This is a genomic window from Pantoea sp. FN0302, assembly GCF_050113775.1.
GTDB lineage: Bacteria > Pseudomonadota > Gammaproteobacteria > Enterobacterales > Enterobacteriaceae > Mixta > Mixta alhagi.
Map to the genome: position 1 here is coordinate 1 of NZ_JBNJSM010000009.1, position 56,609 is coordinate 56,609.

Here is a 56,609-nt window from a genome sequence, read left to right on the forward strand (position 1 = left end):
TAGTGACGGGCCGGGTGTACAACGCGGCGAGCATGCCGCCGTGGCCGCTGCCGGGGGCGGCGACGCAGATGGGGTTCATGAGCCGGTCAAAGGACGGGACGCCGGACAACGCCAACGTGCTGCGCTTCGAGGACCGGACGGGCGAGGAGCAGGTGTGGATCCAGGCCGAGCGCAATATGGACGTGAACGTCAAGAACGATGCCAGCATGGTGGTTGAAAAGAATAATACCCGGTTTGTTGGTGAAAATGAGAAACAGCGCATTGTTCAGGATCAGGTAACAGGCGTTAAAGGTCACAGCGTTTCCTTAACGGGTAAAACGCGCACGGTTAATGCCGTCGAGCTTTTTACCATAGGTTCGGGAGAGGCGATTCGCCTGGAGTGTGGTAAAAGCGTTATTGAACTGACTTCAGACGGTAACGTAAATATTAAGGGCGTTAATTTTAATTTCACCGTGGAAAAAGGCGGCCAGATTAATACTACGGGCGGTGAATTACATCTTAATCCTGCAGGGGGCGCAGCCGCAACGATTGCACCAGAGAATGGTCATCAGGAAAAAATCAAATCAGATCTGGACAGTTTGTTTGTTATTAATGCCAGCCAGGAAAAATAGTATGACGATTTTCACGTTGCAGGAAGCCACTCTGGAAATCCCTGATATTTATAAAGACAGAACAATCAATCTTTTTGTTCTGAGTGAAAACAGTGCCAGCGATTTCAGCTTCGTGGTATCACGCGGAACAGCAAAATTTGATGATAAAGTTCAGTCTGTCGCTGCCCGCCTGATAAAAGAACTGGAGGTTACCGTTCAGAAGTTCAGTCTGGTTTCTTCTTCCATGACTGTGATTGATGGCATGCCTGCCGCTGAAATATTCTGTCATTTTGAAAGCAATAATGCGCGGGTGTGGCAGAAGCAGACCATCGTTCTGCTGGATGACAGGCCAGCAGGGAAAAAGATGGTCAGCTATATTGGCTCTTGCCCTGACAGTTTTAATGAATATTATCAAAAGCAATATGCTGAGATTTTGAAAAGCATTAAATTTCATCGTTATGGCAACAGCAACTTTATTAGTGAAGTTGTTCCGGCCAATGCGCAGGATGTTTTTTTCGTTATTGATACCGATCTTCGCCAGCTTAGCGTTTTTGAAGGCCTTCATGCACTTTATCAGCATGTCAATTTACAACGTGCATTAAACGGGCAGTATCTGTTTTATTCTTCTGCCGGACACCCGCTTCATATTGCGGCGATAGTGGGCAGCGATCCGGTTCGTTATGGGCTCTGGACGTCCTCGCCAGAAGATTTCCAGCCTCTCTCATCCCTGTTACCCGTTTGCCGTTCTGTCAGCGGGCCAGAGGCCCTGAATAGCGTTGATAAAATAAACAAATTTATTTCAGATAAATAAGAAGAGGATTCTGTGTCTGAATTTAATGCTGCGCGGGAACAGGATGAAATAGCCCATACAGCGTCTGAAGGATGGCTGATTGCCGGTGCGATTGGCGGTGCGTTAGTGGCTGCCGCGGCGATTGCGGTAACCGGTGGTGCGGCTCTGGTTGCCGTGTCGGCCGTTGCAGCCGGTGCCTGCACCGGAGGAGGCCTGGGCGAACTGCTGGGAAGCATGTCCTGGGCACCCCGCCATGTCACCGGTCAGCTGGCTTCCGGCTCATCTGATGTTTACATTAACAACCGCCCTGCTATCCGTGCCCATCTGTCTACAGGCGCATGCGATGAGCATAGCGGCAGTCCGCAGCGGGTTGCCGAAGGGTCAATAAAAGTCTTTATCAACAGTTATCCCGCAGCCCGTATCGGCGATCGCTTAACCTGCAGCGCTGAGATCTTTTCCGGATCGCCTGATGTTTTTATCGGTGGCGCTAAAGTACAGACGGATGAAATCAGTCCGGAAATACCGGACTGGATCAACTGGGCGATGTTGGGCATTGGCGGCGCTGCGCTGGCGGTGCTGGCTTCGCCTGCCATAGCAGTGCTGGGCACCCTTGGCGGCATGGGGGGCGGCTATGCCGGCAGTTATCTTGGCGGAGAACTGTTTGGCGAAGGCAGCGACGGACAAAAATGGATGATGCTGGCAGGCAGCCTGGTCGGTGGAGCAGCGGGCGGCAAAGGCGGGATGAAGTTCGATGCGTGGCGAAGCAATAAAATCGCTGCAATCCCACCTAAACCCACGATGAGTTTAGCTGACGCAGTAGGAAAAGATCGGGCAAGTCGATGGATTAATAGAGGAAGGGAGCTCGCAGATCAACACGATCCAGATTTATCAGCGTTATTAAGCGATGATCAAGTTGGTGCTTTGCATGGCTATACTACCGAAATTGGTTATAAGATGATTAACCCGGCCTTAAGAGGAACAAAGCCTCTTACTCCAGAGTTAGAGGCTTTTGCTAACCATGCTATTGAGGGGTTAAATAAAATACCTGCGTTTGAAGGTGAAACCTTTCGTGGAATTGATAGCCTGCCTTCCAAAATACTAAATGAGTATCAGACAGGCAATGTGGTTATTGATAAAGCATTTATGAGTACAGATGTTAAAGAACCTTTTAAAGGAAATGTAAAACTTAATATTGATGGGAAATCAGGGCGAAGTATTGATTTCTTGTCTGCATTTAAAACAACAGAAACTGAAGTGTTGTACCCTCCGGGAACGAAATTTGAAGTAATTAGCCGAATAGAAGATAATGGAGTAACTATAATTGATCTTAAGGAAATAGAATGATTGACTTACATGAAGAAGACAAAATAGTTAACCGATATGCAGATAGATATCATCATTATCTGCCAGTCAGTACGCGTGCGCAGCATAATGATAATGAAGGAATTATAAATATAAACCTTAATGCCTGGGATGAGAAAATTGCCAGTATTATTCCAGAAGACGAAGCGTGTGATAAAGCCGTAGGCGCGTTGGTAGGACTTGCTGTCGGTGATGCTGTAGGCACAACACTGGAGTTTCTTCCACGTGATAAGCAGAATATTACAGACATGGTAGGCGGTGGTCCCTTTCATCTTAACGCAGGTGAATGGACTGATGATACGTCTATGGCTTTATGTCTCGCTGAGACGTATCTTCAAAAAGGCACTATGGATACGTCCTTTTTCAGAGATAAATTAGTTCGCTGGTACCATTATGGCGAAAACAGCTCAAATGGCAGATGTTTTGACATAGGAAATACAACAAGGTATGCGCTTGAGCAATATCTTTTGCAAGGCCCTTCATGGTTTGGTAATACGGCTAAAAATACAGCGGGGAACGCCGCATTAATCAGGATGGCGCCCGTTCCTTTATTCAGACGTCATTCATTAAAAAAAATATACTTTGAATCTAAAACACAAAGCCGCGCTACACATGGTGCCGTTGAGTCCATCTTTTCCTGCCAGTTTTTAGGTTTAATATTAAATTATCTGATCAATGGTTGCTCAAAGGAAAAAGCTTTTTCGCCCCATGCCATTCCTCTTAGCGCAAGAGTTCTCATCATCAACGCAGGCGAGTACAAACAGAAAACACGCGATCAAATTCGTTCGAGCGGCTACGTTATCGACACGCTTGAAGCGGCGATGTGGGCGGTATGGAACACGGATAACTTCCGCGACGCGATTCTTCTGGCCGCTAACCTGGGCGATGACGCCGACAGCGTGGCCGCCACGGCAGGTCAGATTGCCGGCGCGCTGTATGGTTATTCAGGCATACCGCAGGAATGGCGCGACAGGCTGGTTCAGGAAAAAAGAATTGCTTCCATGGCGGAAGCACTGTTCAGGCAGGCACCTGAAGAAACGGCATAAAATCATGCCGTTTTTTTATCACCTTATGGCCTGTTCCCCTAATCTGCAGTGAATCTGGTCAATATCGCGATGCTAAATGTGCCCTTATTGCCTGATACAAAGGCACGTTGGCTTCTGCTTTTTAACTTAAGCTGAAGCCTCCGCCGTCTCGGCCAGTCGCGTCAGCAGCGTAGGCATAAACTCGCGCACCTGACGTCCCTGATCGATAAAATTATTGACCAGTTGGGTAAAGCGCGGCGCGTCCAGATGTTCCAGCGGCTGCTGGCTACAGAGCCGCAACGCAACTTCTGGATCCAGCGCCAGCCAGCAGCCGCGCATCGCATCCATCTCAAAATTCATTGCCAGCAGTGCGCGCCATAGCGCCGGGTCGTCAGTCATTTGCTGCGGCGGCATAATTTCACAGTGCAGCAGCAGATTCTCGCCCGGCGGTGCCTCAATAGTGACCAGTTCCTGCTGTTGCGCATCCAGCAAAACGCAAACGCCGTTATCCAGCGTCAGTTCGGTATTCAATGTGCGGCCATACTGTTCCAGCAGGCGCTGCAAATAGTGACTATCCATTATCCACTCCGTTAACTTTTAAGAACCCGACCGTTCTGCTGTGCGGCCTGCAACGGCTGCGCAAGCTGTTCAGTGCTGCGTTTAGCCAGCTCGCCTTCCAGCGTATAAGCAAGCGGGCTTTGCTGATCGCGACCGTAGCTGAAGCTGATTTTGCCAAGGTTGCGGCTTTTGGCGATAGAAACGTTGCTGCCGCCGCCCAGTAAAAACTGCGGCGTAGTGACGCCGTCGCTTTTGCTCTTGCTTTCGGTAAAGGCGATTGATTTGATGCGCATATTGCTGCGCGTTTTCAGACGCGTTTCCAGCTCGTCGCGGCTGATGCGTCCGGCCAGCCAGTCTGTATTAAGCTGCTCCTTGATGTCATCTTTCGGCTCCAGCGTCACTACCGCCTGGGTATCAGGAGAAAGCTGCATCTGTTTAATCAGCCCGCTTAAATGCGCATCCTGCTGCATCATGCCGTGGATGCGGTTGGCGTTGCTCAACTCATGATTCGACTCCGTCTCATGGTTCAGCATCTCGCCAAGCCAGTGCAGCAGCCCGTTGCTCTCTATTTTGGCGAGGTTGTTATAAGTGGACTGGGTCTCCGCCCCGCCCGGCAGCGGAACCTGTAGATTCAGCGCTTCCCGCTGCTGGCGCAGTTTTACCAGTTCGCGGATGGCGGCGTACTGAGCGTTACTGATGACCTTGCCCTGCGCTTCATGCTGACCAAAATGAGCCAGCAGCGCATCGAGTTTTTCATTCGGGGTTTTCGCCGTTTTACCACTGTTCGCGGCGGGATCCTTAAGCGATTCCATTAACTGCGCGGTGGCGCGATCGGTAAAGGCTTTGCTCAGACTTTCCGTTACCTTGTCAAGGTGCGTCCCGGCAAGGCGATGCGGCTGGGTCAGCTCCAGGCTTAATGCCTGTTTGGTACGATTATCAAAGCTGAAGCGCACGCCAGCGCCGGTGGTCGCCATAATCGGTTGCCGCCCCTGGGAGGTTTGGTTCACTACTCCGCTCGGCGACATAAAACGCGCTTCCGCCGCGCCCTGGTTAAAGAAACGTACACGGTTATCGCTGCTGGTATGTTTATTGGTGCTGGCGTTACCGTTATTGTTGCGATCGCGCGAGGCAGCCGCAATGTTAAGGTTAGCCGCTAAGCCGCCGCCAAAGCGTGCCGCGGTAACGTGCGCCTTCTCGTTTTTATTGGTTACCGGCAGCCCAACGCTGGCCTGCGCAACGGCGCTGGTATCCAGGCTGGCAGTCCAGGTAGAGCCGTTTTTCACTTTATGCTCGTTGCCTCTGTCCAGCAGCTCCAGCGGATCGAGCTGGTCGCTGGCCAGGCGGTTCAGGAAATCGCTCAGCTCGTTGTCGGCCAGGCTAAAGGTAATGCTGTTTTGCGCCTGACGCTGCAAATTCAGCGAGGCCGCCGCGCCCAGTCTCACGACCGGCAGGGCGGAATGCTCGCCGTTTTTGCCAAATTTCACATCATCGGGATTGACGTGACCAGTAAGCATATTACGGCCGATGGCGGTAAAGGGCGTAATGCCGCCTGCGCCGTTGCGGCCGACGGTAACCGTTAGCCCGTCTTCGCCGCGGGTAAAGGCAAGGTTGTAGCCGCGATCGGCATTGGCGCGCCCGCCGACAACGTTCAGAACCTGACCGCCCGGCAGCACGGCGCTGGAGGCGAAGGCGCCATAGTTGTTGTTAAAGGTCAGGCTTTCGCCGTTGTTTAACGACTTCAGCTCATTCGCCAGGTTCTCTACCAGCTGTGGCTGGCTGCCAGCGTTAAACACGGTGCGCGAGGTTAAATTCAGGCCGTGATGCTCTTTGGCAAACGCATTGGTCATCTTCTTGATGGCGTCATAGTTCGCTTCCACCTGATGCGTATTGGCGAAGCCCTGATCGGTCAGCTTCTTCACCGGATTGCCCCCCCAGCTTTGATCGCGCAGCTCGTGGATGCGCTTCTGAAGATCCGCGCGCGCGGTGCCCGGGTCGTCTCCCAGATGCAGGCTGCGCTGATAGATACTCAACGCGTTGTGCAGCCGCTGCTGGGTCATGGCATCCAGAAACAGACGTGACTTCACCAGCCCCAGCTCGTCATGGCTGTCACGCGCCGGCTTATCGGTATTGTGCTTTAAATGATCGAGCGTCAGGTTGTTGGCGCGCATGCCGTTAATCACCTGCAGGGCAGGGGCCGTATGGGCGGAGGGATTGTTATTGATCAGCTGATGCAGCGTGCGAACCATTTTAGGATCGCGGTTGCTCGCCGAATTAAAGTGGCCGTGATGGGTGTTTTTTAACTTTTTCGGATTGGTATTCAGCTGGTTTTTATCATCCAGCACGCCGTAGTGCTGCCCAACCATCCGGCTTTGCAGCATCAGGCTGTGGCCCAGCTCTTCGGCAAAGTCATTGATCTCCTGATGCAGCCTGGGATCGCTGTTTTTAATATTCAACCGGCTCAGGCGTTGCTCCAGCGACGGATTACGCTGCGTAATTGAGCTATGCTGAGCGGTGATCTCCATGGCGATATGATTTTGCGCCGCATAAAGCGGGCTCAGCCCTTCACGTCCCTGCAGGCGGTGTTTGAATTCATTCCCCAGGTTTTTCAACGGACGCGGCCAGCCGCCGCCGGAGGTGCGCAGCACAAACGCCTCCATGCGTTTTTTAAACGGGCTGTTTACCTTAGCGGTGTCGTAGCCGCTGTGGCCGAAGATATCGATCTCACGTTTATAGGTAACGTTGGTGCCGGGAATGCGTCCTGATTTTCCCGCGCTGTCCAGCCGGTCAAAGGTTGCGGCTGAGGTGTTGTTTTCATATGCGTTTAGCGCCTGCCGGGGCTCAATCCTCTCCCAGTTACCCGCCTCCAGCCGCGCGGATTTTCCCTCGCTGTCCGCGACCATCAGGCGACCCTGCCCGTCGGTATGCAGGCTGGCAAGCGTGCCGAGGCCCGGGGGCAGGTGGGTAACCGGCTGCCATCCGTCGCCATTGTTGCCCTGCCAGGCTTTGTCATCCAGCATAAACAGCGCGCCGCCGCTGGTCAGGCCAAAGAGTTTGTTATGTTCATTCACCGCCATATCTTTAAGCTGCGCCTGCTTTGCTGATTCGCCCGTTAATCCCTCAGTGGAGGGCAAGCCTGCTTTAGTGATGGTATGCGGTGGCTGCCGATCGCGGCGCAAACCAGAGGAGATCTGATGCAGGCGTATCTCGCCGCTCTCATCCAGCGCCAGCAGTCGACCATTACCCAGCGAGGAGATGGTCTGCGTTTTACTCTCTTTGCCGAGGCCGTGCAGCGCGAGATCCGCTTTAACGCTGTTTTTCACCTGGGTGAGCTGAAACAGATTGTTGTGGTGTGAGGTTTTGTTGCCCGCCTGGTTGACCTTCAGCGGTTTGACTTCGCCGCCCTCAACTTTTAACGGCAGTCCGTCATTGCCACGAATAAGGCGATCGGCTTTTTCGGAGGTCGCTTCCCAGCGTTGCGAAACCGTATCGTAAAAATGGACTTTGCCATTCATCAGCGCCAGTTTGCCGAGACGCCCGGCATCAACAACGGCATGCGGCAACGGCTCTTTGCGGCGCAGCCCTTTTTGGTAGTCCATTATCATGCTTTCGCTAAGGTTCCAGCCTGGCGTGATGCCCTGATCATCCAGCTCACAGCTGTGTTCATTATCCAGCCGGTCTTTTACCACCGCATGTAATTGCCCCTGACCGTTGCTGTGCAGCGCAGTGATCTGCGCACCTTCGCCGAACGCAGCGAGAATCGCCTGGTTGCGGCTATCGTCGGCAAAGTTAATTTCACGGGCCCCTTTGTCGGGACGGGCTGCGCTAAAGAGCCTGCCGTTGGGATCCACGGCGAGGATTTGGTTGTTATGCAGCGCGATGCTGTTGAGCTGGAAGTCGCCCGGCTGACCGTTAACGCTCTGCTTCATCTTTAGCGTCGGGCTTTGCCAGTCAGGCGCGTTGATGCCGTTCATCAGCTGCAGCTGTTGCTCATGCGTCTCTTTATCTTTCAGCACTACCGCCAGTTCGCCTTGTGCACCGGCGCTAAAAGCGGCGATCTTATCGCTAAACATCAGGCTTTTTTGCTGCTGGCTCAGGTTGTGCAGACGTTTGTCGCCCTGAATGGCATACAGCTGATTGTTGCCCTGGCGGCTGAGCTTATCGAAGGTTTTCTCATGATCTTTGTGGGTTGGTTCCCAGCGTTGATGGCCTGTATCAAAGCGGTACAGACGGTTTTCATGCAGCCGCAGATGCTCGCTCTGTGTGCCCTCTTCGCGCTGGTGGCTATAGATGCCGGTAAGCATGGAGTGTACCGCCGCGTCAGGCAGCGGGCGCTGTTGCTGTGTGTTGTTATGGTGCAGGGCGACACGCTGATTAGCGCTATCCAGCCGTGGCTGTTGCTCTGGCCTGACAGGCTTGCTGTGCGCTACGGCGGTAAAGGCCAGCGGCGAATCCTGTACGTTAAGCAGGCGTCCGCTATGATCGAGCAGAACATGATGATGTTCGCCGCTGCTCTGATGCCAGCGATAGCGCTGATCGGCTTTTCCCAGCGTCTGCTCCAGCAGCGGCTGCAGGGAGGTTGAGGCGTTAATGTTAAGGCGGCCTGCGTTAACCGTCAGGCGGGTTAATTGCGCGCCCGGCGCGGCTGGCGGAGAGGGCGGGTCTGCTGCTTCATCAGGCGGTTCAAGTTCAGCGGCGTTTTGCTCCAGACGCTTGCTCTGCGCCTGCTTCGTCGCCAGGCTGGTTGTTTCGGCAGCGCTTAGCGCGCTGGCATGGCGCTCCGACACCCTGTCGATAAGCTGCAACATATTGCTGCTCCAGTCGGCCAGCGAGGCGGACGTAATGCTGTTTTGTGGCGGTCTGTCAGCCGACGGCGGCGTAGCCGCAAGCGAATGGCGGCGGGCGGGCGCAGCGGGCCTGGGAGGCTCCGCTGACGTACCGTCAACCGAGTGACGTCGTGCAGGCGGCTTGTTCACCGGCCAGCTGTCTGTTGGCCGCGCCTCTTTTTCGCCGGTGGAGTGACGCCGCTGCAACGCCGGGCCGTTTTCCCCATTCTCACCAGCGCGGCGCGCTTCCGGCTGCGAATGCCGACGACGCAGAGAGCTGGCACCCGATTGCTGCTGTGCGGAAACGGGCGCATGGGCGCGGCCCTGTAGCAGGTTGCCGCTGCTGCGCTGGGTGGCGCGTGCCGCGCCCTGCGTCACAGCAGATTGCGCACGCGCGCCGACAGGACTGGCGGTGCGTACAACGGCTGCGGCACCGGCGATAACGGGAGGCAAAGCCATGCGTTTTTCCTCTTAATGTTTTCAGGGGTGAACCTGCACCTGGGTGTAATCGTAAGGGCCGTTGCGCAGTTCCGGCTGCCACCAGATGGTCAGGTGCTGCAGATCAGATTGCGGGCGACAGCGCATATCCTGACAGCCGGGCGGCGCTTTCGGCGCGCAGGCGCTAAGCAGCAGGCCGAGCAGGCCGGTAAAAAGCAGTTTGCGCAGAGTCATGATCATCATTCTCACTTTAGATCCTCAGGGTGTCAGACGGCTGCCGGTAGTAGCGGCGGAGAGCAACGAAACGCGCCCTGGCCGGGCAACGGCACCTGGTTCAAACGCCACGTAAACTTCAGCGGATTCGCCGGGACGCAGCTGTGAGCGCGGCCAGACCGCCACCGCCAGCGTGCGATCGCTGCGGCAGGTTGCTTCGTCAAAGCGCTGGGTGACGTTGCTGTTATTGGTGATCACGCCAACGGTGATCTGCACCGAACTGCTGCGATACCATTGGTGTCGGCGGTAATCATTGAACAGGCCGCCCGGCAGGCTGCACAGCGCGCTCAGCGTCTGGCCGCTGCCGCCGGTAGAAAAGCCGGTGGGCAGGCGGTTTTCAGCCAGATCGCGCAGCGCCGTTTCCACCAGGCTCTTCATATCGGTATATTTATGGCGGCGGTTAACGTCGCCCATGGCATCATTCAGCTGGCTGCGGTTTTCATCGGCGATATAGCGGGAAGGATCCACCTGATCGCCCACCAGATGTGGCGTGATAATAAACAGTCGTTCGCGCTGTGACGTTTCATGTTGGGTAGAGGTAAACAGCTTGCCGATCAACGGAATGCTGCCGAGGATCGGAATGCGGCGCTCGCGATCGCCGCTCTGTTTGGTATGGAAACCGCCCATCACCAGCGAACGCCGCTCCTGAACCAGCGCCTGAGTGCTGATCACGCCGTTGCTGGTGCCTTCTGCTTCGCCATTATCATCTTTATCCAGCCTGCCATCCTCTATATCCACAATCAGCTGTACCGATGATTTGGCGCTGCCGATGGCACGCGGCGTCACGCGCAGGCTGGTACCGGCGGTGACTGCCTGAATATCCGCCACCCGTTCGCCAATGGCGCGGATAAAGGCGGTATCGCTGAAATCGATCACTGCCGGCTGGTTTTCCAGCGTCATGATAGAAGGATTGGCGATAATCGAGGCGGTGCCTTCGCCTTCCAGCGCCTGAATATCGGCAAAGAAGCGACGGAAGTCGGTGACAAACAGCGTGCTGGGGCCGGAAAGCAGCGCTGAGCCGCCGCTGACGTTGCCGAACTGACCGGCCCAGCTGGTGGAAAGGCGCGCCAGTTCGTTGCGGTCGATATCCACAATCAGCGCATCGATCTCGATCAGCTTTTGCGGCACGTCGATGGTGGCGATCAGCGACTGATAGGCGCTGCGGTATTTCGGATCGTCACGCACCAGCAGAGCGTTGTTGCGCACGTCGGCGGAAACGCGTCCGGCCATGACGCTTGCCGGGCCGCCGCCGGAATCATGATCCTGATGCGTGTTGCGTCCCACCAGCTGGTTAAGGATGCTCTGAGACTCCATGCGCATCTGCTCCATGCCGTCATCGCCGCCCTGACCGCCGCTCATGCCTTTGGCGCTGTCACCGCTGCTTTGACCCAGCAGCTCGTTAAGCATGGTCGCTACGCCGGGCACCAGAAGCGTCTGGTCGCGATAACGGATATTACGATCGGCAACTGAGGCATATTTCAGCGGAAACGCCATCATCTCTTTGGGTTCTTTATCTTCTTTCGGCGTATCTGACTTTTTCGCGAAGTCGGCGATCAGATTGACATACTCTGGCGGGCCGGTGACCAGCACCACCCCTTCGTCGGGCAGTTCACCCCAGCCAAAGCGCGGCTCCAGCAGGCCGACGCCTTTCAGCGCCTGTTTGATATCGGGCGCGGCATCGGGCGAAATTTCCAGACGACGCGAGGTTTGTGCCGTCAGCGGACTGACGTAGAGCGTGTTGTTATAAACAAACCACTGAAAGCGATATTCCAGCGCCAGCCGGTTAAGAAACGCTTCCGGGCTGACGGCGCGCAGGCGGCCAGTGACGTTGCTGTCGGGTAAAGTGCCGAGATTAATATCCACGCCGAAGCTGTTGGTAAAATCTTCGAGGATAATGCTGAGCGGCGTGTTATCGGCCGAATAGGCGTAAGCGCCATTTTTCCAGGCTTCCGGGGTGCTGGCGTGCAGGGTGCCAGCGCACAGCAATAGCAGGGCGGCTGTCCAGCGCAGCAGCCTTTTCACAGCGGGCAGGGTGATCACACCTTACTCCTTTCTTCTGACAATCATCCAAACGGGAAAGCCTGTTAACGGCAGCCGCAGCTGCCGTCAGTTAACGCGCATCAGTTAATGGCATCGATAATCGCTTTGCGGATGCCGAACTTAAACTGGGTATATTGCGAGCTGGCCCAGCTGGCGTTAGACATATCCAGCAGCTGGTTTTGAAAGGCGTACATATCGCTAAGACTGAACGGCTGGCCAGAGAGCTCTTTGGCGAACTGATAGGTCTCGTTATGTGTACGGCTGGACTGGGTGGATAAGCGGCGTTGCAGCAAATCTCCGGAAGGCATGATTTGACTCCTCTGGTTTAAAGTTCTCCCTTGAGTGGTGCCTTTTGCCGTTGGGTTCCGTGCGGCTTGAAAAATTATCCGCCGCTCAGCGACTGGCAAAGCGCCTGCCAGCTGATCTGCAATTCCCCCTGTGCGGTCACCAGCCGCAGCGCGTCGATCTCCAGCCCTTCATCGGGCGTCAGCTGCCAGCGCAGCGCGGGGCGCGCGCTCAGCCAGGCGGCCAGCGGAGCCTGTCGGCAAGGAGCACAGTACAGCGTCGCCTGCGTCTCTGGCGGCAAACGATTCATCAGTTGAGTCAGCAGCGCCTGCAGCCGTTGCTCCGACGGCACTTCCGCCAGGCAGTGCGCCAGCGCCTGTGCCAGCAGCTGGCTGGCTAACGACACCACCTGCTGCTGCTGCGTTTCACGCTGCTCGTGCCAGTCGTCGAACAGCATTTGTGCCTGCTGCCAGAAATGCGCCTGCTGCTTTTCAAGTAACGCGTCGGACTCTGCCTGCGCCTGTTGCTGGATCTGCTGCGCCTGCTGATGGGCTTCGTCCAGCAGCCTTTGCGCTTCCTGCTCTGCCGCAACGCGTATTTGCTGCGCCTGCTGCTGTAGCGCCAGCGCTTCACGGTTAAGCAACGCCTGCTGCGGCTCCGGCGGCGTGAAACAGCTGAGCCGCCTAAGCTGCCACATGGTTATGCTCCCCGGACTGGCAGCGCCACAGCGCAGCTTCCCAGATCGGCTGTAGCCGTCGGGCAGGCAGGTCGGGCGGCGTGGCCGGACAGGCAAGCGCCGCCTCGCGAGGAAACGCCATGCGCAGGCGCGTCCAGCAGTCTGGATAAAGCGCCTGTAATAGCGCCAGCGCCATGGGGCGCGAAAGCAAGGCTTCCGGCAGCCAGCTTTCCGGGCGGATTCCCCGCGACAGCCGTCGACACCAGATTTTTTCTTCGCCGGTTAGTGCGGTCTCTGCGCCGCAAATCGCCTCAACTAACGCCAGCAGCCGGATTTTTTGTGGTTCGGAGAGCGCCAGCAGGCTAAGCAGCAGCAACTGCGGCGGCGCAACAGGCGAGGGCTGCACGCTCCACTGACCACCGATCGTCCCGGCACGCATGCGTGCCAGCGCCTGACGGCGGGCTTCCGGCAGCGCAAACCAGCTATCCTGACGCCAGCTTTCATGTGCCGTCTGCCAGTAGCCGCTGTGCCACCATGCCAGCCATTGCTGATTCATGACGATTTCCCTGGCGTGGCGACCGCCGTGCGTGCGCCTTTTTTACCAGAACGCAGCGCCATCACGCCCACAAGCAGCAGCAGCAGGATCCCCGCCACGCTCAGCACGCCTTTTACCAGCGAAAACTGGCCGGGAGAGAGGGTAAATGGCCCCATTTTCACGGTCTCAACCCGATCCTCATACACTTTGGCCGGCACAAAAACGATTGCCAGATCGCGATCGTCGCGTCCAACCAGACCGGGAATGCTGGTGGCGACCAGCCGACGGATGCGCGGTTCGATGCTGTCGGGATCGAGCGTTTCATGATATTTGATAAACACCGAGGCGGAGGCGGGCTGCACCGGCTCGCCGGGCGCAATGCGTTCCGGCAGAACCACATGGACGCGCGCCACCACCACCCCGTCGATCTGCGCCAGCGTGGATTCCACTTCCTGCGACAGCGCATAGATATAGCGCGCCCGCTCCTCCATTGGGCTGGAGATCACGCCGCTTTTCTGGAATACCTCGCCAAGATTCGTGCGTGCCTTGCGCGGCAGCCCGGCAGCTTCAAGGATATTGACCGAGCGCTCAATATTTTCCGGCGCCACCAGCACCGAGACGCCTGCCTTATCCACGCGTTTGCTGGCGGGAATATGGTAGCGGTTCAGTTCGGCAATAATATCGTTGGCATCGTTTTCAGCCAGATTGCTGTTCAGCACGGTATCGTCGCCGCAGCCGCTCAGCAGCAGCACAAGCGAGCCGACCAGCAGAGCTTTTACCAGAAAAGGTCGCATAGGGTTTACTGTAGGTTGGTTAATTTATCCAGGCTCTGCACGCCTTTGGAGATAATTTTGGCGTTCATCAGGCTCTGCACGTAATAGTCCGACAGCGCGGCGTTGGCGGCGCTAAAGTCCAGCGAGCTGGTAGAGCGCGAAGCCACTTCCAGATCGCGAAATGCGCTCTGCTGCGCCTGTTGGTTGCGGCTGATAGCACCGGTCAGGCTGCTGATAATATCGGGCGCGCCGCCCGCCGGCGTGGAGGATTCAGGCGCATTCAGCGCCGCGCTGAACCACTGCGCATCCGACTTATTCACCTCCGAGGAGGCATCGTCCGCTTCTAACGTCACGGAGGTGGTCAGCGAAGGGGAGGTATTATTGACTTTCATCGGTTCGGCTCTTCGGCTAAAGGAAAGAGAGGGAGGAGCGTGGCGTTCTCCTCCCCGCCCGCGCGGCTTAGTAGGAGATCTTCACCTGGGCTGCGGCTGAACCAGCCTGGGCTGCGCTGTCGGCGATACCGTTGATGCGCTGGTTTTCTGCATCCAGCTTGGCCTTTGCCACCTGGTTCTGCTGCATCTCTCTCTGTACGCCCTGCATTTCCATCATAAAATCAGCACCGCCCAGCGCGCCTGAAATTTGGCTCAATGAACTGGCGCCGCCGGTGATCATGTTAGAGATACCTGATGTCATACCCATGGTTGTTTCCTCGTTAAGGTTTAAGGTGTACTGCGATGGTTTCGATCATTGAGTGGCGAGCGCACCGGGCGGGTTCCATAAAGAGGCAGAATTTTTTTCCACAGAAACAAACACCGCCGTCGGCTGACGGCGGGCAGGGATCAGGCGCTGAGCTTTAGCTGTTTCAGACGGTGATAAAGGGTGCGGCGTGGAATGCCCAGCTCATGCACCACCTCATCAATGCGGTTGCCGTGACGATGCAGACATTCATCAATCAGGCTGCGCTCAATACGTCGCAACCGCTCCTTCAGCATAATGGGCTCCGCCTGCGGGATCGCCTGCTGACACAACACCGGCAGACCCAGCACAAAGCGTTCCGCCGCCGCTTTTAATTCGCGAATATTACCCGGCCAGCTGTGCAGCAGCAGCGCTTCGTCCAGGCCGGGCTGGCGCGGCGGCAGCGGTTGATTTAGCCGCTGGGCGGCATCCTGCGTGAACTGACGAAACAGCGGGATAATGAGTTCAGGACGCGAACGCACGGTGGGCGTGACCAGCGTAATGGTATTCAGACGAAAATAGAGATCGCGGCGAAAGCGCCCTTCTGCCACCAACTGCTCCAGCGGCGTTTGGGCGGCGGCAATCACGCGCAGCGTAAGCGGAATGCAGCGGGTACTGCCCAGGCGCTCAATTGCGCGCGACTCAAGCATACGCAACAGCTTGGCCTGCACGATAAGCGGCATACTGTCGATCTCATCCAAAAACAGAATGCCGTTATTAGCGGCCTCGATATAGCCCGGACGCGAATGGCTGGCGCCGGTATACGCGCCGGAGACAACGCCAAACAGCTCGCTTTCCGCCAGAGTTTCCGGGATCGCGCCGCAGTTTACCGGCACCAGCGGGCCGCGACAGCCGGAGCTTTCATAAATTCGCCGCGCCAGCGTATCTTTGCCGGTGCCGGTTTCGCCTTCCAGCAGCACATCGACATTAAGCGGCGCAATGGTATCCACCAGCTTGTGCAGATGCGCATGAATATCTGTCGACGGAAAGCTACAGGTCGTCAACGTTGCAGGGTGCAGAGGGGAGATCTCAGCATGGCTGGTGCGCCGACTCTCATGCGCGGGGCAGCGCGTGCTGGTAGTAATCGCTTTAACCATAATGTCTCCAGTGACTCGACATAAAATTTTGCTGCGTGTAGGGGGATGTCGACGGTCTTACGTAATCGTGAAGTTTTTTTTATGGCATTTCGTTCATAAAAAATTACAAAAGCATTCGGTTTCCTTACTTTCTGCCATAACGTTCTGCCGCAGCTATCAGTCTGTGCTGATAAGTTGGTAGGGATTTACAACAGCGTTGTAAGGATTTCCTTACCGCGTGCCGCCAATCCCTTTCGCCGTGCCGCTTGTGGCGATGCCTTTGCTATCAGGGGTATCAGATGAATTTTTTATGTCTGTGGACTACGCCACATCTCTCGTTGCACTTGATGGAACTCCTTTCTCTGCCCTGCCACTTACAAAGTGAGCCAGAGCCTGCCATACCGTTACAAATGTCAGTACGGCGTAAGCGCAGGGCGGCCTGGGATGCTCGATTCATTCATAAACGTAACGTTTAACCGGAGGATGTATGGGATTTAAATTAGGTGGCTTAGGTGGTGGTGGCGCAGGCAGAACAACCATGCCGCCGCCAGATGTAACCGGCGCAGGACGTCAGGACATCGGACCAAACGGGCCACGAATGAATACCAATGCCAACAGCACCAACGGCACGACTAACGGTACCAACAGCCCTAACGGTACGAATACCAACGGCCAGGGCATTGATGGCAAGAATGGCAAAGGCGGCAAGCTCGGCGGCAATATGCTTGATTTCGGCCTGAACGCCGGTTCGGGCGCGCTGAGCCTGCTGGGTCCTGGCGCGCTGGGCGGCGCGGGCGCAACGGGTGGTACAGGGGCGGCTGGCGGACAAAACCTGACGGCTCAACCGTCGGGCGGCCAGAACGGCGGCCTGCTTTCTTCTGCCGGTAAAGGCGGCGGCATTGCGCAGATGCTACAGCAGCTGCTGATGCTGCTTGGCTTGCAGCAGATGCTGAAAGGCGGCGACAGCGGGCAAAACCCATTGCAGCAGGCGGGCACGCAGTCCGGCGGTAGCCCGGCGGCACAGGGTAATCAGGGCGGCGTTAACGGCATGATCCAGCAGCTACAGCAGATGATGCAGCAGATGATGCAGATGATGCAGCAGTTGATGGGCATGCAGCAGGGCGGCGGTAACAGCGCTGGCGCGCAGTCTGGCGGTCAGTCTGCTGGCGGCCAGACCAACGCGCAGTCCGGTGGCGGCAATATGCTGAGTAACCTGCTGAACTCGGCGCTGCAAATGACCGGACTGAACGCAATTATGTCACTGTTGGGCGGTGGATCTAACAACGGGGTGAAATAATGGCCTTGAACGTTAACGGAGGGGGAGCAGTCCCCCTTTTACCGGAACTTCCCGGCCCGCAGCCTGGCGGCGCGGAAAACGCAGGCGCACAGCCCGGCACGCTGAAAAGCACCGGCGGCGTGCTGAACTACGGCGGGGCGGCGGCTAATTCACCGCTGCTGGGTGAAGCGTCCGGCGACGCGTTACAGGCGGGCAGCGGTCAGCAAAGCGGCGGGATGCTGCAAGGGTTGATGATGTTTATCGGCCTGCAGGCGCTGTTGCAAACGCTGTTCTCGTCGGCGGGAAGCCAGCAGGCAGAGCAAACTGCTCAGAGCGGCGCGACTGGCGACGAGCTGCAGGCATCCTCACCGCTATTGACGCAGGGCGGTGCAGGCGCAGGACAGGTGCGCGCCAGCGAGCATGACATCAGCGTCAGGCCAACGGAGGAAAACCTGACTGGCCGTCCGCCGGGTGATAACCGCAGCGCAGAGCAGATTCTGGATGAGAACCCGGTGCTGAAAAATTTGGGTAATCAGAAAGACATCAAACGCGATCAGCTGAAGGAGCGTTTCGGCGACTGGACCGCTGATAACCCGGATCCCAAAAGCCGGGCGGATGCGGCTTATAACATGGCCTGCGTGTTGAATAGCGTCAAAGGGCTGAAAGATCGTGAAGGCGGCGATCGCGGCGATGTGCATACCAACGGCAAAATCGAAGGGATCACTAAAGATGGCGATGCCCGTCACGGAACCGAGGCAGGTGTGCTGAAGGATATTGCGGAAAAAGGACTGAGCGCGCTGCCAGCCGATGGCAATCTGCCGCAGACCAAGGATACACACGTGCGTAAGGATGGCACCAATAAAGATAACTTCCAGTGGGGAATGGGCGAGATTGGACGCGTGCTGTCCAATATCCCGATTCTGAAATCAGTGCTGGCACCGGTATTTAACAATATCGGCGAGGCGCGAACCCTGGGCGAGGTCTTTACTGGCGGGCTGAAAGGGCTGGCGGAAGGGGCGATGAGCGCGGCGCGTGGTCCGGTGGGTTGGGCAGTGACCGCTGCGACTGATACCATTTCTATCGTGTTAGAAAATGTTAATAAGAATAAAAAAGATCCACCGCCTTTTTCCTGAGCAATGGACCTCAGTTTTAAGTCCCTGCACCCGATGTGCAGGGACTTTTTTTATCAGGCTGGCAGCTGGCCCTGGCCGCTGCTGATAATCGAGGAGAAGTTCATGACCTTATCGACGTAGGTGGCGTCGCCGGTGCCGGTTTTCGAGATATCGCTTAAATTATCCACGTTAACGTTAAGCGGACCGGAATTATATGCCCGCAGCGCCGCGCCCATATTGCCGTCAAAGGCGTTGAGCTGCTCTTTCATATAGAGCGCGCCCGCCATGATGTTATCCGTTGGGTTATTGGCGTTAGCGTTCGGCCCTAACAGGTCGGGATTTTTGCGCTGCAGGTCGGCAAAGGTATTGCTGTTGACCTGCATCAGGCCGCTGTCCTGTAACCCGTTGCCGCCGTTAACGGTGCTGGCGCCCAGGCTGCCACGTGACTCCTGCCAGATTTGCGCCGCCAGTACCTCGCCCGGCACGCCGGTTTTCGCTGCGGCATTCTGTATCGCGCCTTCATACGGCTTCAGCGCATCGGGCAGATGCAGCCCGCTGGCGCCTGATTGTGTCACGCTCTGGCCAGTGCCATTGGTAGCTGCCGTACCGGCAGGCGAGCCGTTCTGCCCACCTGCGCTGGCTATATTGCCGCCTGGCGCTGGGGCGTTTTGTCCGGCGCTGCTACCGTCGATAGGCTGTGCTGGATTGCCGCCCGTAGCCAGGTTTTGCGGCATGCCGCCACCGGCACCACCGGAGGTGGGTTGCCCACTCTGCTGCTGGTTTTGCTGGCCGGTGAGCTGCTGTAACAGCGGCATCAGCGAGTTAAGCAGCGCGCTAATCAGCTGAGTCAGCGTCTGAGCAATTTCATTATTTAGCGCCTCTTGCGTGGCGCCGCCATTCTGGCCAAACAGCGCATTAAGGTCGGTGCCGCTATTGCCGCTTTGACCAAAATCGATTGCGGTCATGCCGCCGGAAGGCGAAAAAGCGCCATTGTTCATTAACGGCAGTTTATCTGACAGGCCGTTCAGATCAGGCGGCGTGAGGGTTTGAGTTGGGCTTAGCGCTCCAGGTAGTGTGATCATCAGTTCATCCTTATCGCTTAGGGGGTCAGTCTGTTAAGTGGCGCGATAAGGCGGTTGGTTCCTGTCAGGATGCAAGTTCATACGTAAGTCGAGCTTCACTCTGTGCGGCATCCCACAAAACAGTAATTCCCCGGCGCGGTTGCGGTTGCAGCGGCTGACTTCGCGGCATCATAGCCTTGTGTTGTAAACCGGGGAAATCATGATGCGTAAAGATAAGCTACTGAACTTCTTAATTAATCAGACCGATTTTTTTGATCCGCAGCAGGTCAGTGAAGTGTTTACCGCCGCCTGGCTGGCACAGCGCTTTGCCATGCAGCGTAATACTGCCAGCCACTATCTTAACCAGCTGGTGGCGCAGGGCGAGCTGATAAAAATTAACGGTCGTCCGGTTTGCTTTCTGCATAAAGCCAGCTTTGAGCAACAGTTCTTTCCACTGTCGCGCAACGAATATGCCAGCGTCGCCGAGCTGCTGGCGGAAGAGGGCGAGCCTGCACCGCAGGCTGATCATTTTGCCCTGCTGATTGGTCATGACGGCAGCCTGAAAAAGCCCATCGAACAGTTAAAAACCGCGCTGTTTTATCCCGATGGCGGTCTGCCGCTGCTAATTACCGGCGACAGCGGCACCGGAAAAAGCTATATGGCACAGCTGCTGCATGAGTATGCCATTGGCCAGCAGGTTATCGTGCCCGATGCGCCCTTTATCAACTTCAACTGCGCCCAGTATGCCAGCAATCCGGAGCTGCTGACCGCTAACCTGTTCGGCTATGTAAAGGGCGCATTTACCGGCGCGGTTAATGACAGGGCGGGCGCGTTTGAGGCGGCGCACGGCGGCATTCTGTTTCTTGATGAGGTTCACCGGCTGCATCCGGAAGGGCAGGAAAAGCTGTTTACCTGGCTCGATCGCGGGGAGATCTACCGGCTGGGTGAAACCGCGCAGGGACAGCGGGTGCAGACGCGGCTGATCTTCGCCACCACCGAGGAGGTGCACAGCACTTTCCTAACCACCTTTATTCGCCGTATACCCATTCAGGTGACACTGCCCGATCTGGCAAGCCGCAGCCCGCAGGAGAAGCAGGCGCTGATGATGCAGTTTTTCTGGCGCGAGGCGCAGAAAGTCGGTGGGCGGTTACGGCTGAGCCCCCGGCTGATTACCGCACTGGGAAATCATATCTGGCGCGGCAACGTAGGGGAGATGAAAAACGCGGTGAAATATAGCGTTGCATCCGCCTGGGCGCGGCAGAGGAACCGCGAGACGATCGAGATCACCCTGCACGATCTGCCGGAAACGGTGATGGCGCAATTGCCAGCCATTGAAGAGACGCAGGCGGAGCCGCTGGTGATCGATCGGACAGTTGCGCTGCCCTGGCTGCTGCGTCAACAGGATAGCGCGCGGCTGCTGATTCAGGATGCGCAGCTCGGCGTGCTGTCGCTGTTTGAAAGCTGGCGCAGCGGAAAGCTGACGTGGGAAGAAATGGAAAAACGCATGGGCAATGAAATTGAAAGCCTGTTCGACCAGCTTATTTTTACCCATCGCGATCAGCAGGAATCTTCCATGCTGCTGCTGACCAGCAGCCAGGTGCGTGAAGCGTTTTATCAGCTGGAAAAGCGCTTCAGCCTGCAGTTTAACGGCAACTGCATCTATGCGCTGAGCCACTATCTGCTGCATCGCGCCAGCGAAACGCCTGCCCGCCTTAACGCGGAACTGATCCGGCAGCTCTCTCACAGCCTGGAACAGCGCTATCCGCTGCTCTGTGGTTTCTGTCACGAGGTGCTGGCAGCGGTAACCCATAAGCTTGATCTACATCCACAGCGTATTGATGTGCTGCTGCTGATCCTCTGGTTACAGAAAACCGGCGTGCTGAGCCAAAAACAGGTCACGCGGGCGGTAATTCTGGCACACGGCTACGCCACCGCCAGCAGCATCGCCAACGTGGCGAACCGTCTGCTGAAAAGCAACCTGTTTGAATCTTTTGATATGCCGCTGGACGTGACGCCGGAAGCGATCGCCAGCGAAGTGATGCACTATATCGAGCGCAACGCGCTGGCGTCCGGGCTGATAATTTTGGTGGATATGGGCTCGCTGAACGCTATTTATCAACACTTTCATCGCCATATCACCACGCCAGTGGCGATTATCAATAACGTCTCGACGCGTATGGCGCTTTACGTGGGCGAGCGCATTCTGCGCGGCGATCTGCCTGAAGCAATTGTTAGCGACGTGGCGGAGGACCTGCCGGTTGAGCATCAGCTTATCTGGCCGGTACGGAATAAACCACGGGCGATCGTTACCACCTGCGCGACCGGCCTGGGCGCGGCCAATAACCTGAGCGCGCTGCTGAAGGCCAGCATCCCGGAGACGCTGGCAATTGAGATGGTCGCCTGCGATTACAGCAGTCTCACCGATCGGGCGCAGCGTGAACCGCTGCTGGCGCGCTACGAGGTGTTGGCGGTGGTCGGCACGATCGATCCGCATCTGCCGGTGCCGTGGATTTCACTGGAGTCACTGATCTCCGGCACAGGCAGCGCCACGCTGAGGGCGCTGTTCGGGTCGCTAACCAGCGCTGAACAGGTAGAAGAGATCAATAACCAGCTGGTGAAGAACTTCTCGCTGCGACGGGTGATTGAGTCGGTGACCATTCTTGATACCAGTAAAGTGATCAATCAGGTGGAGCAGTTTTTGCTGCGCTATGAGCATCTTGCCGGACTGACGCTAACCAACGATCGTAAGGTGGCGCTTTATATACATATCAGCTGCTTGATCGAACGGCTGATCCGTCAGGCGGCGATCCAACGCTACAGCGGAACGCAGCGTCCGTCTCAGCAGCTTAACGCGCTGCGCGAGGCGTTTAGTGTCATTGAGGCCAGCTATAGTGTCAAAATTCCCGACGCCGAGCTGCATTACATCCACGATATTCTGCACCGCGAAACTGAATTTATCCCGTCCGATCAAGCGTTTTAGTCTCTCTTCTCTGTGCATGACGCGGCGCGCCACTATTCCTGGCACGCCGCTTGCTCTTATTAACGCGTGGAACCGCTTGATGAGGTCAGGATGAAACGTCACTACATTTTTGCCAGCCACGGCTCTTTTGCCGCCGGCATCCGTCAATCCGTTGAGCTAATTCTCGGAGAACAGCCGCATCTGCATGCGCTGTGCGCCTACGTAGATGAAAACGACGATTTAACCCGCCAGGTCGATAGCCTGATGGCCGCGTTTACGCCGCAGGATGAACTGATCGTCATCACCGATATTTTCGCCGGCAGCGTGAATAACGAATTTATTCGCTATCTGCATCGGCCCGATTTTCATCTGCTGGCCGGATTAAACCTGCCGTTGGTGATTGAGATGCTGATTGCGTCGCCTGACGAGCCCGCGATAGCGCTGATAAACGAGGCGTTGAGCAACGCCCGCGCGGGAATGCAGTACTGCAATCACACCATTAGCAGCGCCAGCTGCGTGGATAAAGATTTCTGAGCGAGGAGGATAACAATGATAAAGCTCTTACGGGTCGATCATCGACTGCTGCATGGCCAGGTCGCCTTTTCCTGGACGCAATATATTGGCGCCGATTGCATTTTGATCGCCAATGACAGTGTGCCCAACGATGAGTTGCGCAAAACCACCATCAAGCTCGCTAAGCCGCCTGCGGTAAAGCTGGTGATTAAAAATATTGACGACGCCATTGAGGCGATCAAAAGCGGCGTCACCGACAAATATAAGCTGTTTATCGTGGTGGAGTCGGTGAACGATGCCTGGCGACTGGCCACGGCGGTACCGGAGATCACCAGCATTAATCTTGGCGGAATCAAGGCCAAAGAGGGCAGCCGCAATATTTCTAAAGCGATCAATGTATTGCCGGATGAAATTTCGCTGCTGGAGGCGCTGGTTCAGGCGGGCAAAGAGATTGAGATCCGCCAGGTGCCGGGCGACCGCAAACAGCTGTTTAGCGAAGCGCTGTAGCGCGGGGAGCGATGATGACAGAAGCATTATTGTTGGGGCTGGTGGCGTTTATCGCCCAGTCTGAATATGCCTTAGGCACCTCACTGCTCTCCAGGCCCATCGTCACCGGTTTGTTGACCGGCCTGGTGCTGGGCGATGTGCAAACCGGCGTGATCATGGGCGCGACGCTGGAGCTGGCGTTTATCGGCTCTTTCTCGGTTGGCGCTTCGATTCCGCCTGATGTGGTAACCGGTGGCATTCTTGGCGTGGCCTTCGCCATTACCTCCGGCGCAGGTACTGAAACGGCGCTGCTGCTCGGCCTGCCGATCGCCACGCTGACGCTGGTGCTGAAAAATATCTATCTGGGGCTGTTTATCCCCACGCTCAGCCATAAGGCGGATCTGTATGCGGAGCAAGGCAACACCGGCGGCATTGAGCGTATGCATCTGCTGGCGGGCTTCGGTCTGTCGCTAATGCTGGCGACCATTGTCACCGTCTCCTTTCTGGTAGGCAGCGGCGCGGTAAAAAGCCTGCTCGACGCAATCCCTGAGTTTATCAAGCATGGACTGAGCGTAGCGACCGGCCTGATCCCGGCGCTCGGCTTCGCCATGCTGGCGCGGCTGCTGATCAACAAAAAGGTCGCGCCTTACTTTTTCCTCGGCTTTGTGCTGATGGCCTATCTCAAGATCCCGGTGACCGGCATTGCCATCCTCGGCGCAATTGTCGCGGTGGTGATGGTCAATATGACGCAGCAGCCGGTTCAGCGCGCCTCAACGGCAGAAGGAGTGAACGATGACGAAGATGATTTCTGATAACGAACCACAGGCGGAGCCGCAGATTACGCCGCGCGACCTGCGCCGCGTCTTCTGGCGCTCTTTCCAGATGGAGTTCTCCTGGAACTATGAGCGGCAGATGAACCTGGCCTTTGTCTACGCCATGATGCCGGTGCTAAAAAAGCTCTACACGCGCCATGAGGATCTGGTGAGCGCGCTAAAACGCCATCTGGTTTTCTTTAACACCACGCCGCATATCGTCACGCTGATCCTCGGCATTACCGCCGCGATGGAGGAGAAAAACCGCAACGGTGACGGGCTGGACAGCGCGTCGATCGATAACGTCAAAGCGTCGCTGATGGGGCCACTGGCCGGGCTGGGCGACTCCTTTTTCTGGGGGACGCTGCGGCTGATCGCCACCGGCATCGGCACCAGCCTGGCGCTGAAAGGCAATATCCTGGGGCCGATCCTGTTTGTGCTGATCTTCAACGTGCCGCATATCCTGGTGCGCTGGCTGTTTACCCGCTGGGGATATGTGCTGGGCACCGGCGTGCTTCAGCGCGTCCAGAAAAGCGGGATGATGGAAAGCCTGACCTACGGCGCTTCGATTATCGGTCTGATGGTGGTGGGCGCAATGACCGCCTCAATGATCGATATCACTATTCCTGTGACCTTCGGCGCGGGCGAAGCGAAAACCCAGGTGCAGGGAATTATTGACGACATTATGCCTTGTCTGCTGCCGCTGCTGAGTTTTGGCATTGTCTACTGGCTGTTGGGCAAAAAGGTACAGCCGCTGGCGATTATTGGCGGGATGGCGCTGGTCGGCATCCTGGGTTCATGGATTGGTCTGTTCTGAGGAGATAGCGATGTCGGTCACGATGATGGACTGTATCAAGCGCGAACCGGAAGTGCTGGCGCGTATTTTAGATGAGTATCCGCAAAAGCTGGCACCGGCGTCGGGATTGCTGGCGCAGGGAGCGGTGCGGCGACTGCTGATTCTGGCAACCGGATCGTCGCTGAATGCTGCGCAGTGCGCCGCTTTTGCCTTCAGCCAGTGGGCGAATATTCAGGTAGAGATCAGGGAGCCGTATCCCTTTACCCACTATGAGCGGTTTGATGAGGCGACCGACTGGGTAATCGCCCTGTCGCAGAGCGGTAAAAGCCACTCGACGCTGGAGGCGCAGCGTAAGGTGCAGGCAGCGGGCCGCAAGGTTTACTGCCTGACCGCCGACTGCACCAGCCCGCTGGCGCGCGAAGCTGATGCGGTGCTGGATATTAACTGCGGCATTGAGCCGGTTGGCTTTGTGACTCTGGGCTTTAGCGCCACGGTTTTGAATTTGCTGTTGATCGCGCTGCTGGCCGCAGAAACGCAGGGAACACTGGATGCCCGTGCCCGCGACAAGACGTTGAACGCGCTACGTAACATGGCGCAGCGGCTGCCGGAGGTGATACGCCGCACCGATGATTTCATTACGCGCCATCAGGCGGTGCTGGCTGCCGCACCGCGCTATGTCGCCATCGGCTACGGCGGGCTGGTGGGCGTAGCGAAGGAGTTCGAAACCAAGTTCACCGAGACGGTGCGCTGCCCATCAAGCGGTTCTGAACTGGAAGCCTACATGCATGGCCCCTACCTGGAAGCCAATCATGAGCATCTGCTGCTGTTTATTGAAGATGCGCCGCATCCACGCCTTGCCGCCCTGCGTGACTATATGCGTCCACACGTTAAAGTGGCCTTTACCCTCAGCGCCCAGGGTGAAAGCAGTGAAAGTCAGCTGGGACTGAATTTCCCCATCGATCCTTTACTGGCACCGCTGTTATTAATCGTGCCGGTACAAATAATGGCTTATCGGGTTGCCACGCTTAAAGGCATTAATTTAAGCGTGCGGATATTTGACGATTTCGACAAGGTGCTGCAAAGCAAAATTTAATTCCTCAGGAGAAAAAATATGTTGGGTTTTAATCAGGACGAGTACCTGAACAGTGCTCGTGAGATCATCGCTGCGCGTAAAATTGCCGAACAGGTAGCGGAAAATATTCATCAGGCAGGTTACAGCAATCTTTTTTTCGCCTCGGTAGGCGGCTCGCTGGCGCCCATGATGGCAATCAATGAGTTTGCAAAAGAGTGTACTTCGCTGCCGATATATACCGAGCAGGCGGCGGAATTAATTAATAAGGGCAATAAGAAATTAAATAAAGATTCTGTGGTGATTACGCTTTCTAAATCGGGTGATACCAAAGAATCAGTCGCCATTGCGCAATGGTGTAAAGCACAGGGTATTCGCGTGGTAGCGATTACTAAAAATCAAGATTCGCCGCTGGCCAACAATGCTACATGGCATATTCCGATGCGCCATAAAAATGGGGTGGAATATGAATATATGCTGCTTTACTGGCTGTTTTTCCGGCTGGTGGCGCTAAACGGCGAGTTTGCCGACTATGAGCGCTTCGCCAGCCAGCTGGAGCTGCTGCCGGAAAATCTGCTGCAGGCCAAACGTGATTTTGACCCACAGGCCGATGAGATCGCCCGTAAGTACCATGACCGCGATTATATGATGTGGATCGGCGGCGCGGAGATGTGGGGCGAGGTCTACCTTTTCTCAATGTGTATTCTGGAAGAGATGCAGTGGAAGCGCACCAAATCGGTAAGCTCGGCGGAATTCTTTCACGGCACGCTGGAGCTGCTGGAGAAAGAGGTGCCGCTGTTCCTGGTAAAAGGCGAAGGTACATGCCGCACGCTGGACGATCGGGTAGAAGCCTTTGCCCGTAAAATCAGCGATTGTGTGGTAGTGATCGATCCACGCGATTATCGCCTCAATGGAATAGATGACGCTTTCCGCTGGATTGTCGCCCCTTGCGTTGCTTCCACGCTGCTGGTGGATCGCCTGGCGGCACATTTTGAGAAATATACCGGACACGATCTTAATATCCGCCGCTATTACCGCCAGTTTGATTATTAATGCCCATTGCCCTTTCTGGGGCAGGTGAGCACGGCTTTCGGCTTAACTTCACTCTGACTAAGATGCATAATATATGCATCTTTTTTTTGAGTGAAATAATGATGTCTGAGAGTAATAAAGCAGGACATACCTTTCTGGCCAGCCTGGGAAAAACCCGGCTGCGTCCCGGCGGCACAGAGGCGACCGAATGGCTGATGGCGCATGCCGGGCTAAATGAACAGAGCCGGGTACTGGAAATCGCCTGTAATATGGGCACCACGGCTATTGAACTGGTTTCGCGCTTTGGCTGCTATGTACACGCCGTAGATATGGACAAGCAGGCGCTAAGCAAAGCGCGTGAAAATGTCGCTGCCGCTGGTCTTCGCGAGCGTATCCAGGTCAGCGAAGCCAATGCGCACCATCTTCCTTTCCCGGATAACAGTTTTGATATGGTGATCAATGAAGCCATGCTCACCATGTATGCGAATAAGGCGAAACAGCGTCTGGTGCAGGAGTATTATCGTGTATTAAAGCCCGGCGGCTGTTTGTTAACCCACGATATTATGTTAACGCAGGGGCAGCTACCGGCCAGCGCGGATTCCCGGCTACAGCAGGTAGTGAAATCTAACGTTAGTCCGATGAGCAAAGAGAGCTGGCAGCAAATGTTCCTGCAGAGCGGCTTTAGTCAGGTGCAAACCCATAACGGTAAAATGTCGCTGATGTCGCCACGCGGCATGATGAAAGATGAAGGGCTATTAAGAACCGTGAAGATTATATTTAATGGCCTGAAGAACCGGGAAAACCGCCAGCGCTTTCTGGGCATGCTGCGCTATTTCCATGCGCAGCGGCATAATATGAATTATATCGTCTGCTGCTCACGCAAAGCCTGAAACGCGGCGGGCAGCGTACTCGCCCGTACTGCCGGTGCCAGCGTTCTGTGCTTATACAGATGCTATGACGGGTAGGGGTGGTTAGGATGGGGATATTGCAATATTCGCTATTGTACCGGCCAATGGATTATTGGCATTTGCCACAAATATAAATAATCACAGCAGAGTCGGCTGCTGTGGCGCGTTATAGTCGGCATCTGGATAAGGGAGAGTTTACAGGGAGAGCACGGGAATGGATACCACAGAAGAACTTAACGGAACCTACTTTTATGCAGGAAGATCTAATCTTTCAGCCAGTGAATTGCTGTTCATGATATTTTGCGAGAATGTAGCGGATCAACTCGGCGTTCAGGATTTCGGCGCTATTATTTCTATTGTTACCGGCCTTAATATTTTGTCGATCCGTGGAAAATTTGCTAATGCCACGCCGGGCACATCTTTCGCATCACGTGGAGCAAGAAAAGTGTTTGGTAATGCGCAGTTTCCATGGGGACTGGAGCTTCCTTCTGTCGTCGGCGGGTACCCGCCTCATCGCCTGAAAATTCTCATGACACATAAAATCGGTACGTTTGTCGGCAGAGCCATTCCGATTGTCGGATGGGTTATACTCGCAAGTGATGTTTCTGTAATTACATTCCAGACTATAAAAAAATATAATTATCTTGCCAGAGGAGGAGATAAAATTTGGTAAGTGATACAGAGATACTGGCATTTTTTCGTGGTGAATTATCCAGGCAAGTTAACCGAAAGCTCCAGACGGTTCCGCTTGAGCTGGAAACATTGTTACAGGATTATGCGCCAGCCGATGAATTACCTTATGTGATTAGTGATTACAGTAACAAATATGGTGTTGATATTTCTGCTTTGGATATGCGCAACTACTTTCCCTGGGAAAACCTGCCATTCACTACCCGTGTTTTCAAAGGGCGTAATTTCAGGGCGTCAGTAATTGCAAACAGAAAACCATTGACGGTAAAAATGTTTGCAGAATCCGCCAGGGTGGGTCGCTGGTTGTATGATTAGCTTCGCGTGCAGGTAGCCCAGCCAGTGGTTTTTTTGATCTGATGCTTTGCCATATCTTGCCTGTTTCCGCCGTTGAGCAAACCACTATTCAAAGCCAGTGATATCCTGCGTCTGAAAATACCGCCTCAGCAACCGGACAGGCAGCCCGCAGTCTGCGGTTTACAGCCGGATCAAGGTCGCTCTTTGACAACAAAGTTCACAATAAAAGTTGTGCCTGCTGGCGTAACCAGGGTTAATTTGTTGTCACTAAGAATAAGCGCCCGCGACAACAGGGCAGGGAAATCAGGAGAAACTATGCGTAACACCACTAAGATTTTATTTTCGGGCGCATTGATCGGCGCGCTGGCATTTACTTCTGTTACCCATGCGGAAGGAGAGCCGCAGGCCGCTCCGGCTGAAACCGTGCCGCAAACGCCAGCCCAGCAGGATCCGACTCAGGGACAAACTCAGGATGCGCCAGCATCCGCCGTGCCGCAGGAGCCTGCCCAGACTCAACCACAGGTGGAGCCGGCAACGCCTGATGCCGCAACGCCGGATACGGCTCAGCAGCAGCCGAAAGAGCCTTATGAAGTAACCGAATTCTTTAGCGATGCGCAGCGCTACACTATTGGTTCGGTAGTGCCGGAAAAGTATCGGACAAAGACCTATGAGATTACCGAATGGCAAAAACGCCACCTGCCTGCGCCGGATGCTGACAGCCACTGGACCTATATGGGCGGTAACTATGTGCTGATTTCCAAAGCGGACGGCAAAATTATCAAAGCCAGATCGGGCGATATTTTCTTCCATTAATCAATTACCGGCCAGCAGCGATGCTGGCCGTTTTTTGTTCCCGTAACCTTAAGCCTTTATTTAATGACATTATGACGGAGCCGCCAAAAGCGGGCGTGAAATGAGATGACATTATATCGCTTATAGAAGTAGTAGGCGGTGTCGTTAAGAAAAGCAGCGGCTCACGCCGGAAATTTCAACTCGGGAATACCAGGAAATCAGTTCATTGTTGATCTGCTGGAGCGCGAGTTATCCGCACGTTAACAGACCGCAGCCCGGCGGGCTTCTTGCTTTAACCGAAAAACTTACAGCCCTAAAACAACCTTTATCAATAGAATGCCTTAGGGCGTATCTTTGGGCTCAATCGCCTAAATGGCCGAATATGTTACCGGTGCGGCCTGATGTCGCTTTTAAGCCTGCGCAAAACGCTCGGCACGGAAGGTCGCAAACATGGGATGCGGCTCGCCGCTGATCATCTCTTCCGCCAGCAACTCACCGGCTATCAGCGCCAGCGTGGCACCGGAGTGAGTAAAGGCAACAAAGCAGCCCGGCACCTTTTCCAGCTCGCCAAAAACCGGATTGCCATCGCCAGGAATCGGCTTCAGGCCTATCTTCCAGCCGCTGGCGCGCAGTGCAGGCTTGCCAGCGATCAGTTTGCTGGCTTCATCCAGCAGCTCCTGCACCACCGGCTCCGGGATACGGTATTCGCCATCGTCAACAACAGAAATATGCTCTTCATACCAGTCATGATCCACTGCCAGCGTGTTGCCTGGGTTGGGCCGTACAGCGGCGCGTGGCGTATTCATCACCACTTCAATCGGCTTATCAACGGGCTCAGTGGTGACCAGCATTGAGACCGGTGAGCCATCAGGAATAGTGACGCCAAGCGGTGCAACCACCTCCGGCGTTTGCGGCCCGCAGGCCACCAGCACTTTATCTGCTGATAGCTCACCGGCACGCGTGGTGCTGATGCCGCAGACGCGTCCGCTGGCATCGGTTTTCACCGTGGCCTTTCCGGCATGCTCAATCAGTTGACCGCCTCGCTGATGAAATTCTTCCATCAGCCAGCCGATCAGATGCGGCAGGCTCACCCAGCCCTCACCAGCGTTATAAATGGCGCTGTTAGCCATCACCTGCGGCGCAATATTCTGCGTAAAAGCATCGATATTTTCCGGGCTGACCAGCGCAGAGTCGTAGCCATGCGCTTTTTCATATGCGTGGCGCGCCTGGGTACCGCGATCGTCATCCGCAGCCCAGTAAAGGCCGCCGTCAAAGCGCAGCCAGGGGAGATCGGGATGGTGGGCAAACAGCGTGCGATAGCGATCGATGCCCGCCATACGCAGCGCATGATATTCACGCGCACGTTCTCCAGCGGAATTGAGCCAGGAAAGGGAGCGTCCCGATGCGCCGGATCCCAGCGCCGCGTCGGTAACCAGCGTTACCTGCGCACCCTGACGCAGCAGATGTACCGCGCTGGAGACGCCGATAGCGCCGCCGCCAATCACCACCACAGGTTTCTGATTATTTTTCAGTGACATCACGATGTTCCTTGTTCAGATAAGAAAACAGGCTGTCCGTTTCAGGCAGTGCGGACGGCGTAACGGGTATGTAAATCTTCAATCAGACGCAGCGCCGCCAGCGACTCTGCGGCATCTACCGGCAGCGGAGCACCTTCCAGTAATGCATTCGCCAGCTGGCGATAGAAAGCGGGATAGTCGCCGCGCTCGGTCTCGATAATGCGATCCTGGTTATTGCGGGTCAGCGTGCCCCAGCGGCTGGACTCTTCCAGGCCCCAGGCGGCATCCAGCGGCGTCATGCCGGTCGCCAGCGCAGGCTCCTGATTATCCAGTCCCCATTTGCTAAAGCCTGCCTGGCTGCCCAGCAGATGAAAACGCGGTCCCTGGCGCGCGGCGAGCCCGTTCATCCACAGCCGGGTACGCACGCCGTTAACGTGCAGCAGCGACACAAAGCTGTCTTCGTCGGCATCGGAAAGCGCGGGCTGCGTATGGCGCGCCAGCTCGGCGTAGCTGTCGGCCACCGGGCCAAAGAGCTGTAACGCCTGATCGATCAGATGGCTGCCAAGATCCAGCAGCAGGCCGCCGCCTTCTGCGATAGTTGCGTGGTCGCGCCAGTTGCCGAATCCCTGCGGTCGCCACCATTCAAAACGTGATTCAAAAATGCGGATTTCGCCCAGCGCATCCTGACTCAGCAGCTTTTTCACCGTCAGGAAATCACCGTCCCAGCGGCGGTTTTGAAACACCGTCAGCAGTGTCCCGGCAGCCCGGGCGGCGGCGAGCAGCGCCTCGCCGTCACGACTGTGCGGAACAAAAGGTTTATCAATCACCAGATGCAATCCGCGCGCAATGGCAGCTTGCGCCTGTGTGCGATGTCCCTGCGGCGGCGTGCCCAGCACCAGCAGATCCAGTTCAACATCACCCGCATCAATCAGCTGTAACAACGCGTCCCAGCTCGCTACCAGCCGCGCCTGCGGATAGCGCTGTCGGGCCTGCGCCCGGCGTTCAGCATCGCCGGTAACGATAACGTCCAGCGCAAAATGCGCATCGGCAGCGAGCAACGGCGCGTGAAACACCTGACCGGAAATGCCGAATCCCACCACCGCAGTACGAATTTTTCCCTGTATTAACGCCATTACAGTACCTCTGATAAAAAGCGGCGCAGGCGCGCCGACTGCGGATGTTCAAAGATCGCTTCCGGCGTGCCGGTTTCCACGATTTCGCCTTCATCCATAAACACCACCTGATCGGCAACTTTGCGGGCAAAGCCCATTTCATGGGTAACCACCACCATGGTCATGCCGCGCTGGCAAAGGTCCGCCATCAGGTTAAGGACGCCTTTCACCAGTTCAGGATCGAGCGCCGACGTCGCCTCGTCGAACAGCATTACCTCCGGGTCCATCGCCAGGGCGCGGGCAATGGCGACACGCTGCTGCTGGCCACCGGAAAGATCGCGCGGTCGATGATCGGCGCGCTGCGTTAACCCCACTTCATCCAGCCGCAAACGAGCAATTGCCATCGCCTGCTGTTTCGGTAGCTTTTTGATCTTCCAGGGCGCCAGCGCCACGTTTTGCAGCGCGGTATGATCGGGAAACAGGTTGAAATGCTGGAACACCATGCCGATGCGCAGGCGCAGCGCGTCCGGTTTATCTTTCAGCACCGAGCGGCCAGCAAGCAGCACATCGCCCGCTTTCGGCTCGTGCAGCCGGTTGATACCGCGCAGCAGCGTGGATTTACCTGAGCCGGAGGGACCGATAATGCAGGTGGTGGTGCCCGCCGGGATCTGTAGCGAGACGTTGCGCAGCACCTCGATATCACCATAGGCCAGCGTCAGGTTGCGCAGTTCAAGACTGGCACCGTGAAATGCCGCTTCCTGCTGGGGATCTGCGGCTAAGGCATTATTCAGCATACTGTTGCTCCCGATGGCGGGTGAGAGGGGCGGGTCGTCCAGTCTCCAGCGCTTTTCCGCTGTGCTGTTGCACTTCATCAACTTCTTTCAGCCCGCTTTGCGGGGTGCTGGCGCGGCGGCCGCCGTTGCGATAGCGCTCATCGATCACATTGACCAGATGCGTCATCGGCACGGTGATCGCCAGATAGAACAGGCCCGCCAGCATCAGCGGCGACAGGTTGCCGGTGAGCACGGCGGCATCCTGCCCCACGCGAAACAGTTCGCGCTGACCCACCATCAGCCCAAGCAGATAGACCAGCGAAGAATCTTTGATAATGGAGATAAACTGGTTTACCACCGCAGGCAGCACGCGGCGAATGCCCTGCGGGATAATGATCAGCGCCATCGCTCGCGCATAGCTCATGCCCAGCGCGCGGCACGCTTCCAGCTGACCTTTTTCCACGCTCTGAATACCGGAGCGGAAAATCTCGCCCATATAGGCGCTGGCGATCAGACTGAGGGCGAAAATACCGAGCGGATAGGGCGTAGGGCCAAACAGCTGATAGCTAAAGCGCGCCAGCCCTTGACCAATCAGCAGGATGGTTAAAATCGACGGCAGGCCGCGAAACAGATCGGTATAGATGCGCGACGGCAAACGCAGCCAGCGCGAAGGGGAAATCGCCATTAACGCCAGAATCAGGCCAAAAGTGGTGCCCAGCACCGTGGCGGCAAGAGAGATGATCAAGGTATTGATTAACCCCGTTCCCAGCAGCTGGGGGAAAACAGCCAGCATCGAGGGGAAATCGAAGAAGGTACGCGACAGAATCTCGAACAGGTCCATAGTAAGCACTCGCTTTTTCAGGGGCCGGGATATAAACATCCCTGCCCGGTGGATCGGGCTATTCGCTAAACAGGCGGTATTATTGTGCGTCGGGCAGGTACTGTTTCGGCATCGGTGAGCCCGGGAACCACTTCTCATAGAGACGTTTCCAGGTGCCGTCCTGCATCGCCTCTTTGATCGCTTTATCCAGCGCGGCTTTTAGCTGCGGTTTCTGTTTAGCAATCGCGATGCCGGCAGGCGCATCAAAAGAGGGAATATCTGCCGCATGAACCAGTTTGAAGCGGTCGGCGTAGCTTTTGGCTGCCTCGTAATCAAGGAAAACCGCATCCAGCGTGCCGTTATTAAGCGAGGAGATGGCGGCATTGTTATCGGGAAAACGCACCAGGTCGGTTTGCGGGAAATGCTTCATCGCATAGCTCTCCTGCAGCGTACCCTGCACCACGCCCAGCCGCCGTTTGACCAGCGCATCGACACTCTTTATACCGGTGTCGCTGCGCGTCAGCACCGACAGATAGCCGGCAAGATAGCCGGTCGTGAAGTCCACGGTTTTGGCGCGTTCCGGCGTAATGCCAATCGCCGCCACGCCCGCATCATACTGACCGTTCGCCACCGCAGGCAGAATGCCGGAGAAATCCTGACCGATAAAATCGACCTGTTTTATGCCCAGCCTGTGAGCGACGTTGGTAAAAAACTCAATATCAAAGCCGGTAAAATTGCCTGCGGCGTCGGTAAAGGTGTAGGGTTTCGCATCGCCCAGGCTGGCAACGCGCATATGACCCGGTTCAATCAGGCCATAAGGGTTATTATCCGCCGCGCTGGCCGGGATGGAGAGAGTGACGATTGAAGCCGAGGCGATGAGCGCAACGGCCATTCTGAACAGGATGTTGTGCGATTTCATAAGTAGTCCGTTTTTGTTGTCTAAACATCAACGACTATTGAAACCGGGGACGTTTAATTAGTATGAGTCCGGTCTCAATGCAGGTGCTGATTAGTGAGAAGTCCGCTTGTGAGACCGGTCTCAAATCAGTTACAGTGATATTAAGCACAGCCTTTCAGAGCCGTCAACGATCGATCCTTCAACCTGTGATTCGAATTAATTATGACAAGTAAAATGATGCGAATGAAAGCGCCTACCGCTGCCGATGTAGCGCGTGAGGCAAGGGTATCAAAAGCGCAGGCGGCAAGGGCGCTGGGCGGTTACGGCGCGGTCAGCGACGAGGTAATGACGCGGGTGCTGGCAGCGGCTGAGCGGCTGGGGTATCGCCCCAATGAGCTGGCGCGCAGCATGAATACCGGGCGCTCTAATACGCTGGGCGTGATAGTGGGCGATATTGAAAACCCGCATTTCGGCCTGGCGCTACGCGGCATCTCGGACGTAGCGCGCCAGGCGGGCTACCACGTTATCCTCAGCAACAGCGATGAGCAGGTGAGCATTGAGCAGGAGGCAGTCCGCGTTATGCTGGAAAAGCGGGTGGATGGGATTATCGTCGCCCCCAGCAGCTCAGCCGCCAGCGATAATGCGCATTTAACTCAGGTGCTGACGGAAGGGCGGGCGCTCACGCTGTTTGATCGGGCGGTTTACGATCTGGATGTTGAAGTGATCGGCGTCGATTTTACCCGCTCAGCGCAGCAGGCAACGCAGGAGCTGCTGGAGGCCGGGCATCGACGCATCGCCTACGTCACCAGTATGAATTCCAGCGAACCTTATCGCCGACCGGAAGATATGGGGCTGACGCCGGTTGCCCAGCGTATCGCCGGGATGGAGCGCGCCTTCAGCGTGGCGGCGGTGCCTTTTATTCCGGCGCTGATCAAACCCAATGCGCTGGATGATGCGGCTGTTGCGCGTATCGTCAGCGAGCTGTTTGATGACGCCGCGCCACCCACGGCGGTGATCGCTTCCGACAGCCTGATTGCTCAGGCGCTGCTACGTGAGTTCCATCTGCGCGGCCTGCGCATTCCACAGGATCTGTCGTTTGTAATGTACGATAATTTCCCCTGGACGGAGATCGTTTCGCCGCCGCTGTCGGTGATCGCGCAGCCCGTCTATGAGATGGGCTGCGAGGCGGCACGACGGATTATTGCGCAGATCCGTGGCGAAGAGCCTGGTCCGATGCCGCAGTTTGAGACGCGCTATCTGCGTCGGGGTTCGACCGGACCGGCACCACTTTGATGTTGACCAAACCGATCCCCAGTTTGCGTGGGTCCTGCCCGATAATGTTGCCTTCATTAGAAAGCTCCGGCTCCGGCGGGGCGATCACCAGCTGGCGGCTGCCTGCAGGATTATTGAAGCGCAGCGTTACCGTGCTGACTTCATGGCCCAGCGTTAGCATCTGCTGCTGATCGCCTATACGAACCGGGATCGGATGTCGGGCATTAGGTCCAAACGCTTTTGCCCGGATCACCAGATCAAAACTTGGCGGCAGCGGCCGGGCGTACTCAATTGTCACCTCCGGCGCGAGGTTGGCGTTGGACCAGCGCCCCCAGCTTTCAGGACGGGAGATGCCGCTAAACGCTTTCACCGCCAGCGGCGCGCCCGGCACGTCGAATTTAAAGCTGTCGGCCTGATAGCGAATATCGTTGTCGGCGACTTTTAGCGCGGCAACGTTCTGCTGCCAGCGCTGCTTATCCAGCGGCCGTTGAGGGATATTGACCGTGCTTTCATAGTTCGCCTTATCAATATGCTGAACCTGCGGCTGCGCACCCAGTTGCCCCTGCGCCACGCAAAGGTCGGTGGATATGGCCAGCGCAGGCTGCCACAGGCGTGCCATCTTAAAGCAGCGATCCACCCAGACAAATTTATCTTCGGCGGCGAAGTCAGCCAGCTGGTAGCGCAGCGGCGCGGCATATTCGCCTTCCGGCAGCGGCTCAACTTTGTCTTTACCGATTTTCAGCAGCAGCGGCAGGCTAAAGTGCGCGCCGGAGAAGCTGATGCTGTTTTTCTGCTGGTCCACGCGAAAGCGCTCGATACGTTTTGGAAAGCCCCACAGCTGGATCACATCCGGCTTCCATTCCAGCACTTTTTTCTTCATCTCAAACTGCTCCGACAGCGAGCGATCCGACAGCGAACTGCGTCCCAGGGCAATGGCCTTATCGCCGCCCAGCAGATCCAGCACCGTTGCGCCGTTATCCAGCGAACTGCGTTTCATGCTCAACAGCTGCGGCTGTGCGCGATCGCCGCGAATAACCATAAACAGATTATCGCGCTGATGGGCGTTAAGGTATTTCCACGCGGTGTTGTTCATCGCCAAGTGATCGGAGGAGACCACAATCAGGGTATTTTTGGCCCACGGCGATGCCAGAATGCGCTCAATTAGCCGGGCAACATGCTCCTGACTACAGGCCACGGCGCTGAAAGACTGGTTGGGCTTACCTTCATAGCTGTAGCTTTTATGCTGGCAGCTACGGGAAATAAAGCCGTCAGGATGATGGGTATCTACCGTCAGGGTAAAGAGTGCAAACCGCTGTTTCTGCTGCGACAGCTGTTCGAACTTTTGCCATACCTCATCCATCACCGTATCGTCATAAAAGCCCCAGTTGTTGCGATAGGCGGGGTCCGCAACCCGATCTTTTAGCTCCTGTAAGCCATAGAGATGATCGATGCCGTGCGATTTCAGGAAAGTATCTTTTCCGGCAAAGCGCAGATCCGCGCCCTGGATAAACCAGGTTTGATAGCCGGAATTTTTTAAAATATCGCCAAGGCAAGTATTCTGTGGGAAAAAGCTGGAAAGCGAGGCGGAGGCGTTGCCTTCAAAGGGCGCGAACAGCGGAATGCCGCACTGCGAAGCCACCATACCGGCAATGGTATATTCGGTGCCCGGCAGCTGCTCGGTTTGCGCGAAATCCAGCGCCTGCTGCTTTCTGAGGCGGCTTAGCTCCGGCGCCAGCTGAGGAAATGCCTGCTCGTTAAAATAAGTGCGCTCCAGGCTTTCACCATAGATATAAACCAGGTTGAATTTGGGGTTAGCGATCTGCTTCTGCGGTTCGTGATACCACTGCGCAAAGTCAGATTCGTCGCCAGGTGTCTGCGAGACGAACAGGTCGGCGACCTGCTGAAAAGCGGGCGTGGTTTTAATCGAGGCAAGCGCCAGCAGCAACGCCAGCAGGCTGTAGCCGAAATGGTGCGGGCGATCGCCGCGCCGCCGCAGTAGCCAGGAGAGCAGACAGAACACCAGAAACAGCGCCAGTATCAGCCCGATGCCGGGCAGCACATATTTACTGACCCCCGCGCCGGTCAGGCTGTTGGTTAAGGTATAGAGCACCGCATCGTTAATCCCTTCGCCGGTAAAATAGTTGCTGGCGTAGAGCGTGGCGTTGAGAATGATAAACAATCCCAGCACCAGCAGCAGGGAAAGGTACCAAAAAGTGTTTCGTCCGGCTTTGTAAGCATAAATGGCAATGGATGCCACAAATAAAATGACTGAAAAGAGTTCAGACAACGGGATTTCCTCATGCGGAAACGGGCGACATGAGTGGCGCCAGGCTCGCTTTTTTTATCAGGGATATCACAGAATTTTTTCAATCTATCCTGACTGTCATATCCCTGCAATACGAGAAGTCACAACTGTCGGGCGGAGCGCGCAAATTCAGACATCGGACGTGACCTCATGCCAGAGATCGTCCATGGCTAACTCCAGTTTTTTAAACATCTGATAGCGCTTTGAGTGAAAAGTATGGCGCGCCTCATCCGGCAGCAGCACGCCGGGATTAAGCTGAACTGCCTGGGTTACGCCAGCGGTCAGGTTCGGCCATAAGCCGACGCCGACCCCAGCGCAAATGGCCGCACCCAGCGCGCCGGTCTCCATACAGGTCGCGACGCGAATGGGAATGCCCAGCACGTCAGCAAACATCTGGGGCCAGACGGCGCTGCGCGCTGCGCCGCCGGAAAGGGTAGCCTGGCTGAACGCTATTCCAGCGGCATGCAGGCGATCAATGTGGGCGCGATGTGCAAAGGTTACGCCTTCAAACAGCGCAAACAGCATATCGGCGCGGGTATGCCAGCCGCCAAGCCCGTAAAAACCTGCTCTGGCGGGGCCGGCTTTACGGCCGGAATAGAGGTAAGGATGATAAAGCGGCAGCTGCATATCAGGCCTGACCTGCGCCACCAGATCGCTGCTGCGTATCGCGCCCTGGCCGCCCCGGCCATCATCAAACTCACGTACAAACCAGTCAAGGTTGGCGGCGGAGGTGGCGCTGGCTTCGATCGCCATATAGCGATCGCGTTCAATAATGGAATTCATAAACACCGGACGCCGATATTCCGGCTTTTCGACCACCACCTGATTGATGCTCCAGGTTCCGGCGACAATCGAGGCTTCGCCACAGCTCACGACGCCTGAACCCACCGCGCTCGCCACCACATCGAAAATGCCCGCTACCACCGGAATGCCAACCGGCAACCCGGTTAAACGGGCTGCCTGTGGCGTCACCCGGCCTGTTACCGCACAGGATTCGTTCAGCGGCGGCAACAGCGCCAGCGCCTCCTCCACGCCATACAGCGCCATCAACGATGCGCTATAGCCGCGTTGCGCATAGTCGATCAGACCAGCACCGGCAGCGTCCGAATAGTCGGCGCTGACAGCACCGCAGAGAAAATGATTAATAACATCTTTGGCGCACAGAACGTGGCCGATGCGGGCATAACACGCCGGATCGTATTGCTTCAACCAGCGCAGCAGTACCGGCGTGGCGGCAGGCCAGGGCTTTTGCAGGGCGCGTTGCCAGATAAGCGCCGCATTCCCCTGCTGCTCCAGCTCGCTAACCAGGCCTGCGGCGCGCATATCGATCGACTGGATGCCCAGCAGCGGCTGCTGCTGTTTATCCAGCGCGTAAAGGCCGTTGCCGTGTCCGGCCGCGCCGACGGCGATCACCCGTCGGGCTGCATCGCCCGCCTGCGCCAGACAGTCGCGTACCGCCCGCTGCACGCCGTGCCAGACATCGGTTACTGGCCGTTCGGCGTAGCCGGGCTGCGGCTGGTGGGTTTCTCCGGCGCAGCCCGCCACCGACAGTACCTGACCGCTGGTGTCAAACAGCACGGCTTTGATCATGGTATTGCCGGCATCAATGCCGAGTAAGCAATGGCTCATCTGAATACCTCGCGTTTACAGGCGGCAAGCGAACTGTTTCGCTTTCCTTCTGGCGATGCGATGGCGCACTGCTTAAGCGCCGTCAGGCCTGGCGGTAGATCTCCAGTGCTTCCGCGCCGCTGACGCCCTGATGGATAATCGCCATCAGCGCTTTAACCACACGCGTTGGGTTATCGTGCTGATAAACGTTACGGCCATAAACCATGCCCGCTGCGCCCTGGGCCATCAGCGCCGCGCTTTTTTCCAGCACCGCGCCCAGCTCGCCTTTGCCGCCGCCGCGTACCAGCGTTGGGCAGCGCGCGGCCTCCACCACACGGTGGAAATCCTCCACGTTTTCTGTGGGATCGGCTTTGATGATATCGGCCCCCAGTTCACGCGCCAGCCGCACCAGCGGCACTATCTGCGCTGCGTCGCCCAGCGAGCCGTAGGCTGGCCCCTGACCCTGCGCCGCCATCACCAGCGGCTCAATCATCAGCGGCATGGCATATTTATCGCAGGCGTGACGCAGGCGGCCAATATTTTCCACGCACTGCCGAAAGATGCCGGGTTCATCGGGGATTTGGTAGAGATTCACCACTACCGCCGCCGCATCCAACTGCAGCGCCGCCAGAATCGGCTCTTCCGGATTGTGCAACACCGCCCACATTTCCCGATGGCGCGCGGCGTTATAGGCGTTGCCGACATCGGTACGCAGCACCAGCGCCGGTTTCGGCGTAGCAGCCTGCTGGAGCAGATCGGCCTGGCCGTAGTTAACCTGAATGGCGTCCGGCTGTGCGGCGATAAGGCTACGCATCACGCTGGATATATCCTCCAGCCCCACAAGGAAATCGGGTTCATTGGCGATGCCGTGGTCGATCGCCACATCCAGGCATTTTCCCTGCTTAAACAGGCGATTCAGCCGCACTTTAGCGCTAACCGACATGCAACACTCCTGCGGGTTGGGATTGGCAAGCTAAACGTAGACCGGAGACGCCATGCAGGCGCGCCAGACGGGAGAGCGTCATCTCCAGCTGTTGCTGGCGACAAGCGTCGCTCCACGCCATTTCCTGCGCCATCAGATGGGCGATCTCCGCCATTAGCGGCGGCGTCAACTGACCAGAGATCCCCAGCGCGGTTCGGCGCAGCAGTAAATCTTCCAGCATGACCACCTGTTCTTCATGGATCAGCCAGCGCAGCTCGGTATCGCTGTAGTCGGCATGATGCTGCAACGGCTGCTCGTCCTCTGCGGCAATCAGGCGCAGCAGCAGTTCGGCACGGGTGCCGTAGCGATCCACCAGCTGAGCCACACGCGGTTCCGCCAGCTGATATTTATCGCTAAGCTCGCGGATCCAAATCGGCAGACGTTCATGGCAGGGGAAATTACGACCGCCGCCAATCGCCATATCGACGGTGCTGCGTCGGCGCTTTTCACCCAGCAGCTTTAATACCCGATCTGCCGCCTGTTCGCCGAAGCGCCGGAAGGTGGTCCATTTGCCGCCGACCAGATTCAGGATAGAAAAATCGTGGCTGGCATCCGGCGGGAAATAAACCAGCGAGTGGTTGCGGCTTATACGACCGCTGATTTCCGTATCGCTGGCAGGCAGCGGACGCACGCCGGAGAAGGTGTACACCACATCTTCAGCGCTCACGTTGATATGTGGAAAAATAAAGTGCAGCGACTCCAGGATATAGCGCTGCTCTTCCGGCGTGCAGGCGATATTTTCTGGATCGTCGACGCGAATATCGGTGGATCCCACCAGCACTTTGCCGTACCACGGAAACATAATGCAGACGCGCCCATCCTGATTTTCGTAATAGACCATTTCATCGCGCAGCTCTGCCAGCAGCGCCGGACTGTCGATGATCAGGTGCGATCCTTTGGTGCCGCCAATCAGGCGGCGCGGATCGGCCGGGGCCAGTTGCTGGTTGAGGTGATCGATCCAGGCGCCGGTAGCGTTGACCAACACATGCGGTTCAAGGGTAAAAAGCGTGTTGGTCAGGTTATCACGCAGCGTTACCCGCTCGCCGTCGCTTGACACCAGGCTGACATAATTCAGCGCCAGCGCCCCGGCGTTACTCTGTTCCGTATCCAGCACCAGCTCGACGCCAAGCCGCTCCGGCGCTTTGATCCACGCATCATAATAGGTGGCGCTGTATTTCACCCAGACGGCAAAGCCGGGCCAGCGGGCGCGGGTTTCGGCGGTATTGTTCAGGCGATGGCGCGGCATGCTGCCCTGTTGCCGCGTGTAGAGATCGTACAGCGCGAGGCCGGTTTTTATCAGCAGCGCGCCACGACGGGTCGGCTTTTCGCCGAGGCGCAGAAAGCGTTTGCTGGCGTTAATCAGCCCGCCGCCCCAGCTATCGATCGGCACCGTGGTACGCAGCGGAGAAACATAGTGAGGGGCATTTTTCAGCAGCCGATCGCGCTCCTGTACCGACTCTTTTACCAGATCAAATTCGCCGGTTTCCAGATAGCGCAGACCGCCATGGATCATGCGCGACAGCGCGCCGCTGGCGGCCTGACACCAGTCATCCTTTTCGATCAGCACCACCGGGATGCCCTGCAGCGCCAGCTCACGAAAGGTGCTGATACCGTTAATGCCGCCACCGACAACCAGCACCGGCACGCGATTATGCTGGCGCAGCGCAGCAAGTTTTTCCTGTCGGCTGCGCTTCACCACCACTTCCTGTTTCCGCATTCTTCTCTCCTCTGCCCGCCACGATTTGTGCAGGCTCAGCGTTAACGGCTTGCTTCTGCAATTATTTTCTCCGGGAGAGAAGAGGGCAAAAAAACAGCGGCTTAAAATACGTAACTGTGAGCCGGATCGATAATATGCTGTAAACCTGCCTGATCGTTACAGCTCACCGGTCAGGTATTGCGCGACACCGTTGGCAAAGCTCCAGTCGCCTTTTTCATTGGTGATAAAGCTGATCATCAGATCGCTGCCGCGCACGCCGCAGCTGCTTTCCAGTTCGCGGGCCAGCTCGGCCATAAAATGCTGCTTTTGTTCACTGCTGCGCGGGCTGGTATAGACCCGTACCATCACCAGGTTGTCGCTGCGCGTCAGGCCAAGCCCGGTATCTTCAAAGAACATTTGAAATCTTTTGTTTTCATGAACAATCTGATAACGATCGCGCGGCGGTACGCCAAACGCGGTCAGCACTGCCCGATGCGCTGCATCCAGCAAGGTTTTCAGTTCAGCTTCAGAGCGTCCTTCAATCAGATCAAATTGCAGTAATGGCATGCTTTTCTCCGTTATCGCGTGGTTGTATCCCTATCCTGCACGCGCTTTTAAAGGAGAAAAAGCGCTATAGTTGAACGCATTGTTTACTATTTTGAACAATCTGATGAATACGAAAACTGATGCACTCTGGCTACATTTGCACTGGCTTACGGTGCTGGCAGAGCAGGGAAGCTTTACCCGGGCGGCGGAGCGGCTTGAAGTCAGCAAAGCGGCAATGAGCCAGAAAATTAAACAGCTGGAGATGCTGGCGGGCGTCCCGCTGGTACAGCGCACCACGCGCAGCGTGCGACTGACCGAGGCGGGTGAGAAACTGGTGCAGGAACTACGCGCCCCCTTTGCAGAAATTGAACAGAGTTTTTACGCCGTGCGCGACAGCAGCGGCCCATTACGCGGGCTGGTACGAATAACCGCGCCGGTAGCCTTCGCCCGTCAGCAGCTTCAGCCGCATATTCGGGACTTTTTGCGCCTGCATCCGCAGCTGCGCATTCAGCTTGAGGTAACCGATCGACTGGTATCGCTTGCCAGCGAAGGGTTCGATCTGGCGATCCGCCACAGCAATGCGCTGCCGGAAACCCATGTCGCCCAGCTTTTATGCGAAACGCAGACCTTGCTGGTGGCCTCTCCCGCCTGGCTGGCGGCGCACGGCGAGCCGCAGCATCCACAGGAACTGAGCCAGCATGACTGCCTTTATTACCCGCGCGGCACTGAACTGCCGCGCTGGCGCTTTAGCGATCCGGCACAGCCACAGCAGGAAATGGTGGTAAATGTCAGCGGCCCGTTTGCCACCAATAACAGCGAATCGATCCGCGATGCGGCGCTGGATGGTCTGGGAATCGCCATGCTGCCCGATTTCAGCGCACGTCAGGCGCTGGGGGAAGGCCGTTTGCGTCAGATATTGCCGCAGTGGCATATCCAGGGTGCGTTTGCCCGCCACGTCTGGATCGTACGTCCGTGGGCGGCGCGGGTGCCACGCGCGGTGACCGAACTGAGCCAGTGGCTACGGCAGCGTTTTCAAACGGGCACGGTGGGATAAGCTTCACAGTTGCCCACACTGAATGTGCATCTTTTCTAAAGTTTTACAGGGGGTTGCCGATGAGTGCGATGAATTCCCTGCGAAAAACAATTAGACCTCCAACATTCAGGACAAGGCTTGTCTTATGACTACCCAATCTCACGTTACGCAACAGGCATGGCAGCTTGACGATGACATCACGCTCATGACCACCACCGATGCGCAAAGTTATATTACCTATGCTAATCAGGACTTTGTTGACGTCAGCGGTTATGAACGCGATGAAATTCATGGGCAACCGCATAATATTGTGCGCCATCCCGATATGCCGAAAGCGGCTTTTGCCGATATGTGGGCAACGCTGAAGCAGGGGCTGCCCTGGACCGGACTGGTGAAAAACCGTCGTAAAAATGGTGACCACTACTGGGTACGGGCGAATGTGGTGCCGGTGATCCGTAACGGTAAAATTACCGGCCATATGTCAGTGCGTATCAAGCCAGACGAGCAGGAAGTGGCCGCGGCGGAGGCGCTTTATCAGCAGATGCGCCACGGTAAACTGCGCGGCTGGCGGCTGCATCACGGGCTGCTGCTGCGTAGCGGTGCATTGAGTCCGCTTTCATGGCTGAAAACGATGCCGCTGCGCTGGCGTATTCGCAGCGGCGTTGCCTTTTGCTGGCTGAGCATGACGCTTAGCGCGATAACCGTCGGATTGCAGGGCGGCGCGCTTGCCGCCTTTAGCGGTCTGGCGCTGCTGATGGCTTTTATCACCTGCGGCTGGCTGGAATGGCAAATTTCCCGGCCGCTGGAAAGGGTATGCAGGCAGGCGCTGGATGTGGCGACCGGCGCGTCTCATCAGGTTGATCATCTTGACCGGGTCGATGAAGTGGGCATGACGCTGCGGGCAGTAGGGCAGCTGGGCCTGATGTTTCGCTGGCTGGTTAAAGATGTGCGCGATCAGGTCATGAGCGTGCATCAGGCCAGCGATGAGCTGGCGCAGGGCAATGAAAAAATCGCCAGCCATACCGAACAGACGGCAGCCAGCGTGCAGCAGACCGCTGCGACCATGAATCAGATGACCACCACGGTTAACAGCAATGCGGAAAGCACCGGGCAGGCGAATAATTATTCGATGACCGCCAGCAAAGCGGCGGTGCAGGGCGGCGAAGTGATGAAGCAGGTGGTTGGCACAATGGATGAAATCGCGCAAAGTTCACAGCAGATCGCTTCTATTACCGGCCTGATTGACAGCATCGCTTTCCAGACCAATATTCTGGCACTGAACGCGGCGGTTGAGGCAGCGCGTGCCGGCGAGCAGGGCAAAGGCTTTGCGGTAGTGGCTGGTGAAGTCCGGAATCTGGCAAAACGTAGCGCCAGCGCCGCCAGTGAAATTCGTGATTTAATCGCTGCCAGCGCGTTGAAAGTCACGTCTGGCACCGGTCAGGTGCATCAGGCCGGTGAAACCATTGCCGATATCGTGGAAAAAGTGCAGAACGTGACGGAGCTGCTGCAACAGATCAGCACCGCCACGCGTGAGCAGGGCACTGGCCTGAGCGAGGTGGGCAAGGCGGTAGAAGAGCTGGATCGCATTACCCATCACAACGCTTCGCTGGTAGAAGAGGGCGCGCAGGCCTCGGCGCGGATGAAAAATCAGGCGCATCGGCTGGTGGAAGCGGTCGATGTATTTCGTTAAGCCGCTGTTCTGCTAAAACTTCCTGCCGGGGGAAGAGGGCAGAATGTCTTTGTCCTGGCTTTACAAAAAGCCGCGGTGATAAACCGCGCTGCTCCAGTAGCGGCTGCTGGCATGTTTTTCTGCCAGCCAGCCCTGCCGACGTAATTCGCGCGCAATCAGCTTATTCATAATTCCATGACCCACCAGCAGCACAGTACCCTGTTCGCTCAGGCTAATCAGCTGGCTGGCGGCCAGCCTCGCGCGTTGACGCGCATGGCGAAAGGATTCTACCGAGCCGGAATAGCCGCACAGCCACAGCAGACGTAGCAGAGAGAGCCACAGCGTGGGTGGAAGCGCGGGCGTCGCCAGCGGTAGCGCAGGCAGCGCAACTTCCCGAAATATGGCGTCAGTGTACGTGGCGCGCAGGCCCAGTTTCTCCAGCGAGCCCAACGCACGCGGCAGCGGACTGGCAACGATGATCTCTGCCTGTGCGGCGAGGTCGATACAGCGCTGCGGTGGCATATCGCTGATGAGCGCACTGTCATAACTGGCGATCCATTGCGCCATCGCTTTAGCAGAAAGATGCTGAGGTGAAAGGCCGCCCGGTTTACCGTGACGCATTAAAATAATCGGCATAGATTCTCTGGATGTTTAATTCCTGTAGACCTCTGAAATACACGTGATTCGCCAGGCTGCGTTAATAATTTCTACAAAACTTTTCCTGTCATCAAGCTGTCATTGCGCCAGGCCATTCAGGATCGCAGCCTCAGCTTAGGCGTGATGAGTTGCAGCATGCAAAGCAGGCTGGTCGCACGCCAGCCTGCCACCGCGTTACGCCCGCTGCGCGCGATACCAGCGCCAGGCATCCAGCAATAGAAACAGCAGCAGACTGATGCCCATGACCGGCAGGCTAAAGGCCAGCGCTGTTACCACCACCGCCAGCAACAAGCGCAGGCTAAGGCTCATGCGCTGCCAGGCCTGAATCAGCGTATCCGCCGGATGCTGTTGCGGCTGCGCGGGACGGCGCTGCCACCACAGACGATAGCCGAGCACAATCAGCACGCACAGCGCCAGACCAAACAGCGCCAGCACCAGCTGATTCGCAACGCCGAACAAAATGCCCATATGCGCATCAACGCCCCAGCGCGTCAGCTTTGCCAGCAGGCCAAAATTCGCGAATTCAATTTTATCGGTAACGCGCCAGGTATGGGGATCCACTGCCACGGCATCCACCTGCGTTGGCCAGCGACGATCGATTTCACCCACAATCCATGCTTTGTTGGCCTGATAAGAGGGACGGATTTCCAGCTTCGCCGCATCAATACCGCTGGTGCGCGCGGCGGCCAGCACGCCATCAAACTGGGCGGCGCTTAACGGCATATCCGGTGTGTGATGCATCATATGCCCATGATGCTCAGCATGTTCATCCATCATCATCGGCGGCATGCTGCTATCAAGCTGCGTATTTACCGCCGGGGTCAGCCAGCCATAATGCGCGCGCAGCACATTGATATTATCACCGGCCCAGCGTGACCAGGTGAGGCCGGTGGCAGAGAGAAACAGCATCCCGATCAGCAGTGCAACGCCCAGTAAGCTATGCCAGCTCCGTAGCCGCAGCAGGCGCTGCGTACGTGAGGCGCTTTCTTTTCTGACGCGACGCGGCGTGCGCTGTACTGCCCAGAGCAGCGTGCCGCCCAGCGCGGCCACCCACATCCAGCTGGCGGCTAATTCGCTATAGTTACGCCCCAGATCGCCCAGCAGCATGCTGCGGTGAAGATAATCCAGAGTAGTACGCAGCGGCAAAATTCCGCTGGTGCCGTAGACGGTGAGATCGCCACGTACCGCCAGCGTTTTGGGATCGATAAATATCGCCCGCGTTTCTGACGGCGCGCTCCCCGCAAAGCGGAACATCACGCGCGTGGTTTCCGTATCGCTTGATGCCGGACGCACGGCGGCGATTTTCGCCTGGCTGCCGGTATAACGCAGCGCCGCATCGATCTGTTTTGACAGCGGCTGGGCAGGGCCTGGCGCATTGGTCGTTAGCTGTTGCGCATAAAGATAATTTTCAAGCTGCGGCGTCAACACATAGAGTGTGCCGGTGAGCGCAGCGACAAAAATAAAGGGTCCGATAAACAGGCCGATGGTGAAATGTAACCGACGCATAAGCTGCAGGAATGCCTGTGCATTCTGCGTTTTTTCAATCTGTGCCGAAGCCGTCGGCACGATTTTTTCCGACATAATGGTTCCTTTGCCCGATTGCGGGCTGTAGAGAAGGCGTTGGGTTAAACGAGTGAATACCCGCTAACCGGCGGCCCGCGCGGTCGGAACCAGATAGGGATCCAGCTGGCAACAAAAGGTTGTAGTCGGAGAGGAGCGGCTGGAACGGCCTCTTGCAGTAGCGTCCAGAGCTGCGGCAGGCGAACGGAGTCCAGCGGCAGATGGATTAACAGTACGCAGTAACCACAGGCGCTGTCGTCCATCATCGACATATGATAGTGCCGGTGATGGGAAGCATCGACGAAGGAGGGGAGCGCGGCGATCTCTGTCGCCGCATGATGGTGAACATGTTCCGCTACTGGCGGGCTTTGCTGTCTGGCACTGTCTGCCGCGCAGCCCTGTTCATGGCTCGCGTCTTCTGCCTCTGTGGGCTCACTCATCGCCATTGCTGACATATGCGCCATCATCAGCGAACTATAGCCGTGTTGAGCCATCAGCGATTTTGAAATCACCGGGGCGACAAACAGCAGCAGCATAGCCAGCAGCGCCAGCCATGCCGGGAAACGGCTGCGGGCGATGGCGAAAGAGATCAGCGACACAAAAAATCCTGAAAAAAATAACCGCGTAATTGTATGCGAATTATCCGCCCAGCAATAACGAATTAAGCTGAAGTCGGATCATTTTGGCAAACATCCACCCATACGGCATCGGTAAGCTCCGCCATTCTTTCTGGCGAAATCCGCACTGCGCTATGAATCGATCCTGCCGCTGGCAGCACTTCGGCAAAGCGTCGCAGGGAAATATCGCAGTAAACCGGCAGAGGGTGCTCAAGGCCAAAAGGGCAGACGCCGCCGGGCGGATGCCCCGTCCAGTTCAGCACCTCATCGGTGGTTAACATGCGCGCTTTCGTGCCCAGGGTTTCTTTTAGTTTGCGGTTATCCAGACGAAGGTCGCCGCCGGTCACGATCAGGATGACCTGATTCTTCACTTTTAACGACAGGGTCTTGGCAATCTGTCCTGGCACAACGCCATGCGCTTTAGCAGCAAGAGCCACGGTTGCCGTGCTCTGGTTTAATTCAATGATGGCGATTTCAGGGGCTCGCTCGGCAAAGTAGTGCCGTACAGACTCCAGGCTCATGTTGTGTTGCTCTTCACAATAAAAACGGGGGTGATAAAGCTGCCATAACCGGGAGGATCTGTAAACGTCAGGCGGCGGTAAAGCGCCGCCGCACCAGAAAAGAGCGCGCCTGCTCTGCGGGAAAATCAGACGGATTTCAGGGTGCAATCGCCGCAGCGCTCTACGGCGGGCAGGCGATAGCGTTGACAGCAGCTGCGACGCTGCATTGCGCCGTCACGCGGAATGACGGTGCGGTAAAGCGGATTATCGCTGCCGTCCAGCAAATGGCGTGAGAAAAACAGCGCATGCTCCAGGGTAAGCAGCGTGGCGTCATCTACCCAGCTTTTCATCTCGCCTAAAAACCAGTGCATCAGATAACCGGTATTATTCCAGATAAGTTTGGCGTTGATTTCGCCATGCTGTTCGATGCCCTGGACCGCAGGGATCAAATGCTTCTGGATAAGTCGATCGATACGTTGATGGGCGTTCAGGTAGCGTGCATCTTCATCTTCATGCACATCGATCCAGAACTTTGCCGGACGGCCGCTTTCATGGAACTGCAGATGAAAATGTTCCAGCGAGCAGTCGAGCGCGCGTTTTTCCATTACCAGCGCCAGCATCAGCGGCGGCACGATAAGGCCAAAATACCACTGCGCCCAGAGAGATTGCAGCGGCTTGGCCTCGCGCGGCATATCTGCATGCTCACGATAGATCTCATCGCCATAGCGCGCCAGCAACTGATTAAAGTGGGCGCTTTGTGACCATTCCGGCTGGATAAGGGTATCGCCAGGAGCGGTGTCATTCAGGGTGATAAACTCAAGGAACCAGGAACGGTGTTCGCTGAACAGGCTATGCAGCGCAGCGCTCAGCGAACTGTCGCTCTGCATAAAGATCACTGGAGACGAACCGTACTCATAAGCCTGACGCGTAACGATGGCCATAGGGCTTCCTGTGTAATCCACTACCGAAATGGGGATAAGAAAACAAATGATAATCGTTCTTGATTGTATCCAGGAAGGAATAAGGTGGCAAGTAGGGGTTTCGCTGTATTGTCGACAGGATGTCTCCAGCGATCTGGCGTATATAACCAGATAAAAAGTCAGGTTTTTAGCAAAAGCAGAAAATCATTCTGCGCTATGCGCAACCGGCATGTAAAAATGCCAATGTAAAAATAAGTGCCTGCATTCTGTTGGTTGCTGACTGATTTTTTATTTAGCGCGGTTGAGTGGATAAGTGCTTTTTAATTTTTAATTTGTATTAAGGGAGATTATTTATCATGGCTAAATAATCCCTCAAATAAATGATGAATTTACCATTAAATTAGAACTATCGGGCGGTTATCAGCTTTTTTTCGCAAAGCTCTTCCCAGGAAAGAATAGTATTTCTGCCGCGATTCTTTGCCACATATAAAGCCCGATCGGCATTTGCCATTGCTTGTTCAAAATCTTCTTCGATTATCGGGGCAATACCGGCGCTAATGGTGACATGTGTGGATACACGATGGTTAAACCGATGGGGAATTTCCAGATCCAGCACGTACTGGCGAATACGCTCTGCCAGCTTCATAGCAATAGAAGCATTAACATTGGTCATCAGAACCAGAAACTCTTCACCGCCATAACGGGTCACGATATCCCGCGAGCGTACCGCATCACGAATTGCTGCCGAAACGCGCGTCAGCGCCTGGTCGCCCATTGCATGACCATAGTTATCGTTGTAGGACTTAAAATTATCGATATCAAGCAGCATAACGAAGTGGCTGCCGGTCTGGTTCTCTAAAAGGTTCTCCAGTCGGTTCTTCAGGCCGCGACGGTTATAAAGGCCGGTAAGCGGATCAAGCATACTCAGGTCGCTCCAGGTCTGTTTCTCCTCATACAGTTGAAACAGCAAGCGTCGCGTGAAATGGTCGCTACGACGCTGCATCAAATTCTGAAGCGTAAAGCCGAGCAGCGGTAGCGTGATGGTAAACAGCAGCGTCAGCGGATGCTGGCCGCGATCGAGCAGCATGACGGTGAGGGAAGGCGGCGCGATATGCAGGCAAAACGCCAGCAGGTGTTCATTCAGGGAGATAGTACCGATAAAAAAAACCGCCATCAGGCTAATCAGCAAAAAACTACCGTCAAAATAAAAAACCAGCTCGCTTTTATGCGCAATCAGCCATGACCAGAGCCCGCCCATAATTAAAGCGGTAAAAGATAACAGCGGCCATTTTTTTTCAGGTTTCAGGAGCCAGAAGGCTAATTGCAATAAACTCAGCACAACTATCAGCATTGCCGGCAAAGAGAATGAAAGATTTTCTCCTTTATTTATCGGTAACATAAAAAAAAGTGATGTTGCCATGTTTAAAAAAAGATAAAGCATTAACGACAGGCGGTATTTGCTGTGCAGCAATTCTTCATACGTTTGTAATTTCATTTTTATACACTCGTGACAGCCCTGAAATATCAAAGCGCCATTACCACAGTAAATGAATTTACTCTGGAAAGGGTATTGAGTAGTTATTATTGGTGTCTGGAATCAGATCAATCCTGGCAATCTATCACTTTCTAACTGGTCTGTCATCTTCGTGTATAAAGATTCTACAAAGGAAGAGTGCAAAATGATAAAAGCTATCATATGATACTGGTAATCATTATCATTTGGTGGTGGCGGATATGCTGATGGCGATTATGGCAGCCTGTGGATTGTGGGGCGTAAGCTGGGTAATGGGGGAACGGTTGCGAAGCGCATGGAGTGTTCTTCTGCCCGGGGCGCTGATGCCGCTGGTGGCATCGATGAATCTTTCATTTGGTCAGTGGCGCTGGTTGCTGCTGGCGGCGCTGCTGATTACGGCAGGCATGCTGTTTCATCATCGGCTACGCCGCTATATCCTGCTGCCTTCCTGTATCGCTCTGGCCGGCGCGCTGGCTGCGGTATCGGTTAATGCAGGCGGGCTATAGTTAATGCACAGAGGTGGCTAAGGAGGGCTGCCCGGCAACGCTTAACATCGCGGTGGTATAGCTTTTTATAAGAAATTTATGCGAAAACGAAAGGCAATCTTTCAGGGAGTAAAAACAGGGAAGATAAGTTGCGCTGATAGCGAAGGCGTAAGGCCTGGGGAAGGCAACAGAGGTGATAACCAGAGAGTGACAATATTGGTGCGAAGAGAGGGACTTGAACCCTCACGTCCGTTAAGACACTAACACCTGAAGCTAGCGCGTCTACCAATTCCGCCACCTTCGCATAACATTGTCTTCATATCACCGCATTTGGTGCGAAGAGAGGGACTTGAACCCTCACGTCCGTTAAGACACTAACACCTGAAGCTAGCGCGTCTACCAATTCCGCCACCTTCGCGCAGATGCTGTGCGATATGAATTTTCGTGGTTTTTGGTGCGAAGAGAGGGACTTGAACCCTCACGTCCGTTAGGACACTAACACCTGAAGCTAGCGCGTCTACCAATTCCGCCACCTTCGCATTCCGGCAATGCTTTGCAGCACTGCAACCACGGAGGCGAATTCTGGAGATTTTTCCCGGGGACGTCAACAGATATTTATTAGCGGCGTTGCGATCGCTGTAAAAAACAGCAGCGCCCCGGGAAATAAGCACTTATTTGTCGCGGTTAGCTGCCTTAATCGCGCGGGCATCGCGTCCCCAGACGGCGCGATAGACCTTGAATCGGCCCGTTTGCGCCAGCACTTCATGATGACCAAAGGTTTCGTCCAGCACCTGTGGATAGGGCAGGAAGGCGTTCGCCACCAGACGCAGCTCACCGCCGCTGTTAAGATGCTGAGCCGCACCGCGAATCAGCGTGCGCGCTGCGTCAAGGCTGGTTTGCATCCCCTCATGGAACGGCGGGTTGGAAATGATCATGTCATAGCGGCCGGTGACATCAGAATAGACGTTGCTGGCAAACACCTCACCTTCGATCTGGTTGGCGGCCAGCGTTGCTTTACTGGCGGCCAGCGCGGCGGCATCCACATCGGTCAGCCACAGGCGCACCTTAGGAGAATGACGCGCCAGCAAGGTCGCCAGAACGCCCGCACCGCAGCCGATATCCAGCACTTTTCCTTTGGTATGCGGCGTAAAGGTAGAGAGCAGCAGTGCGCTGCCGCCATCCAGTCCGTCACGGCTGAACACGCCCGGCAACGTTTTAATGGTGCAGTCATCCAGCGTATATTCATCCCAGAAACTGTCTGCATCAAACGTGGGCTGCTGCGACAGGCGACCATGGTACAGACCACAACGGCGCGCGCTGTCGATTTTGTTCAGCGCCGCCCACGAGGCCAGCATAGTCTCGGCGCTGCGAACGCCGCTGCGGTTTTCGCCGATAACAAAAATATCGCTCTCCAGCGGCAGCAGCGATAGCAGGTTTTGCAGCTGAAACTGCGCTTCCGGCTTGTTTTTCGGCCAGTAATAGATCAGGGTATCGCACTCTGCTATCGCTTCCGCCGTGGCTACCAGGCCGAACTGCGCACGATCGCCCATGCTGCGGCTTAATGATTGCCAGTGATGATAGTATTGCGTATGAACGCGGCTCAGCTGGGTTTCCAGCTGCGCAGGCAGGTCATCCTGCAAATCGCCGGCAAACAGCACGCGGCGGTCTTGCCATTCATCACTGTGGCGCAGGATCACTTCACTCGCCGGGGTAAAAGCAGACATCAGATAGCTCCTCATAAATCAGAGCGCAGAGTATAGTGGTTTGTTGGCGCATGTTCGATGGGTTTGCTAGCATAGCTGCGCATTATAAGGGCGTAACGGGAATTTCTATGTCATCCAGACGTGACTGGCTACTACAGCAAATGGGCATTACGCAGTATAAGCTGCGGCGTCCGCGCGCGTTACAGGGTGAGATTGCGATAACGCTGCCGGCGGAGACGCGCCTGCTGATCGTGGCGGATATTCCTCCCACAACCGGGGATCCTTTGGTGGGCGATGTGCTGCGCGCGCTGGCGATTACGCCACAGCAGGTTGTCAGCGTGACGCCGGATCAGCTTGCTATGCTGCCTGAGGATCGCTCCTGCGCCAGCTGGCGGCTGGGAACCGAAGCACCGGTTATGCAGCAGGGTCCACAACTTTCCACGCCGCCGCTTGAGGCGCTCTATTTTGATGCCGAGGCGAAGCGTGCCCTCTGGCGACAGATTTGTGAATATGACGTCGATTTCTTTACTCACTCCGCATGACCTTCCGCAGGCGCTCGCTATTGAGCGGCGCAGCCACGCTTTTCCCTGGACGGAAGCGACCTTTGCCAGCAATCAGGGCGAACGTTATCTGAACTACCGGCTTGACGTTGAGAGCCAGATGGCTGCTTTCGCCATTACTCAATGGGTACTGGATGAAGCGACATTATTTAATATCGCTGTAGATCCCGCTTATCAACGTCAGGGGCTGGGTAAAGCGTTGCTGCATCATCTGATTGAACAGCTGCAGCAGCGCGATATTTTCACGCTGTGGCTGGAGGTTCGCGCTTCCAACCATGCGGCTATCGCGCTTTATGAACAGACCGGCTTTAATGAAGTTTCGGTGCGCCGAAACTATTATCCGGCAACGCACGGGCGGGAAGATGCTCTGATTATGGCGCTCAGCCTGTAAAAGGCGGTCGCCGCAGCGTTCCTGACGTGCCGTAACAGGAGAAAGCTATGCTACAAAACTGGGACTGGATCCTTTTTGACGCTGACGACACATTGTTTCACTTTGACGCTTTTACCGGCCTGCAACGGCTGTTTAAAGATTACAACGTTGATTTTACTACCGATGACTACCATGAATATCAGTCGGTGAATAAACCCTTGTGGGTAGAGTATCAAAACGGCGCTATCACCGCATTGCAACTGCAGCATCAGCGCTTTAACGGCTGGGCGGAAAAGCTGAACGTCACGCCGGACGCGTTAAACAGCGGTTTTCTTAGCGCCATGGCGGAAGTATGCGTACCGCTGGAAGGGGCGGTAAACCTGATCAATGCGCTAAAGGGCAAGGTGAAGATGGGCATTATCACCAACGGCTTTACCGCATTGCAGCAGGTGCGTCTCCAGCGTACTGGTTTTCGTGATTACTTTGATCTGCTGGTCATTTCCGAGCAGGTGGGACATGCCAAACCGCATCCGGCGATTTTTGATTATGCGCTGGAAAAAATGGGGCGGCCTGCGCCTGAACGTGTGCTGATGGTCGGGGATAATCCTGATTCGGATATTTTAGGCGGCATTAATGCAGGCCTGAAGACCTGCTGGTTGAATGCGGACGGCAGAGAAAAGCCCGCAGCGATTACGCCTGACTGGCAGGTCAGTTCGCTCCAGGAGCTGCAATCCATTTTATTTGCTTAAGTTTTGATTCCAGCATTTTTTAGTTTGAAATTCTACTAAGGCGACCTGTGGGTCGCTTTTTTTATTGCTGATTTGAGTTAACTCAATATTAATAACTGATTATCGCATTTTAAACCGGTTTGTTAGAAACAAAATAGAAGAAATCAGGTCCAGAGGTGAAAAAAATAATTGTACAGAAATGACCATTTTTTAGCCATTCTTGACCTTTTTTGCGATGCGAGTACAAATTTTCTGATATTTTGTAGGAATATTCCTATGGAAAGTGCTAAGAATAATCAGAATTTACCTTAATCTTGTTGGTTAAACTTTACTAATATAAAACCCTTTGCTACGCGCTCGTTGAATTATCGCAAAGACTATGTAAACTTGCGCGAAACAGGACAGCCTGAACATAAAAAAACACCAGACCCGGGGTTTGCTTTGCAACCTCGTGCGGTAGCAATGGCTGAATCCAGTATCAGCTTAAGGCTGAATTTCAAACACTTTTCTTCTTATCTGACATCGGCCGCAGATTTTCAGCAGCATGAAGACATGCATGCATGACCACGCGCTTTTAGCACGGTCAGTCAGAACTTTTCACCAGAGAATACCAGGAATGCAAGTAGGGAGCAGCCATAATGGTTGAGGGATATTCATCAAACCCTCACCGACAGGGAGCGTAAAACGTGTTTCCGGTAACCAATCTTCTTTGTGCATGGCTCAAATCTGAGATTTGTTGCGATGTAACAGGCATGTATCGTCCTATTAACGTATAAATTCTTCTTCTGGCTCTGTCGGAGCTGATAATCTTATTTGCTGTGCTTTTATCTGGCACGGCCAGCCATAGCTATGCTTTTTTTCTGCTTCCGGATGGGCAACGCTGTTTATAGTTGGCGGCTTATTCCCGTTTTGTTAATTACTTGAGATAACTTCATGAGGATCATGGTGAAAATTCGAATCGCATTAGGTCTGCTTTTTGTATTAAG

53 protein-coding genes, 3 tRNA genes and 1 pseudogene (1 of these 57 running past the window's edge) are annotated in these 56,609 nt (G+C 55.8%); 25 read left to right on the forward strand and 32 right to left on the reverse strand.

Annotated features, from left to right (window positions below):
- The 4 genes from ACQE32_RS19035 to tri1 all read left to right on the forward strand — a co-directional run.
- Positions 1-611, forward strand: a 611-nt coding sequence (locus ACQE32_RS19035; protein ID WP_427022256.1) for a bacteriophage T4 gp5 trimerisation domain-containing protein, incomplete at its 5' end; no start/stop codon positions are given.
- Positions 592-1,401, forward strand: coding sequence for a DcrB-related protein (locus tag ACQE32_RS19040; protein ID WP_427022287.1), 810 nt, complete (start codon positions 592-594; stop codon positions 1,399-1,401). The genes ACQE32_RS19035 and ACQE32_RS19040, both read left to right, overlap by 20 nt.
- Positions 1,402-1,413: 12 nt before the next feature.
- Positions 1,414-2,724 (forward strand): PAAR domain-containing protein, encoded by a 1,311-nt coding sequence (locus ACQE32_RS19045; protein WP_427022257.1) that lies wholly within the window; start codon positions 1,414-1,416, stop codon positions 2,722-2,724.
- Positions 2,721-3,788 carry an ADP-ribosylarginine hydrolase Tri1 gene (gene tri1, locus ACQE32_RS19050; protein ID WP_427022258.1) on the forward strand — a complete coding sequence of 356 codons (1,068 nt, stop codon included), beginning with the start codon at positions 2,721-2,723 and terminating at the stop codon, positions 3,786-3,788. The genes ACQE32_RS19045 and tri1 overlap by 4 nt, the downstream gene beginning before the upstream one ends.
- A 126-nt stretch (positions 3,789-3,914) precedes the next feature.
- On the opposite strand, the gene ACQE32_RS19055 is transcribed toward tri1, so the two are convergent.
- From ACQE32_RS19055 to ACQE32_RS19105, 11 genes are all read right to left on the reverse strand, one after another.
- Entirely contained in the window at positions 3,915-4,346 is a 432-nt protein-coding gene (locus ACQE32_RS19055; protein ID WP_426975189.1) for a type III secretion system chaperone, read from the reverse strand.
- A gap of 11 nt (positions 4,347-4,357) precedes the next feature.
- Positions 4,358-9,607 carry an AvrE-family type 3 secretion system effector gene (locus ACQE32_RS19060; RefSeq protein WP_427022259.1) on the reverse strand — a complete coding sequence of 1,750 codons (5,250 nt, stop codon included), beginning with the start codon at positions 9,605-9,607 and terminating at the stop codon, positions 4,358-4,360.
- A 21-nt stretch (positions 9,608-9,628) separates the two neighbouring features.
- Complete coding sequence (hrpT, locus tag ACQE32_RS19065; protein ID WP_426975187.1) at positions 9,629-9,829, reverse strand: HrpT family type III secretion system protein; 201 nt, start codon at positions 9,827-9,829, stop codon at positions 9,629-9,631.
- A 15-nt stretch (positions 9,830-9,844) separates the two neighbouring features.
- Complete coding sequence (sctC, locus tag ACQE32_RS19070) at positions 9,845-11,899, reverse strand: type III secretion system outer membrane ring subunit SctC (protein WP_426982303.1); 2,055 nt, start codon at positions 11,897-11,899, stop codon at positions 9,845-9,847.
- An 80-nt stretch (positions 11,900-11,979) separates the two neighbouring features.
- Entirely contained in the window at positions 11,980-12,207 is a 228-nt protein-coding gene (locus tag ACQE32_RS19075; RefSeq protein WP_250651696.1) for a type III secretion protein HrpF, read from the reverse strand.
- 74 nt (positions 12,208-12,281) lie between these two features.
- The gene (sctL, locus tag ACQE32_RS19080) at positions 12,282-12,881 is read right to left on the reverse strand and encodes a type III secretion system stator protein SctL (RefSeq protein WP_426975186.1); all 600 of its coding nucleotides are present in this window, start codon (positions 12,879-12,881) and stop codon (positions 12,282-12,284) included.
- Complete coding sequence (locus ACQE32_RS19085) at positions 12,868-13,416, reverse strand: hypothetical protein (protein ID WP_427022260.1); 549 nt, start codon at positions 13,414-13,416, stop codon at positions 12,868-12,870. Before ACQE32_RS19085 ends, sctL begins: the two co-directional genes overlap by 14 nt.
- A complete protein-coding gene (gene sctJ / locus ACQE32_RS19090; protein WP_426975184.1) occupies positions 13,413-14,189 on the reverse strand; it encodes a type III secretion system inner membrane ring lipoprotein SctJ in 777 nt (258 codons plus the stop codon). The genes ACQE32_RS19085 and sctJ overlap by 4 nt, the downstream gene beginning before the upstream one ends.
- Positions 14,190-14,194: 5 nt before the next feature.
- Positions 14,195-14,560: an EscI/YscI/HrpB family type III secretion system inner rod protein gene (locus tag ACQE32_RS19095; RefSeq protein ID WP_426975183.1), complete on the reverse strand. Its 366-nt coding sequence runs from the start codon at positions 14,558-14,560 to the stop codon at positions 14,195-14,197.
- A gap of 67 nt (positions 14,561-14,627) precedes the next feature.
- Positions 14,628-14,867, reverse strand: a complete 240-nt coding sequence (locus ACQE32_RS19100) for a hypothetical protein (RefSeq protein ID WP_426975182.1) — start codon at positions 14,865-14,867, stop codon at positions 14,628-14,630.
- 140 nt (positions 14,868-15,007) lie between these two features.
- On the reverse strand, positions 15,008-16,000 hold the full coding sequence (locus ACQE32_RS19105; RefSeq protein ID WP_426975181.1) for a sigma 54-interacting transcriptional regulator: 993 nt from the start codon (positions 15,998-16,000) through the stop codon (positions 15,008-15,010).
- A gap of 466 nt (positions 16,001-16,466) precedes the next feature.
- Here ACQE32_RS19105 and ACQE32_RS19110 point away from each other — a divergent pair, with 466 nt between their 5' ends.
- The gene (locus ACQE32_RS19110) at positions 16,467-17,276 is read left to right on the forward strand and encodes a hypothetical protein (RefSeq protein WP_426975180.1); all 810 of its coding nucleotides are present in this window, start codon (positions 16,467-16,469) and stop codon (positions 17,274-17,276) included.
- The gene (locus ACQE32_RS19115) at positions 17,276-18,388 is read left to right on the forward strand and encodes a hypothetical protein (RefSeq protein ID WP_426975179.1); all 1,113 of its coding nucleotides are present in this window, start codon (positions 17,276-17,278) and stop codon (positions 18,386-18,388) included. The genes ACQE32_RS19110 and ACQE32_RS19115 overlap by 1 nt, the downstream gene beginning before the upstream one ends.
- 53 nt (positions 18,389-18,441) lie before the next feature.
- Here the strand turns inward: ACQE32_RS19115 and ACQE32_RS19120 are convergent, their stop codons facing one another.
- Positions 18,442-19,449, reverse strand: a complete 1,008-nt coding sequence (locus tag ACQE32_RS19120) for a lytic transglycosylase domain-containing protein (RefSeq protein ID WP_427022261.1) — start codon at positions 19,447-19,449, stop codon at positions 18,442-18,444.
- Positions 19,450-19,651: 202 nt separating this feature from the next.
- On the opposite strand from ACQE32_RS19120, the gene ACQE32_RS19125 reads away from it, so the two are divergent.
- The 11 genes from ACQE32_RS19125 to ACQE32_RS19175 all read left to right on the forward strand — a co-directional run bounded on the left by ACQE32_RS19125 (position 19,652) and on the right by ACQE32_RS19175 (position 29,800).
- Entirely contained in the window at positions 19,652-22,408 is a 2,757-nt protein-coding gene (locus ACQE32_RS19125) for a sigma 54-interacting transcriptional regulator (RefSeq protein WP_427022288.1), read from the forward strand.
- Between the two features lie 90 nt (positions 22,409-22,498).
- On the forward strand, positions 22,499-22,921 hold the full coding sequence (locus ACQE32_RS19130; RefSeq protein ID WP_426975177.1) for a PTS sugar transporter subunit IIA: 423 nt from the start codon (positions 22,499-22,501) through the stop codon (positions 22,919-22,921).
- A 15-nt stretch (positions 22,922-22,936) separates the two neighbouring features.
- On the forward strand, positions 22,937-23,407 hold the full coding sequence (locus ACQE32_RS19135) for a PTS sugar transporter subunit IIB (protein ID WP_250651703.1): 471 nt from the start codon (positions 22,937-22,939) through the stop codon (positions 23,405-23,407).
- A gap of 14 nt (positions 23,408-23,421) precedes the next feature.
- The gene (locus ACQE32_RS19140) at positions 23,422-24,198 is read left to right on the forward strand and encodes a PTS mannose/fructose/sorbose/N-acetylgalactosamine transporter subunit IIC (protein ID WP_085068153.1); all 777 of its coding nucleotides are present in this window, start codon (positions 23,422-23,424) and stop codon (positions 24,196-24,198) included.
- The gene (locus ACQE32_RS19145; protein WP_426975196.1) at positions 24,188-25,015 is read left to right on the forward strand and encodes a PTS system mannose/fructose/sorbose family transporter subunit IID; all 828 of its coding nucleotides are present in this window, start codon (positions 24,188-24,190) and stop codon (positions 25,013-25,015) included. Before ACQE32_RS19140 ends, ACQE32_RS19145 begins: the two co-directional genes overlap by 11 nt.
- A 10-nt stretch (positions 25,016-25,025) precedes the next feature.
- Positions 25,026-26,087 carry an SIS domain-containing protein gene (locus ACQE32_RS19150; RefSeq protein WP_427022262.1) on the forward strand — a complete coding sequence of 354 codons (1,062 nt, stop codon included), beginning with the start codon at positions 25,026-25,028 and terminating at the stop codon, positions 26,085-26,087.
- An 18-nt stretch (positions 26,088-26,105) separates the two neighbouring features.
- The gene (locus ACQE32_RS19155) at positions 26,106-27,116 is read left to right on the forward strand and encodes an SIS domain-containing protein (RefSeq protein ID WP_426975175.1); all 1,011 of its coding nucleotides are present in this window, start codon (positions 26,106-26,108) and stop codon (positions 27,114-27,116) included.
- A gap of 101 nt (positions 27,117-27,217) precedes the next feature.
- A complete protein-coding gene (locus ACQE32_RS19160; protein ID WP_427022263.1) occupies positions 27,218-27,985 on the forward strand; it encodes a class I SAM-dependent methyltransferase in 768 nt (255 codons plus the stop codon).
- A gap of 232 nt (positions 27,986-28,217) precedes the next feature.
- Positions 28,218-28,676: an STM2901 family protein gene (locus ACQE32_RS19165; protein WP_427022264.1), complete on the forward strand. Its 459-nt coding sequence runs from the start codon at positions 28,218-28,220 to the stop codon at positions 28,674-28,676.
- Positions 28,670-29,008, forward strand: a complete 339-nt coding sequence (locus ACQE32_RS19170; RefSeq protein ID WP_427022265.1) for a DUF1493 family protein — start codon at positions 28,670-28,672, stop codon at positions 29,006-29,008. Before ACQE32_RS19165 ends, ACQE32_RS19170 begins: the two co-directional genes overlap by 7 nt.
- A 294-nt stretch (positions 29,009-29,302) precedes the next feature.
- Positions 29,303-29,800: an RcnB family protein gene (locus ACQE32_RS19175; protein ID WP_427022266.1), complete on the forward strand. Its 498-nt coding sequence runs from the start codon at positions 29,303-29,305 to the stop codon at positions 29,798-29,800.
- Positions 29,801-30,189: 389 nt separating this feature from the next.
- Here ACQE32_RS19175 and ACQE32_RS19180 read toward each other — a convergent pair whose 3' ends face one another.
- The 5 genes from ACQE32_RS19180 to ACQE32_RS19200 all read right to left on the reverse strand — a co-directional run bounded on the left by ACQE32_RS19180 (position 30,190) and on the right by ACQE32_RS19200 (position 34,920).
- On the reverse strand, positions 30,190-31,317 hold the full coding sequence (locus tag ACQE32_RS19180; RefSeq protein WP_427022267.1) for an NAD(P)/FAD-dependent oxidoreductase: 1,128 nt from the start codon (positions 31,315-31,317) through the stop codon (positions 30,190-30,192).
- A 41-nt stretch (positions 31,318-31,358) separates the two neighbouring features.
- Complete coding sequence (locus ACQE32_RS19185; protein ID WP_426982296.1) at positions 31,359-32,429, reverse strand: Gfo/Idh/MocA family protein; 1,071 nt, start codon at positions 32,427-32,429, stop codon at positions 31,359-31,361.
- Positions 32,429-33,202: an amino acid ABC transporter ATP-binding protein gene (locus tag ACQE32_RS19190; protein ID WP_250651712.1), complete on the reverse strand. Its 774-nt coding sequence runs from the start codon at positions 33,200-33,202 to the stop codon at positions 32,429-32,431. The genes ACQE32_RS19185 and ACQE32_RS19190 overlap by 1 nt, the downstream gene beginning before the upstream one ends.
- On the reverse strand, positions 33,192-34,022 hold the full coding sequence (locus ACQE32_RS19195) for an amino acid ABC transporter permease (protein WP_426982294.1): 831 nt from the start codon (positions 34,020-34,022) through the stop codon (positions 33,192-33,194). Before ACQE32_RS19195 ends, ACQE32_RS19190 begins: the two co-directional genes overlap by 11 nt.
- A gap of 79 nt (positions 34,023-34,101) precedes the next feature.
- Positions 34,102-34,920: an ABC transporter substrate-binding protein gene (locus ACQE32_RS19200; protein WP_427022268.1), complete on the reverse strand. Its 819-nt coding sequence runs from the start codon at positions 34,918-34,920 to the stop codon at positions 34,102-34,104.
- A gap of 201 nt (positions 34,921-35,121) precedes the next feature.
- On the opposite strand from ACQE32_RS19200, the gene ACQE32_RS19205 reads away from it, so the two are divergent.
- On the forward strand, positions 35,122-36,192 hold the full coding sequence (locus ACQE32_RS19205) for a LacI family DNA-binding transcriptional regulator (RefSeq protein ID WP_426975165.1): 1,071 nt from the start codon (positions 35,122-35,124) through the stop codon (positions 36,190-36,192).
- Here ACQE32_RS19205 and opgB read toward each other — a convergent pair.
- From opgB to ACQE32_RS19230, 5 genes and pseudogenes are all read right to left on the reverse strand, one after another.
- Positions 36,179-38,458, reverse strand: a pseudogene (gene opgB / locus ACQE32_RS19210) (phosphatidylglycerol--membrane-oligosaccharide glycerophosphotransferase); the annotation flags it as partial. The gene ACQE32_RS19205 and the pseudogene opgB overlap by 14 nt on opposite strands.
- Positions 38,459-38,605: 147 nt before the next feature.
- Positions 38,606-40,105 (reverse strand): FGGY-family carbohydrate kinase, encoded by a 1,500-nt coding sequence (locus ACQE32_RS19215; RefSeq protein ID WP_426982292.1) that lies wholly within the window; start codon positions 40,103-40,105, stop codon positions 38,606-38,608.
- An 82-nt stretch (positions 40,106-40,187) separates the two neighbouring features.
- Positions 40,188-41,027: a class I fructose-bisphosphate aldolase gene (locus ACQE32_RS19220; protein ID WP_426975163.1), complete on the reverse strand. Its 840-nt coding sequence runs from the start codon at positions 41,025-41,027 to the stop codon at positions 40,188-40,190.
- Positions 41,017-42,783, reverse strand: a complete 1,767-nt coding sequence (locus ACQE32_RS19225; RefSeq protein ID WP_426975162.1) for an FAD-dependent oxidoreductase — start codon at positions 42,781-42,783, stop codon at positions 41,017-41,019. Before ACQE32_RS19225 ends, ACQE32_RS19220 begins: the two co-directional genes overlap by 11 nt.
- A gap of 156 nt (positions 42,784-42,939) precedes the next feature.
- The gene (locus ACQE32_RS19230; protein ID WP_427022269.1) at positions 42,940-43,329 is read right to left on the reverse strand and encodes a tautomerase family protein; all 390 of its coding nucleotides are present in this window, start codon (positions 43,327-43,329) and stop codon (positions 42,940-42,942) included.
- 100 nt (positions 43,330-43,429) lie between these two features.
- Between ACQE32_RS19230 and ACQE32_RS19235 the strand changes: the two genes are divergently transcribed.
- Together ACQE32_RS19235 and ACQE32_RS19240 are read left to right on the forward strand one after the other, a co-directional pair.
- On the forward strand, positions 43,430-44,362 hold the full coding sequence (locus tag ACQE32_RS19235) for a LysR family transcriptional regulator (RefSeq protein ID WP_250652663.1): 933 nt from the start codon (positions 43,430-43,432) through the stop codon (positions 44,360-44,362).
- Between the two features lie 124 nt (positions 44,363-44,486).
- Positions 44,487-46,031 (forward strand): methyl-accepting chemotaxis protein, encoded by a 1,545-nt coding sequence (locus ACQE32_RS19240; RefSeq protein WP_426975160.1) that lies wholly within the window; start codon positions 44,487-44,489, stop codon positions 46,029-46,031.
- Positions 46,032-46,091: 60 nt separating this feature from the next.
- Here the strand turns inward: ACQE32_RS19240 and ACQE32_RS19245 are convergent, their stop codons facing one another.
- The 6 genes from ACQE32_RS19245 to ACQE32_RS19270 form a co-directional block, all read right to left on the reverse strand.
- On the reverse strand, positions 46,092-46,646 hold the full coding sequence (locus ACQE32_RS19245) for a histidine phosphatase family protein (RefSeq protein WP_427022270.1): 555 nt from the start codon (positions 46,644-46,646) through the stop codon (positions 46,092-46,094).
- 195 nt (positions 46,647-46,841) lie between these two features.
- The gene (locus ACQE32_RS19250) at positions 46,842-48,248 is read right to left on the reverse strand and encodes a PepSY-associated TM helix domain-containing protein (RefSeq protein ID WP_427022271.1); all 1,407 of its coding nucleotides are present in this window, start codon (positions 48,246-48,248) and stop codon (positions 46,842-46,844) included.
- Between the two features lie 44 nt (positions 48,249-48,292).
- The gene (locus ACQE32_RS19255; RefSeq protein ID WP_427022272.1) at positions 48,293-48,826 is read right to left on the reverse strand and encodes a DUF2946 family protein; all 534 of its coding nucleotides are present in this window, start codon (positions 48,824-48,826) and stop codon (positions 48,293-48,295) included.
- A gap of 62 nt (positions 48,827-48,888) precedes the next feature.
- Positions 48,889-49,365: a YbaK/EbsC family protein gene (locus ACQE32_RS19260; RefSeq protein WP_426975156.1), complete on the reverse strand. Its 477-nt coding sequence runs from the start codon at positions 49,363-49,365 to the stop codon at positions 48,889-48,891.
- Positions 49,366-49,490: 125 nt separating this feature from the next.
- Entirely contained in the window at positions 49,491-50,285 is a 795-nt protein-coding gene (gene fhuF / locus ACQE32_RS19265) for a siderophore-iron reductase FhuF (protein WP_426975155.1), read from the reverse strand.
- A 385-nt stretch (positions 50,286-50,670) separates the two neighbouring features.
- Positions 50,671-51,759: a diguanylate cyclase domain-containing protein gene (locus ACQE32_RS19270; RefSeq protein WP_427022273.1), complete on the reverse strand. Its 1,089-nt coding sequence runs from the start codon at positions 51,757-51,759 to the stop codon at positions 50,671-50,673.
- Between the two features lie 239 nt (positions 51,760-51,998).
- Here ACQE32_RS19270 and ACQE32_RS19275 point away from each other — a divergent pair, with 239 nt between their 5' ends.
- Positions 51,999-52,283 carry a DUF1435 domain-containing protein gene (locus tag ACQE32_RS19275; protein WP_426975152.1) on the forward strand — a complete coding sequence of 95 codons (285 nt, stop codon included), beginning with the start codon at positions 51,999-52,001 and terminating at the stop codon, positions 52,281-52,283.
- Positions 52,284-52,479: 196 nt separating this feature from the next.
- Here ACQE32_RS19275 and ACQE32_RS19280 read toward each other — a convergent pair.
- The 4 genes from ACQE32_RS19280 to rsmC form a co-directional block, all read right to left on the reverse strand.
- Positions 52,480-52,566, reverse strand: a tRNA-Leu gene (locus ACQE32_RS19280).
- A 27-nt stretch (positions 52,567-52,593) separates the two neighbouring features.
- Positions 52,594-52,680, reverse strand: a tRNA-Leu gene (locus tag ACQE32_RS19285).
- Between the two features lie 34 nt (positions 52,681-52,714).
- Positions 52,715-52,801, reverse strand: a tRNA-Leu gene (locus ACQE32_RS19290).
- Positions 52,802-52,933: 132 nt separating this feature from the next.
- Entirely contained in the window at positions 52,934-53,986 is a 1,053-nt protein-coding gene (rsmC, locus tag ACQE32_RS19295) for a 16S rRNA (guanine(1207)-N(2))-methyltransferase RsmC (RefSeq protein WP_426975151.1), read from the reverse strand.
- 107 nt (positions 53,987-54,093) lie between these two features.
- Here rsmC and ACQE32_RS19300 point away from each other — a divergent pair, with 107 nt between their 5' ends.
- From ACQE32_RS19300 to ACQE32_RS19315, 4 genes are all read left to right on the forward strand, one after another.
- Complete coding sequence (locus ACQE32_RS19300; RefSeq protein ID WP_426982281.1) at positions 54,094-54,507, forward strand: DNA polymerase III subunit psi; 414 nt, start codon at positions 54,094-54,096, stop codon at positions 54,505-54,507.
- A complete protein-coding gene (gene rimI / locus ACQE32_RS19305; protein WP_426975149.1) occupies positions 54,476-54,916 on the forward strand; it encodes a ribosomal protein S18-alanine N-acetyltransferase in 441 nt (146 codons plus the stop codon). Before ACQE32_RS19300 ends, rimI begins: the two co-directional genes overlap by 32 nt.
- A gap of 47 nt (positions 54,917-54,963) precedes the next feature.
- Positions 54,964-55,644 carry a pyrimidine 5'-nucleotidase gene (yjjG, locus tag ACQE32_RS19310; RefSeq protein ID WP_426975148.1) on the forward strand — a complete coding sequence of 227 codons (681 nt, stop codon included), beginning with the start codon at positions 54,964-54,966 and terminating at the stop codon, positions 55,642-55,644.
- Positions 55,645-56,565: 921 nt separating this feature from the next.
- Positions 56,566-56,609: the beginning of an SH3 domain-containing protein gene (locus ACQE32_RS19315; protein ID WP_250651725.1), read on the forward strand. It continues 463 nt past the right edge of the window; the window shows 44 of its 507 coding nt (coding positions 1-44); its start codon is at positions 56,566-56,568; its stop codon lies beyond the right edge, outside the window.

Coding starts and splice junctions, on each gene's coding strand:
- ACQE32_RS19040 (WP_427022287.1), top strand. CDS start 592: ATGCCAGCCAGGAAAAATAGTATGACGATTTTCACGTTGCAGGAAGCC.
- tri1 (WP_427022258.1), top strand. CDS start 2,721: ATGATTGACTTACATGAAGAAGACAAAATAGTTAACCGATATGCAGAT.
- ACQE32_RS19055 (WP_426975189.1), bottom strand. CDS start 4,346: ATGGATAGTCACTATTTGCAGCGCCTGCTGGAACAGTATGGCCGCACA.
- ACQE32_RS19060 (WP_427022259.1), bottom strand. CDS start 9,607: ATGGCTTTGCCTCCCGTTATCGCCGGTGCCGCAGCCGTTGTACGCACC.
- hrpT (WP_426975187.1), bottom strand. CDS start 9,829: ATGATGATCATGACTCTGCGCAAACTGCTTTTTACCGGCCTGCTCGGC.
- ACQE32_RS19075 (WP_250651696.1), bottom strand. CDS start 12,207: ATGCCTTCCGGAGATTTGCTGCAACGCCGCTTATCCACCCAGTCCAGC.
- sctL (WP_426975186.1), bottom strand. CDS start 12,881: ATGTGGCAGCTTAGGCGGCTCAGCTGTTTCACGCCGCCGGAGCCGCAG.
- ACQE32_RS19085 (WP_427022260.1), bottom strand. CDS start 13,416: ATGAATCAGCAATGGCTGGCATGGTGGCACAGCGGCTACTGGCAGACG.
- sctJ (WP_426975184.1), bottom strand. CDS start 14,189: ATGCGACCTTTTCTGGTAAAAGCTCTGCTGGTCGGCTCGCTTGTGCTG.
- ACQE32_RS19095 (WP_426975183.1), bottom strand. CDS start 14,560: ATGAAAGTCAATAATACCTCCCCTTCGCTGACCACCTCCGTGACGTTA.
- ACQE32_RS19100 (WP_426975182.1), bottom strand. CDS start 14,867: ATGGGTATGACATCAGGTATCTCTAACATGATCACCGGCGGCGCCAGT.
- ACQE32_RS19105 (WP_426975181.1), bottom strand. CDS start 16,000: ATGGTTAAAGCGATTACTACCAGCACGCGCTGCCCCGCGCATGAGAGT.
- ACQE32_RS19110 (WP_426975180.1), top strand. CDS start 16,467: ATGGGATTTAAATTAGGTGGCTTAGGTGGTGGTGGCGCAGGCAGAACA.
- ACQE32_RS19115 (WP_426975179.1), top strand. CDS start 17,276: ATGGCCTTGAACGTTAACGGAGGGGGAGCAGTCCCCCTTTTACCGGAA.
- ACQE32_RS19120 (WP_427022261.1), bottom strand. CDS start 19,449: ATGATCACACTACCTGGAGCGCTAAGCCCAACTCAAACCCTCACGCCG.
- ACQE32_RS19125 (WP_427022288.1), top strand. CDS start 19,652: ATGCGTAAAGATAAGCTACTGAACTTCTTAATTAATCAGACCGATTTT.
- ACQE32_RS19130 (WP_426975177.1), top strand. CDS start 22,499: ATGAAACGTCACTACATTTTTGCCAGCCACGGCTCTTTTGCCGCCGGC.
- ACQE32_RS19135 (WP_250651703.1), top strand. CDS start 22,937: ATGATAAAGCTCTTACGGGTCGATCATCGACTGCTGCATGGCCAGGTC.
- ACQE32_RS19140 (WP_085068153.1), top strand. CDS start 23,422: ATGACAGAAGCATTATTGTTGGGGCTGGTGGCGTTTATCGCCCAGTCT.
- ACQE32_RS19145 (WP_426975196.1), top strand. CDS start 24,188: ATGATTTCTGATAACGAACCACAGGCGGAGCCGCAGATTACGCCGCGC.
- ACQE32_RS19150 (WP_427022262.1), top strand. CDS start 25,026: ATGTCGGTCACGATGATGGACTGTATCAAGCGCGAACCGGAAGTGCTG.
- ACQE32_RS19155 (WP_426975175.1), top strand. CDS start 26,106: ATGTTGGGTTTTAATCAGGACGAGTACCTGAACAGTGCTCGTGAGATC.
- ACQE32_RS19160 (WP_427022263.1), top strand. CDS start 27,218: ATGTCTGAGAGTAATAAAGCAGGACATACCTTTCTGGCCAGCCTGGGA.
- ACQE32_RS19165 (WP_427022264.1), top strand. CDS start 28,218: ATGGATACCACAGAAGAACTTAACGGAACCTACTTTTATGCAGGAAGA.
- ACQE32_RS19175 (WP_427022266.1), top strand. CDS start 29,303: ATGCGTAACACCACTAAGATTTTATTTTCGGGCGCATTGATCGGCGCG.
- ACQE32_RS19180 (WP_427022267.1), bottom strand. CDS start 31,317: ATGTCACTGAAAAATAATCAGAAACCTGTGGTGGTGATTGGCGGCGGC.
- ACQE32_RS19185 (WP_426982296.1), bottom strand. CDS start 32,429: ATGGCGTTAATACAGGGAAAAATTCGTACTGCGGTGGTGGGATTCGGC.
- ACQE32_RS19190 (WP_250651712.1), bottom strand. CDS start 33,202: ATGCTGAATAATGCCTTAGCCGCAGATCCCCAGCAGGAAGCGGCATTT.
- ACQE32_RS19195 (WP_426982294.1), bottom strand. CDS start 34,022: ATGGACCTGTTCGAGATTCTGTCGCGTACCTTCTTCGATTTCCCCTCG.
- ACQE32_RS19200 (WP_427022268.1), bottom strand. CDS start 34,920: ATGAAATCGCACAACATCCTGTTCAGAATGGCCGTTGCGCTCATCGCC.
- ACQE32_RS19205 (WP_426975165.1), top strand. CDS start 35,122: ATGACAAGTAAAATGATGCGAATGAAAGCGCCTACCGCTGCCGATGTA.
- ACQE32_RS19215 (WP_426982292.1), bottom strand. CDS start 40,105: ATGAGCCATTGCTTACTCGGCATTGATGCCGGCAATACCATGATCAAA.
- ACQE32_RS19220 (WP_426975163.1), bottom strand. CDS start 41,027: ATGTCGGTTAGCGCTAAAGTGCGGCTGAATCGCCTGTTTAAGCAGGGA.
- ACQE32_RS19225 (WP_426975162.1), bottom strand. CDS start 42,783: ATGCGGAAACAGGAAGTGGTGGTGAAGCGCAGCCGACAGGAAAAACTT.
- ACQE32_RS19230 (WP_427022269.1), bottom strand. CDS start 43,329: ATGCCATTACTGCAATTTGATCTGATTGAAGGACGCTCTGAAGCTGAA.
- ACQE32_RS19240 (WP_426975160.1), top strand. CDS start 44,487: ATGACTACCCAATCTCACGTTACGCAACAGGCATGGCAGCTTGACGAT.
- ACQE32_RS19245 (WP_427022270.1), bottom strand. CDS start 46,646: ATGCCGATTATTTTAATGCGTCACGGTAAACCGGGCGGCCTTTCACCT.
- ACQE32_RS19250 (WP_427022271.1), bottom strand. CDS start 48,248: ATGTCGGAAAAAATCGTGCCGACGGCTTCGGCACAGATTGAAAAAACG.
- ACQE32_RS19260 (WP_426975156.1), bottom strand. CDS start 49,365: ATGAGCCTGGAGTCTGTACGGCACTACTTTGCCGAGCGAGCCCCTGAA.
- fhuF (WP_426975155.1), bottom strand. CDS start 50,285: ATGGCCATCGTTACGCGTCAGGCTTATGAGTACGGTTCGTCTCCAGTG.
- ACQE32_RS19270 (WP_427022273.1), bottom strand. CDS start 51,759: ATGAAATTACAAACGTATGAAGAATTGCTGCACAGCAAATACCGCCTG.
- ACQE32_RS19275 (WP_426975152.1), top strand. CDS start 51,999: ATGCTGATGGCGATTATGGCAGCCTGTGGATTGTGGGGCGTAAGCTGG.
- rsmC (WP_426975151.1), bottom strand. CDS start 53,986: ATGTCTGCTTTTACCCCGGCGAGTGAAGTGATCCTGCGCCACAGTGAT.
- ACQE32_RS19300 (WP_426982281.1), top strand. CDS start 54,094: ATGTCATCCAGACGTGACTGGCTACTACAGCAAATGGGCATTACGCAG.
- rimI (WP_426975149.1), top strand. CDS start 54,476: ATGACGTCGATTTCTTTACTCACTCCGCATGACCTTCCGCAGGCGCTC.
- yjjG (WP_426975148.1), top strand. CDS start 54,964: ATGCTACAAAACTGGGACTGGATCCTTTTTGACGCTGACGACACATTG.